Origin of the sequence: Alishewanella tabrizica, from assembly GCF_014652375.1 — a bacterium.
GTDB classification, from domain to species: domain Bacteria; phylum Pseudomonadota; class Gammaproteobacteria; order Enterobacterales; family Alteromonadaceae; genus Alishewanella; species Alishewanella tabrizica.
Map to the genome: position 1 here is coordinate 1 of NZ_BMYR01000015.1, position 57,671 is coordinate 57,671.

Genomic DNA, 57,671 nt, shown 5'->3' on the forward strand with positions numbered 1-57,671 from the left:
GCGGCGATTTACAAATGTCAGTACTGAAATCAGCTTACACATCTTGGCATACAACCTGAAACGGATTATATCGATTTGGGGTGTTGCGGGGTTACAAATGAAGTTCAAGGAGCTTTATCAATAGACAGGTTGTATTGCGTTTAACGTCTAGCCAGTTACAAAAACCACTTAATTATGTCGATTCCCTCAAATCAAACACGTTAAAAGTCAAAATTGCTCTTAGTTAGCTTGATACAGCAGAATTTTACCGATGCTCGGGATTGACCTGATCAAAAGTCAGGAAATATTGAGTTTTTACACAGCCTGCGCTCTAAGTGTAAATGGGTTCTTTCAAGGTGAGATCGGGCCAGTAGTATTGTGTATTGCCAAGCAAGGATCAGTTTACCGTGTTTAGGTAACGCCTATTAATGCCATTTTAATAGATGGTTGCCAGTTAACAAATTGGAGTAAGCCGCTCAGGCGTTAAAAAAATTTATGTTTAGCCGACATTAGGCCTGCCTTAAATTATGTAATTAGATTATGCTGAAATTACAACAATAAAAACGAAGGATTGAGTTATGCGCGCACTGATTGAAAAAGCAACAAACCTGCCCTCAGTTCCCAAAGTTATGCAAGAGCTGATTGCCAGCTTTAACAGTAACTCGGTGAGTGGCGAGCGTATTGCAACGTTATTATCGAATGACCAGGCTATTACTGCAAAAGTACTGCGTCTGGCTAATTCGGCAAAATACGGCGGCCATCGTAAAGTGGCATCGGTAAAAGAAGCTGTTCTGGTACTGGGTACTGATACACTCCGTACTCTGGTGTTATCGATTAGCTTGGCCAACAGTTTTAAACCGTTACCCGGTTTTGATTTAACCGCCTATTGGCATTACTCGTTTAAAATGGCGAGCCGCAGCAAATATATGGCTAAGCTGTTAAAAGTGGATCCCGAAACCGCTTATACCTGTGGTTTATTACACGGTATTGGCGAGTATTTACTGCATGTAGTTAAACCGGAGATTGCTGTACAAATTGATAAAGAAGTGGCAATGGGAAATAGACGCCGCGAAACAGAAATACGCCATGTGGGGTTCGACTTTACGCAATCTGGCGCTGAGCTGGCGCGCTTTTGGAATTTTCCAGAAGAGATTGCCTTGGCCATTGAGCATCAATATACCCCCGTATACGGGGGTAAATTAGATCCCTACGCTTCGCTATTAATGTTAAGCCGCTATTTGTTGGAGCATGAAAATGACGTTAAAGAAGAACGTTTTGAATTGTTTCCAGCAAAATTGGCGCATGCGCTGCATTTAAAGTTAGAAGATGTGTACAAGCACATTGCACAAATGCCTGATTTAGATAGTGATATTGCAGATTTATTGAGCTAAACACTGATTAGATCAACTTCAACAAAGGTTTTCATAAGAAAGCCTTTGTGTTGAAGTTGACATACCAGACCATTGAGCAGTAGCAACAATGTTGCTACTTAGCTAGAGTGATTAAATACTGCTTACCCAATCCGGTAAAAACTCAATAGCCCATAGCTCTAACACTTTGTCAAAACCGCTAAAAATCATCAGCGCAATTAACAACAAAGCATAGCCAAGCAGTTTGCGGCCAAATTTACCTGAGGTGCGCAGTTTCGATAGTTTTATCCCTGCCGCATAACCAATGGCGACTAACGGTAAAGCGGTGCCTAGGCCAAAAGCTAACATAACGGTAAATGACATCAGCATGCTTTGCCCAGTCGAGGCTAAGGCAATGGCAGCGCCCAAGGTTGGGCCAACGCAGGGTAGCCATACCAGCCCCAGCGAGCCTCCTACTACAAATTGAAATGCCGGATGATCAGTATTTTCGGTCACTTGCCCGCCAGAAGGTAAGCGACTGGTTAAGCGTGATAGCAACATCGAAAACTGCTGATTTAACCAATCAATACTCAAAACCAACCCCATGGCTAACATAAAATATGCCGCAAAGGTGCGCATAATCTCTGGCCCTAAACCGGCGCTGAGTAAGAGATAGGTCAGTAAAGAGCCGCCTATAGCAAAGGTTAATGCCAAGCCTGCCGCTAAAAACCATACGCCGGTGCGCGAGGCGCGCATTGCCGAAGCGGTAACCGCAGGGATCATCGGTAGCACACAGGGTGATAGCAGGCTAAGTAAGCCTGCTAACAGTGCTAAGGGGATAGCGGTAAATTCCATCGTTAATCCGCTTTCTTGTCATGTTCAGCTATTGCTGCGAATACAACTTTTTCTTTGGTTTGCGCTACGGTTAACCACAGTTGCTCTTCACCACGGTATAGCACTAAGGTAGATTGCCGCGGTGCTTTAAAATAGGTTACCCAGTCTTTTTGGTTGTCAAAATCCACTTCTAGCACCAGTAGTTCGCTTTGCGGGTTAGCGGCAAGGTAATCATTTAATACGTTATGTTGCTTGCGGCAGGTCGGGCACCATGGCGCGTAGACATCAATCAGAATCAGCTTGCCCTCAGCTTGTGCTTGGCGGAATACTTCTTCTGTAAAGGGCTGTTTATGCTTAGCCAAATGCTCAGTTGCAGCGGTCGCTGGGTTAAAGAAGAAAATCGCGCCGATAATGGCCAGTACAGCAAAGGTAGCAGTCAGTAGTGTTTTCATGTGAACCTCGTTAGTTAATAAAACGAGTTCAGTCTAAAACGAGGGGGTAAACAGGGCATCAGCCAGAACAACGGCGCTATCAACCAAAACACCGGTGTTAGGTTAAGGGTGATTTTAAGCAGTAAGATTTTTTACAGTGATATCCGCGGGTCAGTGCGAGCGCCAGCTTAGCTTTGGCTGCTGCGATATTCGCCAGGCGAAAGCCCTAATTGTTGTTTAAAAAAACGGATAAAGGCGGTAGCCGACTGATAACCCACAGCGTCGGCAATATGATCTAAACTGTGCTCGGTATGGATCAGCAAGTAGCGGCTTTTTTGCAGGCGCAACTGGTCTAATAATGATTTAGCCGTCATCCCCATAATTTTATGGCAGCGCTCGGCAAAAGCGCTTTTTGATAAATAGGCCAGCTCGGCCATATTGTCTACTGTCCAATTGGCTTCTGGTTTATCCATTACGGCCAACACTACACGTCTTAATGCTGTATCTTGTAATGCTGCCAATAGCCCTTGGCTGATCTGTTCATCGGTTAGCACCTGACGCAATAAATGCAGCACAACGACATCACTTAAGCGGCTAATTGCCGCTTGGTAACCCGGCTGGCGCAGCGCGGCTTCTTCTTGGATCAATGCGACTAGTGGTGCTAAACGCCCCGATTGCTGGTTTGCTGGCAAGTGAATATAGTCGGGCATAATTTGCAAGACGTTTGCTGTGAGCGGGGAGTGAATGGCAATGTCGTAGCAAACCAAGCCGCGTTCAATATGTTCAGGCACGCAGAAGTTTTGCAATGTTACCGGCGTGCTTTGCGCGGTAACCGGTTGGTCGCTGAGCCAATGGCGTAAACCATGGCTAAAAAAAATCGCATCACCGGCATGCAGTTGTATCTGTTCAGACAGGCGTCCGGGGATCGCCATCCATAAACTGCCTTGCGTCACAATATGTAAAGCCGCCTTATCAGATTTATCACTTAGCAAGTTCCAGTTATCACAAAAACCTGATTCAAAATGCAACGCCGATCCAAATGCCAGCTGGGCTAAAAGCTGATCTAAGGCTTCCGGTGTTTCGGTTGATAAGGGCGTTGTTTTGGTCATTGTGGGTTATTTTCCAGCTTTGTACACTTATTCAATAAGTTAGTCTAAAGTTTATCAAAGGCGTTGCAAAGTATCAGTTGCCAAAAGTACGTATTGTCACTTGCATCGTCTATCTTTGCAGCAATTGCTCTCGCTTAACAAGGGTTAAAACATGCTAAAGCCAATTCTGGTGGAAAATCGCCTGCAATTAGCCTTTATAGACACTATTTTGCAGCAGGTAAACACGGTTGATTACCAACAGGCGTTTCCTCTTGCAGGTGCGCCAACTATTGGTAAGCATATTCGGCATGTACTTGGGCATTATGCGCAATTACAACAGGCGGTAACTACTGGGGAAGTCGATTATCGGCAGCGGCAACGCGACAGGCTAGTGGAAACTAACCCCTTGGCGGCGCTGGGCTTGCTACAGCAGCAGCTGGATTGGCTGGAACGCTTAGCGCAGCTAAATACTAACCCTCATTTGCGCTATCAGTGTGCGGAAGGCGAGGGAACAACCAGTTTATTGCGTGAACTGGATTTTGTTGCCAGCCATACAGTGCATCATCTGGCGTTATTAAACATCTTGTTACAGCAGTTGGGTTATCTCTTGCCTGAGACGGCAGGTATGCATAGTTCTACCTTAGCGTATCTTCAGCCATGTGCACCTTAAGTTGGCAGTATCAAGCCGACGGTTTGCATTTAGTGTTTAACCGTGACGAGCAAGTCACTCGGCCAATAGCGTTATTGCCACAGACGGTGACCGAGCGCGGCATTGCGGCCATGATGCCGATAGATCCGCAAGGTGGTGGTACTTGGCTGGCAGTGAATGAACGCGGGCAAGTGTGGTGTTTGTTAAATGACTATGCGTCGTTAAAGAGCAAGCCTGCGGCAGGGGGCAGAAGCCGTGGTTTACTGGTTAAGCAATTGGCGCATTGCGCCAACCGCCAACAGCAAGATGCCATAATGCAGCAAGATAAACTGCAGGGCTATGCCCCTTTTAACCTGCTGTTATTTGCTAATTGGCAAGAGCCTGAGCAATGGCATTGGGATGGGCAGCAATTAAAACAGTATTTTGCGGTATGTTCACCTGTGTCGAGTTCTGGTCGTTGGCCTAGGCTAATACCTGCCTTACGGCGCTGGTATTGGCGCGCCAAGGTATCGCCTGCCACCACGGCTGCACAGCTGTTGGAGATACAGCGTACCGCTAAGCCGATAAATAGTTTTATCGGTATTGCTATGCAGCGGGCAAGCACCCAGACCGTTAGCACCAGCTATGTCCATTTGCATGCACAGGGCGCTTCCTTGAAATATTGGGCTGGGCATCCCCGGCAGCAAAGCCAGCAAGCCACGTGCGAAGTGGCTCTGTCCTGGTCGCAAACATGCCCGCCACGTTATAGTGGGTTTCAGCCGCTGGCGTTACCTGCTGTACTGGCAAAAACCTTACCCCAAGTGGCGGCCAAGTTACCAATATGGCAAATGCGCTGTTTGCAGCACTGCTTGGCCGAGCGACAACTTAACCAGGCATTGCGGCAGCTGAGTCAGCAGCCAGATCAGCATTTTTGTGATGGGGCTTTGCAGTATTTAGGCGTAATACCGCAGGTTATTGCTTGCCGTTGGCCTGCAGCACATAGCCGTCCGGTGTTTGTTTGTAACCATCCAACCGGTGGGCTGGATGGTTTATTGCTTATTGCACTGTTGCAAAAGCGTTATCCTGATCTGCAAGTGATCGCCAATAATGTGCTGCAGGTTGTTGCGCCATTGGCCTCTTTTATTCTGCCAGTACCAGTGTTTGCCAAGCCTGCCGCGGCAATACCGCAATTAACGACCGCTTTTGCGTCTAACTGCCCGTTATTAATTTTCCCTGCGGGGAGAACCGGGCGGCGAAATGCACAGCAGCAGATTGATGATGGGATCTGGGCCAAATTGGCGGTAACGCTTAGTCTACGCGCACAGCGCACTCTGACTTTGCTGCATATCGATAGCCATAATTCGCGCTTATTTTACGCTATAGCCACGCTGCGTAATGCGCTACATATCACCACTAATCTTGAAATGTTTTTACTTAGCCGCGAAATGCTGAAGCCTGCAGTCAAGCAGCCTAGAATTTTTGTCGATATTCCAATGCATCCAATAGAACTGGAAGCTTTGGCAGACTCAGATTGGCAACGTGCACAGCGTTTAAAACAACGCGGTATGCAATTGCCTGTTATTTATAAGGAGCAGCAAGATGCCGCAGGCTATACCTCTTGCAGTCGACGTACCCGCTGAGCATATCCAAGCGGAGTTACAGCAGTTAACGCCACTGGCGCAGTTTCGGGGGTTACAGATTTTTAGCGCTGATGCCCAGCAGATCCCCCACACTATGCAGCAAATTGGTTTGATCCGTGAGGCGGTGTTTCGGCAGGCGGGGGCAGGGCGCAATTTACCGCGCGATTTAGACGCACTCGATTATGCTGAACCGGCTTATCAGCAACTGGTTGTATGGGACCCACAGCGTTTGCAGCTGGTAGCCTTGTACCGTTATCAATTAGGTTGGCTGGCGGCCCAGCATGGCCAGCACATTTTGCGAACCAGTCAGTTATTTACCTATAGCAAGGCGTTTACCGAGCAGGTATTGCCTTATGCCATCGAGCTGGGGCGCTCGGTGGTTAACCCCGCCGCGAAAGCTAGCACCTTAGGTTTTTTTGCGCTCTGGCTTGGCCTAGGGGCGTTGTTAGTTCGCCACCCGCAGCTGCAATACTTTTTTGGCAATGTTACGCTTTATCCACAACTTGGCCAGGCCGCTATGCAGTTGATCGTGCAGTATTGTCAGCAGCTGTATCCGTCTCCCTCACCGATGCTACAAGCCAAGCCTGAACTGTGTTACAAGGCAGCGATGTTAGCGGTTGATGCAACATTGCGGCAAGCCAGTGCCGAACAACGGGTTAAACATTTACAGGATCTGCTTAAACCTTTGGCGTGCCGTATTCCCCCCGTGTTGCAGTCTTATCTCAGTGTGGGGAATGCGATCTGGTTTGATGATGTCGCGTTGGATCATGACTTTGGCGGTGCTTATGAACAAAGCATCATAGTGCCCTTGGCGGCGTTAAGTAGCAGCTTTCGGCAACGTTTTCTGGAGTGTCATCTTTAACATCGTGATCGATTTATTCCGCTCGCATTGACAAGGCCCGCGTTAGCACTGAGACTGCGTTTATTGTTGAGTCGCATTCAGGAACTATGTACATGATCAGTTACGTTCAGCAACATCGCTTAACACTGCAATTAGGTAATACCTTACCTGCTGCTCAATCGTTATTAGTGTTAGCGGGGCAGCCAGAACTGGCAAACGCTTTGGCCCAAAATCCCACGGCGGCCGAGCTGTTAACCGCTATTGAGCAAGCCTATCAAGACGGTTACGAGCAGCAAGCCTCTACCGAATTTGAGTTACAAGGCATCGCCTTTGCAGGTTATGGTGATCCTTTATTGCATTTAGAGACTTTGAGTGAGGTGTTACCTGCGTTTAAAGCCCAGCGCCATGGCGTGCCAGTGACCTTGGTGACCTATGGTTTAGTGTCTGCGGCTGAGGCTGAAACGTTGTGCCAGCAGTTGCTAGCGCTCGAAGTAGAGCGGCTTGAGGTATTTTTACCCGCTGCCACTCCCCCTGCGTATCAACACGCCGTGCAGCCTTTGCAGTATGGTTTTGCCGAGGTATGCCAGTTTATTCATACCGCAGCAGATGCAGGTTTATATGTCAGTTGTTTTGCTAATGCGCCAGTAAAAGAAATTGCGGCCATACGCGCGTTAGCGCGCGAGCTTGGCGCGCGTGAGTTGTTAATAAAGGATATTTAGTGCTACAGGAGATAGGTGCTCGGAGCTTTTTACTGTGCAGTGTTTAACACTGCGATATTACGCCCGGCTTTTTTCGCGGCGTATAAGGCTTCATCGGCCCGTTTTAGTAGGGCCATTGGTGCTTCGGTTTTCTGTTTGATACAACAGCCTAAGCTAATGGTAACGGTCACGGTTTTTTCACCCGCGCTGCGGCCACGTTGTTGTTTACCGTTATCCGCTTGGCTGGGGCGATTAGGTTTGCGGATCACCAGCGGGTATTCTGCTACCGCCAGCCGTACCTCTTCGAGTTTTTCTTCTAAGCGTTCAACATCGTTGTGGTTAAACACCAGCGTAAACTCTTCTCCACCGTAACGATAGGCGGTGAGTCCTTTTATTTGGCTTAACAGCGATCCCAACAGTTTTAGTACCTGGTCCCCCACATCATGGCCATAGGTGTCGTTAAACTTTTTAAAGTGATCAACATCCAGCATACATACTGCGCTGCGGCGGCCTAAACGGTTTAAATGTGACATAAGCGCGCGGCGTTGCGGCAATTGCGTTAGCTCGTCTATATAGGCTAAATGCAGCATTTGTAAGGCAAGTGTCAATAATATGGCCAAGGTAGCGGCAATTATTGCCCAGCCAGCCAATGCCAGATTGTGGCTATATTGAATACTTACTAAGGTGGCAAGCCAGACGGCAAATTGGCCCCATTGCGCCGGATGCCTGGGGGCTAAATTAATGCTGATTAACCAAAGTCCCGCAATAATGGTGCAAAACCACGCATGTAACCACGTAAAGTGCTGGCTACCGGGTAGGGTATTAAACACGATGGGCGGCAATTGCGCGGCAGTAAGCCATGTGCTTAGTGGCAATACCAAGCTTAGCAACAAGAGTGCGGGGCCGCTTAATAACAGTAATAGTCCGGCCGGTTTAGTCATAAGTGGTTTGGGTAGCAGGGCCAGTGCGAGCATCATGCTCGCACTGAGCAGTGGCAGTACCGTAAGATAATTTATAGGGCTATCGGCTATGAGTACGCGGCTAGATTGATAATGTAACACCGCGAAATGGCTGGCTAAGAGAACGATCCAATACACCCATTCTGTTTGTCGCATTAATAAAGCCAACCCTAATACCGTTGCTAGTGCTAGGTAGGCGGTGCCGGGAAAAGGTAATAACGTAAATACGGCCAAATGCGGATAAAATCCCAAGGCAATCAACAACAATACGACAGGTAAGAGGATAATAGCAGGCAATGTAACCTCAGGTTGGCAGCGCAGTTAGTTAAAGAATGGCATTTCGCAACAAGGCTTATGGAAGCGCTAGTGTAACAGTATCTGGTTAGCAAAATATAGCGTGATAACGATAGCGTGATAAAGGCTGATGCATATCCGGCAGGGGACTGGTAAAATAGTACAGCATATCTTCAGCGCCTTTTCTGGCCAGGAACATCGTGAACGCACTTGTTAGCTTTTTATCTACTTTATGCCTGTTAGGGACGCAGAATCGCCTGTGGAAGCTAGGCGCAGTGTTGGTATTTTTAGGGGTAATAACGGGGTGTGCTTCGGTATCGGTAGATACGGTAGATAGTCGCGATTACGTAAAGCAGCGGCGTGGTGATGTGCTCACTACGGGTGAACTTAGCCAATATACTGGCGTAGTATTGCAAATTTTAGGGCTGGATGAAAAAAGCTGCCAGCGCCAAGCTTCACAATGTGCTGATATGTTAAGTACTGCCATGGGATTAACCACCGAGCAGCGTTTGTCTACCATGGCCGAGCTGTGGTTACATCAAGCCTTATGGTATGGCAAGCCAAGACAAAAAGCGTTATTGGCAGAGTTAGATGCCTATCTGATGAGTGCGCGTTATGCTTATGCTTATCTGTTTTACTCTGGTGTAGCGCCTTACGAGCGCTTATTTGCAGATCGGCAAACGCAAGTGCGTGATTATTATAATTTTGCTGTTCAGCAAGCGGCCACCTTATTGTTTGCTCAAGAGCAGCGGCGTTGGCTATCTGAATCGACCACGGTGTTGCACACGGATAAGTGGCAGTTACGCAGTTTATTGCAGCATCAACGCTTTCGAGAACAGGGTTTACCCGAGCAATTGTTGCCGGCGAATAATTGGTCTTTTCGGGGATTACGTAATCAATATCGGCGCGATGGTTTAGGGGCTGAATTGGTCGCGATAGGAAAAAGCAGCCAACGTTGGCAAAGCGAGCAGGGCTTTAGTGAGCTACCGGTACCGGTTGTTACGGCGTTATTAAGTTTTGGTGGCGAGACCTTAGAAGAGGTATTACGCACGAATCAAGCAACGTTACATGTGTTGGATCCTCTGCAGCAACGCGACGTAAAGATTGCCGGCAATCCGGTACCCTTAGCCGCAAATTTTACTGCGGGCTATGGCTTGTGGTTAGCCCGTTCCGATTTTTCCCGCCAAGCGTTTTGGAATTTAATGGGCACCCGTGATGCCTTAGCCGAGCCGCACTTGTTCTTAATGCAACCGTACGATCCCGATCGCAAAATTATTGTCATGTTGCATGGCATTGCTAGCAGCCCCGAAGCGTGGGTCAATACGGCGAATGAGGTATTAGGCGATGATACCCTGCGCGAAAATTATCAGGTATGGCAGTTATATTATCCTACCAATTTACCGCTGATCATAAATGTACAAAGTATTCGGCAAAGCATCCATCAAGCCCTACAGCATTTTGACCCGGCGGGCAGTGCGGCCGCTTCGCAAGATATGGTATTAATTGGCCACAGTATGGGCGGCTTATTGTCGCGCTTGTTGGTGTCGAATTCGGGTGAACAGGTGCTACAGCGGATTTTAGCGCAGCGGCATATGTCGGTTGAGCGCAAAGCCGTATTTTTCGAACGTTTTCATCAAGATCTTACCTTTAATGCGCTGCCGGGTGTTACCCGAGCTATTTTTGTGGCGGCGCCACATCGCGGTACCAGTGTGGCTGATAATCGCCTAGCCCGTTGGTTGGCGGGGTTAATTACCTTACCCGTAGCGGTATTAGAGCGCTTTGCCCAAGCGGCTGAGTTATTGGCCGATCCTGATGATGCCGAATCGACCAAGGTAGTGCGTTTTACCAGTATCGAAAATCTGAGTGATAAAGATGGTTTTATTATCGCGGCGGCAGATTTACCCATTAGCCCTGCTGTGCGTTACCACTCTATTATTGGTGTTGAACAACCCGCGCTACCCATTACTGAACAATCGGATGGTGTCGTTCCTTACTTAAGTGCGCATTTGGAGGGGGCTGAATCGGAAATGATTATTCGTTCGGGCCACAGTGTACAAGAAACGTCAGCCGCTATTTTAGAAATACGACGTATTCTGCATCAGCATTTGGTGGAGCTACCAAATTAATTTAGCATGTCTATGTTGTGAGGTGATTCACTAAAATGTGCTGAGTGATTAGCGCCTGTGATTTAAACAAATTGGACTTGCTTTTAGCAAGTCCAATTTGTACTTCTACTTGAAGATTAGTAATTTACTGAAATATTGTCTGAACAGGTGCTGCTACCTGTTTGACAGATACGGTAGGTTAAAGTACCCGTGCCACGTAGATTAGTATTGTCAGTATAATTGCCGGTATTATTTACGGTAGCGATTCTGCTGTTATTCCGGAATATATCAACTTGGTTGCTGTTAGCGCCGGTCCAACTTAAATCTGCACGAACCCTGTTGGATACTTTATACGTAACTGCGTCTAAAAGGATAGGGCCGCTGGAATCTCCTCCTCCATTATCGCCACCGCCATTACCCGCGTCACCGGCACATCCAAAGGTCGATAACTGTTGATGAGCAGCTAACGCTTTTACGATGCCATATCCAAAATAGACATCTTTTCCTGACGTGCCAGCATCTTGCGCTGTTGTTTTAAGTGCTTGGCGGATCTCAGTACCGGTACAAGTAGGATGATTAGACCAAACCAAAGCAGCAATACCGGCTACGGCAGGTGTTGCCATTGACGTTCCACTCATATAGCCATAATCAGCCGCACCAACAGAAATATTGGCGCTACCTGCTGAAATAATACTATTACGATCTTCCAAGGCGACACCAACAGCAGGGATAGAAGTCGTGTTAGTTGTTCCTAAGGTTGCAGCGAGTAATCCTGGCTCATTGTTGATGATAATTGCACCAATACCACCTGAAAGCTCACAGTTACGAACTTTGTCCACAAATGAAATTTGACCGCGATCTATGGTACACACCTTTCCTGCTGCTGCTGTATTTGTCGTGGTTGCAAGCCCCATGTAATAGGTTTGACCAGAAACAGAACCTTGGTTTTCCATTGCCGATGCAGCATAACCGGTGTTATCCATGGTTAAGCTGGCCATTGTCGCACCACCAGAGGGATAAGTTGACAGGGTATCCACTCCACCAGCAGTTGCCTCGACACAGAAACCATCATGTGTTTCTGTTGTTTGGGTTTTCCCTCTTCCAGAAGAAACAGTACAGCTTGGGAACTGAGAAAAAGACGCGATTTGATTGTTGGCATCATTTGCGCCAATCATCATGACTGATTTATAGCCTGCAGGATATGAGCGCGTAGTGTTGCCCGAATTACCTGCTGCAGCAAGAACCAAGCCGCCATTAGCAGTAAAATTATTAAAAGCATTTTCTTCAGTGCTGTTTGCGCCACCGCCACCTAAGCTCATGTTAATAATCTTTGCGCCTGCAGCAGCACATAAATTAGCTGCATGGGCCAAGCTAGATGAATAGCCCCAACCGCTATCGTTAAATACTTTTATAATATGCAGCGGGTTACCTGGCGCCATACCAATAACGCCAAAGGTGTTATCGGCTGCGGCGATAGTTCCGGCGACATGTGTGCCGTGAGGGCCGCCATCACGAAACCAATCCCCCGTTCCTGAATCACTATTGCCAGTAACACGAGACCAGACAAAATCGGGGTTATATCCACCTGTTTCGCCCGTCTCACGTGAAATGCCTGAATCAATAACACACACTTTTTTTGCATTATTTAGTTGTAGCGTTAGTAAGTTTGCTTGCGATTGATAAATAGCATAGGGTTTTAGTTGTTGTGCATTGGGATTACCCGCATCGTCTTTAAATAATGACATGGGGTAACGACGTTGATCTATTTCAATTAATTTAATGTGCGGGTTATTTAATAAACCACGAACCTCTTCGAGGTTTCTCCCATCAAAAGTGGCAGCGATAAATCCATCAGAATCTATTTCAATGTGCCCACCCATACGAACGGTAAGCGCTTTGACAATGCCTTTATTACCATTTTCTACTTGGATGACATAACGATCACTTGCCATTGCATGGGAAGCAAGGCCTAAAGCAAGTAATGTGGCTAACGATACGCGTGTCAATTTATTAGAATTCATAGCGAGGTTCCTACATATAATCCTGGGGCAATAATTGCCTATGTTTTTATTCGTCGACCAAAAGTGTGATTTGGTCGCATTCCTAATGTGGAATAAACCAGTAATTGCACGGAGAAAAATAAAAAGCAAGTAGTTAAATCATGTTTTCCTAAAAGGCTCAAAATGTGTAAAAAAAACGCACTAAAAACGTTTTTTAAATGTATTGAAAACCTGGTTGATCATATTTAGCTTTGGTATCGCTATGCAGCATCTTTATGCTTGCGGCAGATCAAAGCAATCACCCCAACAAGCCTTTATATTGTCGGTTAAACTTCATGCAGATAAGGGTAAAGGATGAAAGCACCTTTGTGGGATGCCGCCTTAGTGGCGAAATACAATATGAATGGGCCGCGTTATACATCCTATCCCACGGCGCTTGCTTTACAGCCAGATTTTGCACTAAGTACACGGGTTAATGCCATACAGGGTGCAAGTAGCGCGCTAAGCCTGTATGTACATCTACCGTTTTGTCAGCAGCTTTGTTATTACTGCGGTTGCAATAAAGTGGTGACTCGCCAGCAGCATAAAGCCGATCAGTATTTAACCGCGCTGGCGCAAGAAATGATGCTATACCAGCCGCTGGTGCAGGATAAGGTGATTTCGCAACTGCATTTTGGTGGCGGTACGCCAACATTTTTAACCGAAGCGCAGTTAAGCCGGTTGCTGGCATTGTTACGGCAGCATTTCAGCATTTTACCTGATGCAGAGATTAGCATTGAAATCGATCCGCGTAGTTGCAGCGACGAGAAGCTGCGCCATCTAAAGCAGTTGGGTATTAATCGCGTGAGCTTTGGGGTGCAGGATCTGGATGAAACCGTCCAGATTGCGATAAACCGCGTGCAAGATACCGCACTGATCCGCCATCAGGTGGCGTTGTGTCGTGAACTGGGCTTTCGCTCTATCAATTTAGATCTTATTTATGGTTTACCGTATCAAAACGCAACATGTTTTGCTGAAACCCTCGCCGAGGTCATTCGGTTAAACCCCGATCGTATTTCGTTATTTAGCTATGCACATTTACCTGAACGCTTTGCGGCGCAGCGTAAATTTGCGGCCAGCAGTTTGCCGCAGCCCACCGAGAAGTTGGCACTGATGCAATTGGCAATTCAACAGTTTGTGGCCGCGGGGTATCAGTGTATCGGTATGGATCATTTTGCCAAACCTCATGATGCGCTCGCCCTGGCCCAGCAAGCGGGTAAATTACAACGTAACTTTCAAGGTTATACTACGGCCGGCCAAGATGCCTTGCTAGGATTAGGCGTATCCAGTATCAGCCAAGTAAACGGCGTGTTGTGGCAAAACAGTAAGGACTTATCAGCCTATTATAATGATATGACCTTTGCTACAACGACAGGAACGCTCCCTGCTGCACGTGGGTTTGCGCTAAGCTGGGATGATCGTTTACGTGCCGCCCTGATTAGCCAAGTGATTTGTCATTTTACCTTAGATATCGCTGCCTTTAGCCAACACTGGCAGCTAACGCATTTTTGGCAGTATTTCGAAACAGCCTTACAACAGTTACAACCCTTTATGGAAGATGGTTTGATCGAGGTCTATGCCGAGCGACTGCAGGTAACACCCTTAGGGCGGCTTTGGGTACGCAGTATCTGCGCCTGTTTTGATGCTTATTTGCCGCAAGTACAACGGCAGCTGCAGTATTCTTCTGTGGTATAAAAAGTTGCTTCAGCCGCTATTCAGCCGTTAGCGTCACAATTAGCAGAAGATTAGCCAGAAATGGAGCCTGCTATGAAAACAGGTATGAACAAAACGCTGTTAATTGCGACTTTAATGACTTTGCCGGCTTGGCCTTTGGCGGCACAGCAACGGGGTTATGATCCCACTGAGCAAGTGGTAAAAGAAGTCGTGGCCTTTACCTTACACCGTGCGGCTGAAGAAATACTACGGGTATCGCGCATTGATCCAGTTTATCAAGGCTACAGCCGGCACTATGTTGTACGGCATGCCCCGCCACGGTTAGATTCTTACAGCCGTAAACAGCTGCATCGTTTAGCGGCCGATCATCAGCGTAAGCTGGCGGGATATGAGCGTGAACTGGATCGCGAGTTAGATAAACTGGCGCGTGAATATCAGCGTGATACTCGAAAATCTAAGGGGCATCAACGTAAAGCGCATGACAAGTTTCAACGTAAAGTTGAACAGGCGTACGATAAGTTTGCCTTTAAAACGGCGCGTGAGCATGATCGCTTTGATCAACAACGGGACCGTTTTTTACGTAGCATCAGAGGATAACACGTCTTGGCCTTTACTGTGTTTTGCCACTAAGTGGCAGCTGTTTATAACGGCATAGTGCATCTTTATGATATTTTCGATAAAACCGAAATCAAACTAGGGTGTTGGTAAACGTTGAGCTGAAACGCGCGGAAATAAAAAACGCCAGTGTAATATTGTTATAAACACTGGCGTTTTGTGTTTAACCTTACTTTGTAAAGTAAGTGTTGTTATTGCCCGCTCAGCGGGTGCGTTCCCTGGATAGTTGCCTTTTTAGGTGCATTCCATATAAAGCAGCTACTATGCCAAAAGTAAAAAACCATATTATTCAATTGTTTGTGCTATTTATTTAATGTCTAATGATTTTTTAGTTCCTTTTTTGGTGCATTCTTGCACCGAAATGGGTACGGCTATGTACTTGTTGCTTTTAATCCTCATTCTTTGCTGCACACTATTGCAATGTGCTAATGCTCTGCCTACTATGCTTTTATACCTTTACTTAAGCAGATTTATCTATGGCGTCTCTGTTAAGTTCCGAGGAAATGTTAAAACCTGTTGCCATGCTAAGTTCTGAGGAAATTTTCCGACAATTAGCCGATGTTTTGGCGCAAAGTGGTTATCCGAATTTTTTACCCTCCTTAGTGCAGCGGGTGGCGGAGATTTTAGCGGTTGATTACTGCTTAATTGCCGAAACCAGTTCTGATCCTGCGCAAGCACAAACCCTTGCCCTGTGGGGACAAGGCAAGCTACTCGATAATATTCGCTATCCTTTAAAAGGGTCGCCTTGTGAAACTGTGCCCGAGCGCGATCCCTGTTTATATTCGCAGGGCGTTTGCCAAGCTTTTCCAGAGGATCAGTTATTAATTGATTTAGGAATTGAAAGCTATTTAGGCATGCCTATTCTGACCAGCAGTGGTAATAAGCTGGGCATTTTATGCATTATGACAACCTCGCCTCTGCATTTGCCGGACATTGGCCGCGAGGTATTACGTATAGCAGCAGCACAAATTGGGGCAGAATTAGAACGTACGCAAAGTGCCCACTTTATTCGTAAACTTACATACCGCGACACTGTAACGCAACTGCCTAACCGTGCACATTTATTAGAAACGCTGCAAAACTGGCCCCATACGGGTACTGTCACGTCGGCCTTAGGTATCGTGCTCGTTGATATTTGCCGTTTTAAAGAAATTAACGATATTTTCAGTTTTAAAATTGGTGATGAAGTATTGCAGGCCGTGGCACAACGTTTACGCACCGCTTTACCTGAAAGCTGTTATATCGCGCGATATTCAGCCGATGAATTTGCCTTAATTACCCCTATTAATTCAGCGCAAGAGTTACAACTGGTATGCCATAGCGTGCAACAGCTGTTTGTGGCTGCCCTGCATTGTGCCGGCAAAGCCTTTATGCTGGATATAAATTTAGGCTGTGCTATATCTGGCTTGGCTGAATTAAACGGTGCCGAGTTATTGCGTTTTGCCAGTATTGCCTTGGCTGAAGCAAAACAAAGTGGCCAAGAGGTGAAGTTTTTTGAACCTGCTATGAGCCAAGCCTTAAATCAACGGCAAAAGGTACTGGAAAAGTTTCTTGTTGCCTTGCGTACCGAGCAATTGAGTTTACATTATCAACCCCAATTTGAACTGGCCAGTGGCGTATTATCAGGTGCTGAAGCTTTATGTCGTTGGCATGATGCTGAGTGGGGCTGGATCAGTCCGGCAACGTTTATTCCGCTTGCCGAAGAGCGCGGTTTAATGCCGGAGCTAGGTAATTGGGTGATGCAAACCGCCTGTCGGCAACTGCGCGCATGGCAAGCACAAGGCTGGCAATTGCCAGGACGTTTATCGATTAACGTGTCGGCGCGCCAGTTAGAGAGCGAGCATCTGATCAGTGAGTTTACTCGGTGTAGTAGTGGTATTGCTCCTGAACAGATTGAGCTGGAATTTACCGAGTCGCTCATTATGCGTAATCCGGAACAATCGCTGCGTTTAATGGCTGATCTTGAAGCCATGGGGTTTTGTTGGGCGATAGACGATTTTGGTACCGGTTACTCGTCATTAGCCTATCTCACGCGGTTTCGGGCGACTACCTTAAAAATTGATCGGGCTTTTATTAGCAATATTCCTGGCGATCATCACCATAATATGGTGGTAAAAACCATTTTGGCGATGGCCAACAGCTTAAATATGATCACCATTGCTGAAGGGGTAGAAACGGCTGAACAAGCTGCGTATTTACAGCAATTAGGCTGTGATCGTGCACAGGGCTATTGGTTTGGTAAACCCGTGAGTGCTGCGGATTTTGCGCAAACGTGGTTGGCTAAATCTACCGTAAAATAAACCCTTGGTTCCACAAAGTTGTCGTAATTTTCATTTCTTTCGCCTTGTAATCCTATAAATGTATTGCGCAGCGGTGCGTTATTTTAACGTGCCTTAGGCACGGCTAATCGCAAGTTACCGCTACGCTGCTTGAAAACATACAGTCATGTATGTATATTGCTGCAACATAATCTTCGCTATTCAACTTTCCATCTTTCTTCAGGGGCAACCTATGCGTAACAGCATATTATTTCTGCGTAATAGCAGTATTTTCGTGATCGCGTTAGCAGTATTAAGCGCATGTAGTGAACCCAGTGCACCCGCTGCTGTTGTGGCACCGACACCCGAGGTAAGCACCTATCAGATTCAAGCCAGCACGGTAGCGTATACGTCAGCGTTACCGGGGAGAACGACCGATTTTCGTCAAGCTGAAATTCGGCCACAAGTCAGTGGCATTTTACAAAAGCGCTTATTTACCGAAGGTCAGCAAGTGGCTGCGGGAGATGTGCTGTATCAAATTGATCCCGCCACTTATCAGGCGGCGTTAGCCACCGCCGAGGCAAATGTGAGCCGGGCGCAGGTTACATTAGCCAATGCAAAGCTGCGTCATTCGCGTTTACAAGGGTTGCTCAGCACGCAAGTCGTTAGCCAACAAGATGTGGACGACGCTAATGCGGTTGTCATGCAAGCCGACGCTGATGTTAAAGCCGCTTTAGCACAACGCCAAACCGCACAAATCAATGTGAACTATACCCAAATCAAAGCCCCCATTTCTGGGCAAATTGGGCGGTCGATGGTCACCGAGGGCGCATTACTTACGGCAAATCAGGCAGAAATTTTAGCCACAATTCGCCAATTAGATCCCATCTATGTCGATTTAACGCAATCTGGCAGTGAATTGCTGCAATTACGCCGTCAATTTCCAGAGGCGCAGCAACACGCTGTGGCGGTGTCGCTGACCTTGGATGATGGCAGTGCCTATGCACAAACTGGAGAGTTGCAATTTTCAGAAGCCAGTGTCGATCCCAGCACCGGGATGATTACGTTAAGAGCCGTTTTTCCTAATCCTCAGGGCGAATTACTACCAGGGATGTTTGTGCGGGCCAGTTTAGCGCAAGCACAGCAAGCTGATGCCTTATTGGTGCCACAAACCGCAGTGATTCGAACGCCAAAAGGGGGCGCGAATGTGATGGTGGTGTCGCCTGATGGTACGGTTGAATCGCGGCCGGTAACGCTGGGGCGAATTCATGAGCAATACTGGGTTGCCGAGTCAGGTTTAAGTGCCGGCGAGCAAGTGATTGTTGCCGGTTTACAAAAAGTGCGGCCAGGTATGCAGGTAAACGCTACCCCGGTTCAGGAGTAAGCTATGGCGAATTTTTTTATTAATCGGCCAATTTTTGCTTGGGTAATTGCCATTGTGATCATGTTGGCGGGCTTACTCTCGATTAAGCAACTGCCAATAGAACAATATCCGCGCATTGCGCCGCCAGCGGTCACCATTTCAGCCGCCTATCCTGGCGCTTCTGCACAAACGGCCGAAGACGCAGTAACCCAGGTTATTGAACAAGCTATGAATGGCTTAGATAACCTGATGTATATGTCGGCGCAAAGTGATTCCTCGGGCAACATCAGCTTAACCTTAACCTTTGAAACCGGCACCGATGCCGATATTGCACAGGTTCAGGTGCAAAATAAATTGCAACAAGCCTTGCCGTTACTGCCACAAGAAGTGCAGCAGCAAGGGGTGCGTGTGGCTAAATCTAATGGTTCTTTCCTGATGGTGGCGGCCTTTATCTCCAGCGATGGCAGCATGCAGCGTGATGATATTTCTGACTTTGTGGTCGCGAATATTCGCGATCCGATCAGCCGTACGGCGGGGGTGGGTAACGTTACGGTATTTGGTAGTCAGTATGCGATGCGGATCTGGCTAGATGCCGATAAACTGAATCAGTTTGGCATGACGCCTGCCGATGTCACGGCCGCAATACGCATACAAAATAATCAGGTAACTGCAGGACAACTCGGCGGCACACCTGCGCTGCCAGGTCAGCAATTTAATGCGGCAATTTTGGCGCAAACCCGTTTAACCAGTGCCGACGAATTTGCTCAAATTTTATTACGCGTGAATCAAGATGGTTCTACGGTAAGGTTGGCCGATGTGGCGCGGGTAGAGCTGGGCGGCGAAAGCTATGCGAATAATGCCCGTTTTAATGGTAAAGAAGCCACTGGCTTAGCGATAGAAATGGCCACCGGTGCCAATGCGCTGGATACGGCTGCTGCGGTGAAGCAGCGTTTGGCTGAGCTAGAGGCATATTTCCCAGCAGGGTTGGAAATGGAAATTCCTTACGATACGACTCCCTTTGTAGAATTATCGATTAGCTCGGTAGTGAACACACTGATTGAAGCCGTGATCTTGGTTTTTTTAGTGATGTATTTGTTTTTACAAAACTTCCGCGCCACGTTAATTCCTACCTTAGCAGTACCAGTGGTGTTATTGGGTACTTTTGGGGTGATGGCGGCGTTTGGCTTTACCATTAACACCCTAACCATGTTTGGTATGGTGCTAGCCATTGGTTTGCTGGTAGACGATGCCATTGTGGTAGTCGAAAACGTAGAGCGGGTGATGACCGAAGAAGGGCTATCGCCCATTGAAGCAACCCGTAAATCGATGGCACAAATCACCGGTGCTTTGGTTGGGATTGGTTTAGTGTTGTCGGCCGTTTTTGTACCTATGGCCTTTTTTGGTGGGGCCACCGGCGCTATTTATAAACAATTTTCGATTACTATCGTAACCGCCATGGCGTTATCGGTATTAGTCGCCTTAATTTTTACCCCGGCGCTTTGTGCCACCATGTTAAAAGCAGGACACGGTCATCAACCGAAAAAAGGCTTTTTTGGCTGGTTTAATCGTGGATTTGATCGTAGTAACACGAAGTATCAGCGTGGCGTAGCAGGCATGTTAAAACGGCCGGTCCGCTCTATGTTGGTATACGGTGCTATTGTTGCCATTATGGCCGTAATGTTTATTCGTTTGCCAACCTCGTTTTTACCAGAGGAAGATCAGGGCATTTTCCTAACCATGGTGCAATTGCCAACGGGTGCCAGTATTGAACGTACTGATGCGGTACTTGCTAAGGTGACTGAACATTATCAACAAGACAACGCGGTTATTTCTGCTTTTACGGTCAGTGGTTTTAGCTTTGCAGGCCGTGGTCAGAATGTGGGCTTAGCCTTTGTGCGGTTAAAAGACTGGTCTGAGCGTGGGCCGGAAGATAGTGTACAAGCCGTTATTGGCCGCGCCTTTGGCTTTTTCTCCACGGTAAAAGAAGCGCAAATTTTTGCTTTCAACTTGCCGCCCATTGCCGAGTTAGGGCGAGCAACCGGGTTTAATCTGTATTTGCAAGATCGCGCCGGTTTAGGGCACGACGCCTTACTGGAAGCGCGTAATACCTTGCTAGGTAAGGCAGCGCAACAGCCTAACTTGATGCAAGTGCGTCCGAACGGCATGGAAGATGCCGCGCAATTACAAATTGAAGTGGATCAACTGAAAGCACAAGCCTTAGGCGTGTCGTTAAGTGAAATTAACCAAACCTTAGCCATTGGGTGGGGCTCGTCTTATGTTAACGATTTTGTTGATCGTGGTCGCGTGAAAAAAGTGTATGTACAAGCCGAAGCCGAGTTTCGGATGACACCGGAAGATTTAACCAAATGGTATGTTCGTAACAATCAAGGCGAGATGGTCAATTTTGCCAGCTTTGCCACCAGCCATTGGCAGTTTGGCCCACAGCGTTTAGAACGATACAACGGTGTGGCCGCGATGGAAATTCAGGGGGAGCCTGCACCTGGCGTAAGTTCGGGCGATGCCATGGCCACCATGGAACAGTTAATTGCACAATTGCCGGCAGGGATTGATTTTGAATGGACGGGTACATCGTATCAGGAAAAGCTTTCCGGCTCACAAGCACCCGCTTTATATGCATTATCTATTTTAGTGGTGTTTCTATGCTTAGCAGCGCTGTATGAAAGCTGGTCGGTGCCGTTTGCGGTAATTTTAGTCGTGCCACTGGGGATCTTTGGTGCGCTCTGTGCGGCGTACATGCGCGGCTTGGGTAATGATGTGTACTTTCAAGTGGGCTTACTTACAACCATGGGTTTGGCCTCGAAAAACGCCATTTTGATTGTGGAGTTTGCACGCGATTTACAGCAACAAGGCAAAGAGTTGGTCGCGGCGATTTTAGAAGCAGTACGGTTACGTTTGCGTCCAATCATTATGACGTCGATGGCCTTTTCGTTAGGGGTGTTGCCGTTAGTGATTAGCTCAGGTGCGGGGTCAGCCAGCCGGAATGCTATTGGTACAGGCGTGTTGGGCGGCATGATTTCCGCAACGGTATTAGCGGTATTTTTAGTGCCTATTTTTTACTATGTGGTGATGCGGGTATTTGCGGTTAAAGCGACCACTGCGTCTGTAAATGCGCAGCCTGGCTATTCAGAAAAGCCTGAGTAAGCGTCACCATTTACCGCTAGCGCGCTGCGCTAGCTTAAAAGTTTGTACCTTTGCCAGTCTGTATGTTTCGGCGTCAGGCTGGCTTTTTTATGCCTTGCAGTATCACATCGATATAGGCGGCAGCGTGTGTTAAATCACAAAACGCCGGTTGTAATAAATGTTTGCGAATTAAGCCGCCAATATACGCATGGATGGCACCAGCTGTTAAATCGGGATCAATCCCATCCTGTAACATGCCTGCGACTCTGGCGCGTTGTAAGGTGCGGCTTATTACGGCTGTGGCGGCCCGATCTAATTCTTCTTGTTTCGAGACAGCGGGGTTTAATTCATCCATATATTCACAGCGGTGAAATATAATGGATAACACCCGATGATAGCGTTCGCTATGGGCTATCATTAGCAGCGATTGCACGAGGTGATCTCTAAGTTGGGTTAGTGGATCGCCCTGCGGCTGAGCATCTAACTCACTGAGCATTTGTTGAAAGGGCAAACGAATACGTTCTAGCATTGCGCCAAATAAGGCCGATTTGTTGTCAAAATGCCAATAAATTGCGCCTCGAGTAAGACCTGCAGCACACGCAATTTTTTCAAGGGTCGTGCGTGACACCCCATGTAAATAAAACATGTGTTCCGCTGCATCTAAAATTTGTTCGCGGGTTGCTTCTGCTTCTACTTTGGTTTTACGTGCCATAAGGAAGTTATCAATACTGCTTTAACAAAACGACGTTACCGCTAGTTTAGCATGGTTTGGTAATATCATGCCTTAACCACTAAATCATGATCCAGCCCGATACGATAAAGGCCAGTAAAGCAAATGCGCCACAAAACAGCGCATAGGGTAATTGTGTTTTCACATGCTCAAGTAAGTCGCAGCCTGCGGCCACTGAACTTACGGCGGTGCTGTCGGAAATAGGCGAGCAGTGATCACCAAAAATACCGCCGCTAAGAATCGCCGCCAATACTAAGGGGGCCGGTAAGCCAAGGAGCATCACCATGGGTATTCCTATGGGAATGAGAATCGCGAAGGTCCCCCAACTGGTGCCGGTGGTTACTGACATTAATGATCCCGCTAAAAATAACAGCGCGGGAATTAAAAAGTGTGGGATGTTTTGATCTACCATGCTGGCAATCACCGCACCCGTACCTAATACTTTTAAGCTGGTGCCCAGTGCCATCGACAACAATACAATCGTCACCACTGGCAACAGTTCAGCAATGCCTTTAAAGCCAATGTTCACCAGCTCTTGATGTTGAAAACGGCGGCTAAACAACATCATGCTGTACGCCACTAAGCAGGCTAGCACGGTTGCGTATAGCACCGATTTTGAGCCTGAACCTTGCACTAAATTACCGTTGCCGGTAAATAACATAAACGCCACCATCGACAAGACCAGTGTTAGCAAGGGCACTAGCATGTAACTTGGATGCGAAGCAGGTGTTTCAATCTCGGTGGGGGCAGTATGCTGCTGCATCTGTTGCTCAGAACGACGTAACGCGCCATACACCTTGCCTGTAATCACGGTATACAACACAACGGCTAGCGTAAATAAGGCATAAAAATTTAATGGAATACTGCCCAGTAATACTGATACCGCAGGCATAGGCAAGTCATAGCTGCTAAGCAAGCCCAGCACATAAGCGCCCCAACCGTTAAGTAATATAATGATACAAATAGGTGAGCTGGTGCTATCGATAATATAAGCTAATCGTGCACGGCTCATGTTAAATTTATCAAATAAGCCGCGCATACTAATGCCTTTGGTCAGCGAGCTTAAATTAGATTCAATAAAGGTAAAAAAGCTGATCCCAAAGGTCAGTAAACCGGCCTGACGAGCGGTGCGGGCAATGCCTTTGTTAACCAAAAAAGTGACTGTCGCGGTGACCCCGCCGGAGTAACGCACATAGGCCAATAAGCTACCGACTAACAGCGAAAACAGTAAGATCCGCGCATTACCGGCATCGGCGGTAACCTCAATAATCCGTTCAATGGTTTGAATACTGCCGGTAAGGAGCAGGCCTGGGCCAAGGTGTTGTCCCTGTTGGATAAAAATGAGTAATTCCGCGGTGCACAATGACAACAACAACGCCAATATGACCTCTTTGCGCCAGAGCACTACGGCAATAGCGACAATAGCGGGTAACAGGGTAAGCCAGTTTTCCACGATATTCTCCGTTGTCTGGTCGCGTGAAATAGGATGCGGTTTGCAAGCGTATTATTTAAGCTTATGGCGAATAACATAGGTTATTTTGGCATTTGCCAACGGCATGTTACGCTGCGTAAACTCAACATAACATAATTTATACAGTGTTGTTCTAAGCACTGCAAGTACCGCATAACTGGGCATGATTATACTGTCTTTACATCATCTTAGGTTTATGCCTGAATAAGAATTGCAGTTCTAGAGGGTAAATAATGAATAAATTGATAGTCTTTTTATTGGCACTCACTCTAGGTGGTAATCTCATGGCGCACGCTTCGGTTATGTCAACTATGTCCCACACATTACAACCGGGTTTAGACAAAGCCCGTTTACAGCTTGCCGATATTGAGCCGTTGATTCAGCATTACAGGCAAGTACCCGGGATCACCGTAACCGAATTAGGGCGCTCGGTAGAAAATCGCCCGATTTATATGTTAACGCTGGGGCGAGGTGAGAAGCGGGTATTAGCCTGGTCGCAAATGCATGGCGATGAGCATACGGCCACCGCCGCGCTGTTCGATTTGCTGCATTACAGTACCGCACCCGCGCAAGCCGCTTGGCAGCAAGAATGGCAGGCAGCGATCACCCTGCATATTATTCCGATGCTTAATCCGGATGGTGCCGCACAAAATAGCCGGGTGAATGCTCAAGGCATTGATATAAACCGTGATGCTTTAGCGTTGCAAAGCCCAGAGGGCCAGATATTAATGGCTGCAGCCAAGCAGATCCAGCCACATTATGCTTTTAACTTGCATGATCAAAATCGCTTTCATGCGGCGGGAGATGCACCGAATCCCGCCACCATTTCTTTATTGGCGCCGGCATTTAACGATGCCCGCGACGTTAATGCCAGTCGGCAAGCCGCGATGCAATTAATCGCCTACGTGAAACCGTGGTTAGATCAGCAGATCCCGCAGCATGTGGCGCGCTATAACGATACCTGGTCGCCTCGCTCTTTTGGTGATAACTTTGCCGCCATGGGATTTAGCACGGTACTGGTTGAGGCGGGAGGTCATCGTGCCGATGATCATCGGCAAGTGGCGCGGCGTTTAAATGGACAATTATATATAAAATGGTTAGACGCCATTGCCTCAGGCGCTTATCAGCAGGCATCGCTTGCCGATTACGAGGCGCTACCTTTTAATCGCAGTGGCGGTATGAAGGATCTTATTTTAGAGAATGTACAGGTAACACAGGCGACTACCCAAGCACAGATAGATATAGCGGTACATTTTCACACGGAAGGTGATCGCGTCGCGCGGATCCAAGAGATCGGCGATCTGTCCGTACACAGTGGCTATCATCAATTTGATGTCAGTGGATTGGCGTTCCGTGCTGGGCGCGCATATCCCTTAGACGCAGCACTCACGTTGGATACTGCGGCACATTTGGCGTTACTCACTGCAGGTTATACGCATTTTTCGGGTGAGCCAAGCCGGTTAACCAGTACCAGCCGTTTACCTGTGTTAGTCAATCCGCTACGGCCACCTCAGCAGGCTCCCCAATTACGCCAAGGTGCCACCTTTTTATTGGTTAACCAACAAGGTGAAGTTGTTCAGGCGCTGTTAAACGGCCAATTGATAGACTTAGCCACAGGACAGATTAGGAATCCACTGGGAACCTAAGGCTTATTTTAAATGTGGCAGGAGCAGACTATGTTATTAACAAACAATGATACAGGGTTAAACACGCCAGTGTTAGGTGTTGCTAAAGCGGCGACAATGCGGAGATTCGCCACGTTAACGTTATTCTGCAGTGTTGTATTATTACAAGCGTGCTCACCGGATCCTACCATTGAGATTGTTCAGGCCCCTGCAACCCCCGACGTATTAATGCAAGATGCGACTCAGCAAGCCCCAGCACAATTTCCTGCACAAAACACAGTACAAAACACAGTACAAAACACAGTACAAAACAGTGCAACCTTCAACACGGCTGAACCAACCACAGTATTACCTTTGGGAGATAGCAGCCGCACCGCCTTAGATTGGGATGGCACCTATCAAGGCGTGTTGCCTTGTGCTAGCTGTGAGGGTATTGAAACACGCTTAACGCTAACCCCTGAGGGGAACTATCATCTGGTGAGCGTGTATTTAGGCGAAGCACCGGATAATGAATTTGAACAGCAGGGCACCTTTGATTGGGATGTCAAAGGCGCCATTATTCGCTTGAATGCGGCAGAAGGTGAACCTGTGTTTTTTAAAGTTGAAGAAAATGCCCTGCGACAATTAGATCAAACGGCTGAAGTCATCAGTGGGCCTTTAGCTGAGCATTATCGCTTAAGCAAAGTGGCCGAGCCGGTTGCGACTCCTGCAAAGGTGCAGGAGCGATCCAAGGTTCTATACTGAGTATACATTTACCCAGAAGGCTGTTGCGGATAATCGGGATAAAGTAAATAGGGTAAACGTTTCTGGCGAAATTGTATTAAGGCCGGTTGCCAGCTTTGTTGTATTTCGGCTTCGCTCAGCCCTTGCTGTATTTGCAAACGCAATTGATCGGTGCCCGCTAACTTGTCCATAAACGCTGGCGCGTTAAAAATCGATATCGCATTCTGATTAAACAATTGATGCCAACGCATAAGGTAAGACAGCGTTAGGCCATTGCTGCTAACGTGGCGTAAATCTTCACCATACACGTTTTTGTTCATCAGTGGTGGGCGTAGGGCAGCACCGGGCGTGCTTACCGGTGTAAATTGAAACTCAGCAAGCGCAAACTTATCATACCCCAGTACCTGAAATGGAAATGGCGTGCCTCGGCCGACACTCATTGGCGTTGCTTCAAAAAAGCCCAAGGAAGGATACAATTTTATGGCTTGTTGATTCGGCAAATTCGGGCTAGGCGGCACGGGTAATTCATAAGGCTGCTCGCGTCGATAATTGGCAAGTGGGATCACGGTGAGTGCCAATTGCTCTGCTTGCGCAATCCAGCCTTCACCTTTAATCATTAAGGCTAATTCACCGACGGTCATGCCATGTAATAGCGGAATAGGATGCATGCCAACAAAGGATCGAAACGCGACATCAAGGACGGGCCCATCAACAAAAGCCCCGTTGGGATTGGGACGATCCAATACCAGCATGGGAATGGCAAATTCGGCCGCTGCCGCCATCATATAATGCATGGAACTGATATAGGTGTAATAACGCACGCCAACATCTTGAATATCAAAAATAATGATATCGAGCTGCTGTAATTGTTCCGCTGCGGGTTTTTTACTTTCGCCATACATAGACCAAACAGGTAAGCCGGTTTTTTCGTCTACACCACTTAAGATCGTTGCGCCAGCATCATGATTACCGCGAAAGCCATGTTCGGGGGCGAATATGGCCGTTACTTGCACATTATTTGCCAGCAGTACATCAACTAAATGCTGTTCGCCGATCAGCGATGTTTGATTAACTAACAAGCCCACTTTTTTTCCTTGTAACAGTGGGAGGTAGCGTTCGGTTTGTTGCGCCCCAGTTAACAGCGGTGCCGTGTTCGTTTCATTTGTAGGTGGTGCGGGCTGGGTGGCAGAAATAGGTGTAGCGGCCGCAGCAACGTTAACAGTTAATAGCCATAACCATAGCCATATCGATGGTGCGCTAATAACGCGATGTATGACAATACGCATCACATTGCCTCCAATGCCGCGCGCACAAAGCCATGTTGCTGCTGTAATTGTGCTTTACAACGTTCGATAGATTGCCCACTGAGTAGGTGTAATATGGCTAATTTTGCACTCATTTGGCTGGCCTCCAGCGCCTGTTGCGCGGTGGTCATATCACATTCTGTGGCTTGCATCACAATGCGAATTGCCCGCGCAACTAATTTTTGATTGCTCGCATGTAAATCGACCATTAAATTCTGATATACCTTACCACTACGAACCATGGCTGCGGAACTGAGCATATTCAGTAACATCTTTTGCGCGGTACCGGCTTTCATACGCGTACTGCCCGTGATAATTTCTGGGCCCACTTCTGCACAAATTGCAATGTCCGCTGCGGCTAACACCGGCGCGTTGGCGTTACAGCTGATCCCCACTGTGGTGGCGCCAACAGCGGTGGCATAAGCTAAAGCCCCTAATACATAAGGCGTGCGACCACTGGCGGCAATACCTACCACCACATCTTGTGCACTCAGCTGCAGCTGAGCTAAATCCGTTTCGCCTAACAAGGGATCATCTTCAGCGCCTTCCACCGCTTTATACATGGCGTTAGCGCCGCCAGCAATCAGGCCTACAACTTGGGTGTCGGGTACGCTAAACGTCGGCGGGCATTCCACCGCATCTAAAATACCCAAGCGACCACTGGTACCGGCGCCAACATAAATTAAACGTCCGCCTGCTGCAAAAGCATCGACAATACGATCCACCGCTAACGCCACCTGAGGTAATGCCGGCACAAGACAGTTAGCGATTTGTTGATCAGCTTGGTTAATCAGCTGTACTAATTGCAAACTGTTTAATTGGTCCAGATGTTCGCTGGCATGGTTACGCGCTTCGGTACTCATGGTTGATAACTGCTGGATAAGATGCGTGGTGCTCATACATTTACTCGTGATGTGAAAGAGAGGCGGCCAATGTGGCGGCTAAGGCTAACCCACCTGCTAAGGCATCGCCTTTTGCGGGCTGCAGGTGCTGTCGCAACGATTCTGATAAATAAGGTAAACATTGCTCGGCTAACCCGCCCAAAAATACCAAAGGTAACGCTTGATCGGCTAAACTGCAGCGAGCTAACTCGGCAATGGCCTGGGCTTGTTGTTGTCGTAATTGTTCGGCCAGCGGTTCTGTATAGTGATAAACTAACGGGGCCAAGGCAGCAAAGTCACTGGCCGTAGCTTGTTTTAACCACGGCAAAATAGCAGCAACGTTGGTGCCACATATTGCGCCGGTAGCTTGCAGTAATGGGGTAAGTGGGCGTTGCCAATCTAATTGCCAAAGCAGTGCGCGCACCAATAATTTACCTAACCAGGCGCCACCACCTTCATCCCCAAGGGTAAAGCCCCAACCACCGACTTGTAATTCTGTCCCATCGGCCTGTAAGCGCATGCCAACGGAACCGGTACCAATGGCAACCACGGCCACCGGATGACCTAAATTAGCGCCATACAGCGAAATACGGGCATCTGTGGTTAATTGCCATGCGGCAAAAGGCAACGCGAGATCATTAAGAAAGGCGTGATGGAGGCTAGGATTACCTGCACCAGCCAAGCCTATTATGGCAACGATCTGTGCAGGTTCAACACCCGCTTGAGTCAGCAGCTGTTGACATAAGTCGTACACATTTTGCCGTGCGCTGGCGTAATCGTTCGTTAATTGGGCTGGGCCAGCGCGTCCTTGCCAGCGCTGACCGCTATGTGGGCAATATAATTGCCCCACGGTTTTGGTACCGCCGCCGTCAATGGCTAATAAATAATACATGACATCTCCGGTGTTAGTGTGCGTGGTCAATAGCGTGCTGCTGAGACCGCGATGCGCCGCGAGTGAATGCGGTGGCTGTCGGTTTGCCGCTGTAACAGACTAAAAAAGCGATTACGGTACCGATACATAATTGCCAAGTAAAGCCAATATCCACATTTAGGTTGGCTAAGCCGGTCGCAGTAGGTATAAACATAGCCAGTAGCGGCTGCAATATAGTCTGAATAACCGTATTTATAACATAGGGTTGCATAAATAACGTGATCAAAAATCCAGTGATTAATGCCGCCGTGACGCTGCGGCTGTTGCCGCGTTGGGTAAAGAGTGCGGTAAAAAATACGCCTAATAATCCACTATACGAAAACACCATCACGCTTAGCGCAAAAGCGAGCAGGGGCATATCCGAGTATTGTTGCCAGTAATAACAAAGAATAGCCATAAGCGATAACGCCAAGGCGGTACCCAGCATTGCCCATTGTCCTGCCCGGACAAAGTGTCGATCTGGCGTTGTCGGAATACGCTGTAAACGCCACGGTTGATATAAATCGGCCACCAGCACCGACGCCATCGAATTTAAGCCTGAGGTAATAGTAGACAATGCCGCAGCAATGACGCCTACCACCACTAAGCCACGCAAACCCGAGGGCAATTCATGCAGCACATATTGCATAAATACCGTGATCTTTTCGCCCTGAAAGCGCTCTTCGAATTCAGCGCGCTGAATGGGTGTGGTTATTGATGTTGAGGTCGCCTGTGCGGTGTTATTCAGCAGCATGGCGCTCTGATATAACTCAGGACGCTGATAAAAAATATACAATAAAAAGCCAATAACGATAAACACCAGCATCACGGGGATCACAATCAGCGCCGAGGTTAATAATGCCCGAGCACCTTGAGCCGGTGTTTTACAGGTCAGTACGCGTTGCGTCATATCTTGATCTAAGCCAAAAGCGGCAATATTGAGCAACACAAAACCGGTTAATGCCGACCAAAGGGTAAATACGCCTGTGCTGCTAAAATCATGTCGCGTATCAAATAACAATAGCTTTGAGCCGTCTAGCTCCGGCGGATAGCGCAGGGCGTTAATCAGAGTAGGTAGGGGCAAATCGAGCTGCTGATAAAGAAAAACCAAAACAAATAAGGCGGCGCTAACATACACGGCACATTGTAGGGCGTCGGTATAAATGACCGAACGAATACCGCCCACTAAAGTACATAGCACACCAATAATAGCCAGTAACGCCACGGCCATCACTATGCTAGTTGCTTCAATGTTGTTAAACACCAGCATGGCAACGGCTAACGCGGCCATATACAGGCGTGCGCCGCTGGCAAAAACACGGCCAAATAAATACATTTTGCCAGCATGATTCTTAGCACGCGCATTAAAACGTTGTTCCAGCAGTTCATATACCGTGGTGACTTTAAGTGCATAATAGCGAGGAATAAGCCATTTCATCACAAAAAAAGCCGCCAAAATGGCGCCAATATTACTGGCCAGATAGGTTAAATTGCCGCGAAACCCCATATCTGGGCCACCTAAAAACGTCGCGGCCGATTGTGAGGTCGCCAACACTGAAATAGCCACTAACCATACTGGCATGGTATTGGCGGCTAAAAAGTACTCTTTACTATTATTGGCTTGGCGTAAATTTACCCACCAGGCTAGGGCAGCCAAAATTAAAAAATAGCTGCAAAAGACCAGCCAATCTAATAAGGTAAGCTGCATAAAGGGGTGCCTACTACACGTTAAGGATTAGTTTGCGCAATGGGGGCTATCGGGTTGCCAGCATTGCAGTTAATGCTAGGCAGTAAAGCATAAGTTATGCGCTATGAACAGAGTAAATAATTCTTGTTTTAATGGCTAGTAATGAATAATTTATGTGCCAATAACGGCAAGACACGCCATAATGCCGTACTGTGATAAAGTGTCGTTGCAGCCTATGCAAATAATCAGTTGAAGGAAGTAAATGTGGCAGTTTTTCGTCAAATGCGGTTAAGCCAACTGCTGTTAATATTCACGTTATTAATCAGTTTAGGGAGTGTTATGAATTCAGAGGCTGCTGCTCGTAAACCCACCGTAACGGTTCAGCAAATGTTAGGGCAAAAACTGATGCTCGATTTGCGCTATTACTGTGAAGAGCCCTTGGCGGCTGGCCAATGCCGCAAACCTATGACCTCCTTACCCCCCGCCTTAGCAACGTTACTGCGTGATTACCATATCGGCGGCGTGATTTTATTTGCAGAAAATGTACAAAACCCGCAGCAAATCATTGATTTAACCACGCAACTGCAAGCGGTGGCTGCGTCACAGGATCAGGGGCTCCCGCTGTTTATTGGTATTGATCAGGAAGGGGGGCGCGTTGCGCGCTTACCAAGGCATCAATCCACCTCGTTTAGCGGCAATATGGCGATTGGCGCGACCTATGCGGCACATGGCACCCTGCATGCCAGTGCGGTAGGGAATATATTAGCCAAAGAGTTATTAAGCTTGGGCATTAATGTTAATTTCGCCCCCACGGTCGATGTGAATATCAACCCGTTAAATCCTGTGATTAATGTGCGTTCTTTTGGTGAAAATCCTAAGATGGTGGCTGAGCTGGGCGGAGCAATGACCAAGGCCATGCAACAACAAGGCCTATTGGTCTCGTTAAAGCATTTTCCAGGACATGGCGACACCCATGTTGATAGCCATCATGGTTTACCGCGAGTTGATCACAGTATCGCGCAAATTCGCCAAAACGATTTACTGCCGTTTGCCGAAATAATCCAGCAGGTAAACCCTGCGATGATCATGACCGCGCACATTCAGTTTCCGGCTTTAGACAGCTCGGTGTTTGTGAATAAAAATGGCGAAGAAATGCTAAAGCCCGCCACGTTATCTCGCAATATTTTGCATGGCGTATTACGTGAGCAATTAGGTTACGAAGGATTAATTGTTACTGACGCCTTAGATATGGCGGGGATTAGTCAATTTTTTACTGTGCCACAAGCGGTGATCGAAACCTTTGCTGCCGGTGCCGATATTGCCTTAATGCCAGTAAAGCTACAAAACCCCAACGAGCTGCGCCAACTTGGCGTATTGCTTGACGAGCTAAGTCAGGCGGTAAACAGTGGCAAAATTAATAAGGCAGAGCTTAGCGCTTCCTATCAGCGAATCGTTAAAGCAAAACAGCCACTGAATACGCTGGCTAGGCCTACTGTCGAAACGGCGTGGGCCACCTTGGCGCATCAGACGCATCGGGCGGCTGAGTTGGCGCTGGCACGAGATGCAGTAACTGTGGTGCAGGGTGAGCACGCGCTACCTCTTAACCTTGTAGGCAAAAAAACCCTGTTAATTATGCCCGATACCAGCAAAGGGATGGTGTTACAGCAGTATTTAAGGCAATTAGCGCCAGAGAGTGGCGAGATCACGGTTATTAGCTTAATGCAGTTAAATTTAGATGCAGCAAAAAAACAGATCGCCGCAGCGGATAGGGTAATTGCGGGCTTTATATCACCGATGCAATCGTTAGCTGAAATAGGCGGCATGGATGATCTGGCGCGTATTACTAACTTGGCTGAAGCCTACCAAAAACAGCAACGTTACTTTTATCAATTGCTGGAATATGGCGCGGCGTTGAAAAAAGACCAAACCTTTGTCAGTTTGCGCTCGCCTTACGAAATTAGCCTGTATGCGCCCTTGGTACAGCGCTCACTTGCTACGTATGCCTATCACAGTTGGCAAGATGCACATAATCAATTGGCTAGCCCGGTGTATTTGGCCTTAGCCGAGGTATTACTAGGGAAACGCCGTGCCAGCGGCACCTTGCCGGTTACGCTAAGCAACACGCCAACGGCCTTGGCCGATGCGGCGACATCTTCGCATACCGGCTCTGCTAAACATACTTCGTTGTTAACGAGTAAGCCGTAATGGGAGGGATCCGCCAACACTGCTACGCCATTTTAGCCCAGCAGCCAAAAGGGCGCTTTTTGGCATTAGATATTTTGCGTGGTGTGGCCATCATGGCCATGGTGTTGGTGAATAATCCGGGCAGTTGGCAATATGTCTACGCGCCACTGCGGCATGCAGAATGGCATGGCTGGACGCCCACTGATTTAATCTTTCCGGCGTTTATTGTGATGGTGGGTATGGCTATGCAGTTAAGTTTTACGGCAAAAACCACGCTAGCGCGCAGCGACATCATCCGCCAAGGTGCCGTGCGGGCGCTTAAGTTGTATGCTTTGGGATTATTTTTAGTGCTGTTTTACTATAATTTTCGGGATCCCGCTTACAGTTATCTTGAGCAAAAATTACTTACCGTTCGCTGGTCTGGTGTATTGCAACGTATCGGGATTGTGTATTTTTGCACTCTACTAATCGTGTTATATACTGGCACGCGTGGACGAATTGTATGGGCTTTGGGCCTGTGTGTCGGCTATTTTGCCTGTATGCAGTTTATGCCTTACAGCGATGCGCAGGGTAATCGCTTTGTTGGCCTGTGGGAGTATGGGAATAATTTTGCTGCCTGGCTAGATCATCAGGTATTAGGCCCTAATCATGTGTACTTTCGAGAGGCTACCCCGTTCGCCTTTGATCCTGAGGGGATCTTTAGCACCTTACCGGCGATTAGTAGCTGCTTAATTGGGGTATTAATCGCGCAGTTACTGCAATCTTCAAGACCGCTACATTTTAAAATACGCATTCTTATGCTGGCAGGCGTGGTGGCGGTGTGGATCGCCGAGTTGCTGCATCCCGCATTAGCGATTAATAAATCGTTATGGACGCCCACTTTTGTCCTGCTGAGCAGCGGCTATACCGCCTTATTACTGGGTGCAACCTTATGGTTAACCGAGATCAAACGCTATCGATTATGGGGTGCTCCCTTTGTGGTCTTTGGGGTGAATGCGATTTTGTTTTTTATGCTGGCAGGCGTTGCGGCACGGGTGCTTGCCATGCTGCCGGTAGCCGGTACCTCGCTGGGCGCCTGGTTATTTAGCCACGTTTTTCAGCCGTTGTTGGGTAATTACCCGGGATCATTAGCGTTTGCCTGCGTATTTTTACTGCTGTCTTATGTTGTCATGTTGTGGTGTTATCGGCGCGGATACCTGTTTAAGGTGTAACCTTTACATCCTAAAGAAAGCAAAACGGCTTAAGAACTGTTGGCCATGTTGCGATAGCAACCATCCAAGCATAATACAGTTAGCCAAGACGATCAGACAGAATTCCCGTTGAAATAAGGCTTTACTGCGTTTGTGCGCTAACTTTTTTTGGGCGAATAAGGCGCCCGGCCAGCCACCAATAAGACTAAACATTTGTAAGCTTTCTTCGGGTAATCGTTGCGGTTGACGGGCAATTGCCGCGTTTTTATCGGCTTGGTATAGCCAGTAGGTAAACAGGCTCGCCTCTAAATACAACATGGGCAATAAATACGGTAGGGTTCCAAACAGCAATGCAATAATCACCAGCATTAAAAAGGCGGCGCGAAAGTACAAGGCCATATCTTGGGTATAGTTTAAATCGACAATATTTTTATTACGGGCTAAGGTGTTTTGAGTTGCCGCGCGGGTTACAGGGTGATTGTCTAACCAGTGTAACCCCGTTGCTATTGGCCGTCCTCGTTTATCATGGCCTAGCGTGAAGGCCAAACAATCCCCTTCTACCGGCCTTGCTTTACGAGTTTCGACAGGTTGCGGTAAAAAGTCCCGAATATGAAAAAACAGCTTTTGTTGGGTTTGATCGCACAGCAAAAAGCCAAAGCCTTTTTGATCTTGCCAAAAAACCACCTTGCCTGTCAGTTGCATCTGCCACACCTTACCGACTCAGCATACTGCTGCTTGTCGGTTAGTGTAGTAGAAAACACCCACATGGGTTAGCTCCGGCTAAGTAATCGCATGGATAAATCGAGTGCCTGAACATGCTTGGTTAACGCACCGCTGGAAATAAAATCAACGCCAGTAGCGGCCAATTCGGCTAGGCGTTCGCTAGTAATATTACCAGACACTTCTAATTTGGCGCGGCCTGCATTCAGCGTCACCGCCTGTTGAATATCGGCTAAACTAAAATTATCTAACATAATAATATCGGCTTGGGCATTAAGTGCCTGCGTTAACTCGTCTAAATGTTCAACTTCTACTTCTATGGGTTTACCCGGAAAATTGGTGCGTGCGGTTTGAACCGCCGCAGCAATAGAACCAGCTGCCGCAATATGATTCTCTTTAATTAAAAAGGCATCAAATAATCCAAAGCGGTGATTAGCGCCACCGCCACAACTTACAGCATACTTTTGGGCAAAGCGTAAGCCTGGTAGGGTTTTGCGAGTATCTAACAGCTGCGTTTTACTGCCATGTAAATACTGTACATAATGCGCCGTGGTGGTTGCCGTGCCGCTGAGTAATTGTAAAAAGTTAAGGGCGCTACGCTCGCCGGTCAGTAAAACGCCCGCTGGACCGGTTAAGGTGCATAGCAAGCTATTCGCGGCAACGCGATCACCATCAGCAACGTGCCAGTGAATAACTACCGCGTTAGCACCGTTGTTTGCAGCGGCGTGCGTTAATTGCGTAAACACTTCATCGACAAACCCGGTACCACAGATCACCCCCTCTTCGCGGGTTATGATGGTGGCGCTGGCCTGTTGGGACGCAGGGATCAAGGATGCAGTAATATCGCCTAATGCTAAGGATTGAAAGCCCAGATCTTCGGCTAAGGCAGCGGCTACGGCCCGACGCATTTCGTCGGCAAAAAACGGATGTTGATAGGGCATGGCAGGGTTCGTCATAAGTTAAATGGTTTGAATCAGCGTAAGTTGATTACCTTGTTGGCGGAATTCTAACTGTTTTAGCGCACTCATACCTAATAATATCTCGGTGCCGGCTAAATTGGGTACGATGCTGGCAGGTACTTGCGTTAAGGTAATCAGCCCCAGTTTTAATTCGGCAATTTCGCTGCGCCATGCGGTTGTTACGCCGTTGGCGGTGGATACCCGAATCGGTTGTCCCTTAATTAGCCCTAATTTAATGGCTGCCGCTTCAGAAATCGCCACAGTGGTTGCCCCAGTGTCTAATAAAAATTCGATGGGCTGGCCATTAATATACGCCACGCCAAGATAGTGCCCGGCGCGATTACGAATAAGCTCGGTGCTGATTTGCTGGCCACTCACATTGCTTTGTAAGCGTTGATTAGGATTTTGCTGTTTGCTTAAATAGTCCTGAAAAAACCAAAATAAGCCACTGCCCAGCAGTAACCAGGTGATTAACGTAAAAATTTTCCCGAACGAAGAACTCACTTCAGGTGCTTGCATATATTTCATCCAGCATCGACAATATTGTTACAGCTTAATAAGACCGCCAGCAAAAGGCAAAATTCCGCATGCGCAGTATTTCTTCTGATGATCTCGTTACCTTGGTGCAACGGCCGTCGCCGCATTACGATGATCGTCCTCTTGGCGAACCTATTAATTTACTGGTGATCCACAATATTAGTTTACCCGCCGGGCAATTTACTAAAGATCCGCAAAACAGTTACGTTGATGCGCTGTTTTGCGGTACTCTTGATACCACAGCGCATCCCAGCTTTGTTGATTTGCAAGGTATACGTGTTGCGGCACATTGTGTCATTTGGCGTGATGGCCAGATTTATCAATATGTGCCATTTGCAAAACGGGGTTGGCATGCTGGCATAAGTGTTTTTGCTGGGCGTGAGCGTTGTAACGATTTTTCTATTGGCATCGAGTTAGAAGGGACCGACACTATCCCCTATACTGATTTGCAATATACCCGTTTAGTGCAGCTTACACGGTATTTGCAGCAACAGTATCCGGCGATAACCCTTGATAGAATTGTTGGTCACTGTGATATTGCGCCAGGTCGAAAAACCGATCCTGGTGTTGCTTTTGATTGGCAGCGTTATAAACAAGCGCTAAAGGAGAACAAGGCATGACCTTAATTAGTATGTTATTGGCATTAATTATAGAGCGGCTGGCCGTACGCAGTGATGCTTGGCAAGCGCGTCCTTACTGCCAAGCATATCTTAAACTCACTGCTCGCTCAGGATTGAGCAAACTTGCCGACCATACTTTGGGCCGGTATCTGTGGATTTTACTGCCTGGTGCGGTACTGGCGTTATTGCTGCATCTGGTAGATAGCCGCTTACTCAGTTTAATCGTGAATACCCTAGTATTATTGGTGGGGATCGGCTGTTGGCATTATCGGCAGCTGTATAAACAGTTTTTAAATGCACAAGATCGTGGTGATGACGAAGCCGCCTATTTAAGCATGCAGCAAATTCGTACTGACAGCCGCAGTACCGTAGACGATTCCAATGGCTTGTTATTGGTATGGTTAAATTTTCGGTATTATGCTGCTGTGGTGTTTTGGTTTTTAGTGCTTGGGGTATTTGGTGTCGTTACCTATGCACTATTACGGTATTTAAATGAGCAAGGTGGTGTGGCGTCAGCCGCAACTGACGCGCAACAGGCTGAACCAACAGACGAGCACGCCACGGCAGACATGCGTAGCACATACAACGGCAGCGCATTTGAGCGCAGCGCAGACGAGAGCGCAGCCTCAAGTTCGTCAGCCAATGTCTATGCTGATGCGCAGGCTGAGCCCAGTATTGTGCAGGCGGCAGAGGTTGCGGCAACAGAGCAGGCGGATGACACTGCGCCCTTTGTTTCTGAGTCTGCGTCTGCGTTTAGCGAATCAACAAAAAATCCAGAAACAACCAAAGATGCCGTACATTATTTACTGCATTGGGCAGATTGGTTTCCGGCCCGTTTATTTGGTTTAGGTTTTGCGTTGGTAGGCTATTTTTCACGCGCGTCTAATGCCTTGTTAAGCTACTTTTTAGATTTCAGCGCTAATAATCAGCAAGTGATAACCGATGTGGCGAAAGCTGCTGAACCTATTATTGAAACGCCCCTGCAACCGGTCGACGATACCAGTGCGATGGTGCAATTGGCTAAGCGTAATATGCTCTTCTTTTTAGCCTTTACTGCCATCCTGACCTTAACCGGCTGGCTGGGGTAAGGTGTATTCCTTTCTATAACCGTTAACGATACAAACGGTATTAATTATGCCAGTCAATAGTAATGACTGGCATTTTTTTTAAGTGTAATTCGTTTAATTTTTCTCCGCGGTTGCAACCTGCCGATTATTTAATGGGCGCTAAGCATTTAGCCGCTAACGCTCGCTTTGCTTGGTGCCTAAATAATTCTTTTTACGTTCTTCACAGCGTGCTTATGGATCTTTATAATCGGTCGGTTTGCCCGCATGCTGGGCAGTATAATCAGGAGCACACCATCACATGTCGACTCAACCGGCTTTTTCTTCTGTAACAACTAAACTTAGTCTTATTGCCATTTCGCTAGGGGCTTTATTTCATCAAGCAGCCTTCGCACAACAAGAAGATGAAACAAATCAAAGCAAAATTGAAATCATTGAAGTGACGGCAACAAAGCGCACTCAAGCAATTTATGAAGTCCCTGTAGCAATCAGTGCGTTTAGTGGCGATGCCCTTGCTGAGCAAGGTATTACTGATCTTACTGATGTGGGTAAATTTGTTCCTAATTTAAATGTTACTGGTTTCTCAGCGGGTCATACGTCGTCGGCTAATCCTTTTATCCGCGGTATCGGTTTACAAGATCACCTAATTACCACTGATCCTGGTGTGAGTGTTTATGTCGATGGGGTTTATCTTGGGCGGCAGGTTGGTCAAAACTGGAATCTTAATAACATCGCGCGTATTGAGGTGTTACGTGGCCCACAAGGCACCTTGTATGGGCGTAACTCGATCGGTGGTGCTATCAATATCATTACCAAACAACCCGATGAAGTGGCAGTAACCAAAGCCACCGCCACCGTTGGGACACGTGGTCGTTTAAAAGGCGATATATTCATTAACCGCGAAGTCTCGGATAACTTAGCGTTTAATGTGAATGCCGGCTACAACGAAAGGGATGGTCTTGGTAAGTTTATTAATCTACCCAATGCAAAATATGATGTGGGTGAAACCCAGGAAGCATATGGTCGTTTATCAGTAAAATATACTCCGCAAGATGATCTTAGTTTCACCTTAACAGCAGACGCAAACGATGGTAAAGGCGGGCTACGTCCGTACACGACCTTAATAGATGAAGTGCCTACTGGCGCTTATTTTACGGGGGAACGTTTCGGCCAACCAACGCCAGTTGGACCATTACGTAATACCGATGTTGCTGCAAATATATATGATAATGCTACTGGCACGCTTGATGTAACCGATGTCAGCAACGCAGCCAATGGGGTGTCTTTAACAATAGATCTGGGGTTATCAGATACCCTAGCCACCAAAGCCATCATTAGTCACCGTACCTCAGACTATAAAGCGGGTTTAGATGATGACGCCACGATTTTTGCCTTAGATCATTACCCTGAAACGGGTGATGCTGATCAAACCTCTGCTGAATTACAGTTAAATGGCTATATCGGTGAAGTTGATTTTGTTTCTGGTATTTATTATTTCACGGAAGAGGGTAATAACAGACAAGGCAGTAACTCACGGTTTAATGGTGGTGCAAACTTACTGGCGTTAGATCAGCGTTCGGTTAGTCGTGCGGTATTTGTTAACGTTGGCTACATGCTATTAGATAACTTGCGCGTTGCAGGTGGGGTTCGTTTTAATCGCGATAAAAAGGATGTAACGGCGAATGTTGGCATTGGTCCCTTCTCGGCAAGCGATAGTTGGAGTCAACTTAGCTATGATCTGTCAGCGAATTATACGCTAGAGAACGGTTTAAATATTTATACCAGCGTTCAAAGTGGCTATCAGTCGGGTCAATTCCCCGCTAGACCCTATTGTTTGTTCGGCGATCCAACCTGTTTAGTGGCGTCTGAAAATATTACTGCAGTAAACTACGAAATTGGATTAAAAGGGCAAGTTAATAGCAACTTTGCTATGGGCATTGCAATTTTTAATACTGAGTTTGATGATTTACCTTATCAGGTTAGCACCACATCTGAAGGCGGGTTTAGTACGACTAATTTGGTCGTGAGTCAAACATCGCGCGGCATAGAATGGGAAGGGACCTGGTTTGTTACCGATGCGTTTAAACTACATGGTGCGCTAGGCTATATTGACGTTGATGTTGAGCAATTGGGTGCAGTTAAACCGGTTGCCCCCTTAACGCCTGATACTACAGCTGCTCTGGGTGCAACGTATGAATTTAATATAACAGGCGGTGCCGTAGTATCGGCACGGTTAGATTACTCTTACCGTGATGAGATGTTTGGTGAACCGAGTCGCGATAGTGGTCGGTTTACACGCATTGCCAGCCGTGAATTAGTTAATATGGATCTGCGTTATAAACCTGCTCAAGGTGATTGGTCTGTTTCATTGTACGCGCAAAACCTGTTTGATGAGCGTTATGATAATGCCAGACTAAATACGGGTGATTATGTACTACGGATATTAAGCAACGATGCCCGTGAAGTTGGAGTTCGTTATACGGTCCAATTTTAAAGCGTTGTAACATTAATTTGGCAATCCCAGCAGGGTGTACTACCTGCTGGGATTTTTTTACTGCATGCTCAGCCATTAGGTATCAATTTCGTTTGTGTCGAATAAGGATATTGCCCGATTTAATCATCCTACTTTGCTGTGCAGGTGATATAACGTCTGTGCATGATGGCAAGGCGCCTTAAACACAATATAAACTACCGCGGTAAAATCACCGAGTGACAATTGGTCAGACCATTTTGTTTTAATAGTGAAACTTTCATCTTAATTCGAGTCTTTACTCTAACTATTTCTAGGTTGCCAGCAAGCAAAAAATCTGCTTTATTTACATCCTGCGTAGAAAATGATAGCCTGCTGTCCACCTAAGGTAAATTGGTAAGACCAATTTACCTTGATAGCAAAAGCAAGGATTAACTTACCCGCTATGGCCGATTTAAAAATCAAGCCCGCTAAGCTGTCTGATCAGATTGTGTCGCAGTTAGAGCATATGCTATTGGAAGGCAGCTTTCAGCCTGGGCAAAAGTTGCCATCGGAGCGCGAGCTGGCCGAGCGTTTTGCGGTATCGCGGCCGTCACTGCGCGAAGCGATTCAAAAATTAGAAGCCAAAGGGTTGTTAACGCGACGCCAAGGCGGTGGCACCTATGTGTGCGACAATTTAGTAAAAGATCTCACGGATCCGCTGTTTACGCTTATGGCACAGTATCCTGATTCGCAGTTTGATTTTTTAGAGTTTCGTCATGCGCTAGAAGGCATTTGTGCCTACTATGCGGCACTACGTGGTACCGAGGCTGACCACAAAAAAATCAAAACCTTATACGAAGAGATTTGTCTGAACCAGCAATTGCAAGATGCCGAAGCGGAAGCGAAAGCCGTGAGTCAGTTTTATCTGGCGGTGGCCGAAGCCTCGCATAATGTGGTGTTGTTACATTTGGTTAGAAGCTTAACGCCGCTAACCGAACAAAATATCCGTTTAAATTTAGCTGCGTTGCAAGAACGTGACGGTATCGCTGATAAGCTCAATGAGCATCGGCGGCGGCTAATGCAAGCGGTCATTAGCCGAGCGCCAGAGCTTGCCCGTCAAGCCAGTAATGGTCACTTAGCCTTTATAGAAGAAGCCTTGCTAGAAGTGAGCAAAGAACGATCGCGCATTGAGCGCTCGCTTCGTCGTTCACAGCAGGCATAATATTTTTGCAGCACGCCGGGGGCGTGATTAACCATAGGAAACCTCGATATGTCTGAAGTCAGTAAGGTTGACGTCGACGCTTTAGAAACCAAAGAGTGGCTAGAAGCGTTGGAGTCGGTGGTGCGTACCGAAGGGGTAGAACGGGCGCAATTTTTGCTTGAGCAAGTGCTAGAGCAAGCCCGGCTAGAAGGCGTTGATATGCCAACCGGCGTGACCACTAACTACATCAACACCATTCCACCACAGCAAGAACCGGCTTACCCAGGTGATGTGAATCTGGAACGACGTATCCGTTCGGTGATCCGCTGGAACGCCATTATGATCGTGCTGCGTGGCTCGAAAAAAGATTTGGAGCTGGGTGGCCATATGGCGTCGTTCCAATCGTCAGCCGCCTTTTATGAAACCTGTTTTAACCACTTCTTCCGTGCGCCAAACGCTAAAGACGGCGGCGACTTAGTGTATTATCAAGGCCATATTTCACCGGGTATTTATGCCCGCGCCTTTGTGGAAGGCCGCTTAACGGCGGCGCAGTTAGATAACTTCCGCCAAGAAGTCGATGGCACTGGCTTATCTAGTTATCCGCACCCGAAATTAATGCCGGAATTCTGGCAATTCCCCACCGTTTCAATGGGTTTAGGCCCAATCACCGCCATTTATCAGGCCCGTTTCTTAAAGTACTTAAATGGCCGTGGCTTAAAAGATACTACCGAACAGCGCGTGTATGCCTTTTTAGGTGACGGCGAGATGGACGAGCCAGAATCACGCGGTGCGATCAGCTTTGCCGCTCGTGAAAAACTGGGCAATCTGTGTTTCTTAGTTAACTGTAACTTACAGCGCTTAGACGGCCCAGTAATGGGTAACGGCAAAATTATTCAAGAGCTGGAAGGCTTATTCCGTGGTGCTGGCTGGAACGTGATCAAAGTGGTGTGGGGCCGTGGTTGGGACAAACTGCTGGCCAAAGATACCACTGGCAAGTTGTTACAGCTGATGAACGAAACGCTGGATGGCGATTACCAAACCTATAAAGCCAATGATGGCGCCTATGTGCGTAAGCATTTCTTTGGTCGTTACCCAGAAACCGCTGCTTTAGTGGCGGATATGACAGACGAAGAAATCTTCGCCTTAAAACGCGGTGGTCATGAGCCATCGAAGCTGTTTGCGGCCTTTAAAGCGGCGCAAGCCTGCACCGATAAGCCAACGGTTATTTTAGCCAAAACTGTAAAAGGTTATGGCATGGGCGATGCGGCAGAAGGTAAAAACATTGCGCACCAGGTGAAGAAAATGGACCTGACGCATGTAAAACAACTGCGTACCCGTTTGGGCTTAGAAGACTACATTAGCGAAGAGCAAGTCGCCGACTTACCGTACATTAAGTTGCCAGAAGGTTCGCCAGAGCTTAAGTACCTGCACGATCGTCGTCAGGCCTTGCATGGTTATACGCCAGTTCGTTTGCCAAACTTTAGCGAAACCTTAACGCTGCCAGAGTTGTCAGCTTTTGATTCGTTATTAGAAGAGCAAAAGCGTGAAATCTCTACCACCTTAGCCTATGTGCGTGCCTTAAATATTCTGTTAAAAGACAAGAGCATTGGTCAGCGCATTGTGCCGATTATTGCCGATGAAGCCCGCACCTTTGGTATGGAAGGCTTGTTCCGCCAAATTGGTATTTATAACCCAAGTGGTCAGAACTATACGCCAGAAGATCGTTCAGTGGTGTCGTACTACAAAGAAGATACCGGTGGTCAGGTACTGCAAGAGGGTATCAACGAGCTGGGTGCCATGTCGTCTTGGGTTGCTGCAGCCACGTCTTATAGCACCAACGATTTACCGATGATCCCGTTCTATATCTATTACTCGATGTTTGGTTTCCAACGCGTCGGCGATATGGCGTGGTTAGCAGGCGATCAGCAAGCGCGCGGTTTCTTATTAGGCGCTACCGCCGGGCGTACTACGCTAAACGGCGAAGGTTTACAGCACGAAGATGGTCATAGTCATATTCTGGCCGGTACGGTACCGAACTGTATCTCTTACGATCCAACCTACGCTTACGAACTTGCCGTTATTATGCAAGACGGTATCCGCCGTATGTATGGCCCAAGCCAAGAAAATGTGTACTACTACATTACCGTGATGAACGAAAGCTATCATCATCCGGCCATGCCGCAAGGCGCGGAAGAGGGTATTCGTAAGGGGATCTATAAGCTGGAGTCCTTTAATGGTGGTCGCGGTAAAGTGCAGCTATTAGGTTCAGGCACCATTTTAAATGAAGTGCGTAAAGCCGCTGATATTTTAAGCAAAGACTACGATGTAGCGTCAGATGTGTACTCGGTAACCTCGTTTAACGAGCTGGCGCGTGATGGCCAGGATTGTGAGCGTTTCAATATGCTGCACCCAGATGCTGCCGAGAAAGTGCCTTTTGTGGCAACTGTGCTGAACAAAGCGCCGGCCATTGCAGCAACCGACTATATGAAAAGCTACGCCGAGCAAATCCGCGCCTTTGTACCCGGCAATGCTTATAAAGTATTGGGTACTGATGGCTTTGGTCGTTCTGACAGCCGCGAAAACCTGCGCCGTCACTTTGAAGTGAATGCCGGTTATATCGTAGTCGCTGCGCTGAACGAATTGGCGAAGCAGGGCGAGTTGAAGAAAGCGGTAGTGGCTGATGCGATTAAGAAATTTGGCATCGACGCTGACAAAATCAACCCGCTGTACGCATAAGAGGATTTGTCATGACGATAGAAATTCAAGTACCAGATATTGGTGCCGATGAGGTTGAAGTTACCGAGATTCTGGTCAAGGTTGGCGATGTCGTTGCCGCGGATCAGTCGCTATTAAGCGTAGAAGGTGATAAGGCATCCATGGAAGTGCCCGCAGCCGTTGCCGGTACTGTTAAAGAAATTAAAGTTAGCGTGGGCGATAAAGTTAAAACCGGTAGCCTGATTATGGTGTTTGCCGGTGACGACGTTAAGCCCGCCGCTGCAGCCGCGCCAGCACCTGCGAAAGCAGAGGCACCGGCTACTGAAAACGCTGCTGCCCCGGCCACTGCTGAGCTAAAAGAGGTCGCTGTACCGGATATTGGCGGTGACGAAGTGGAAGTGACTGAGATTATGGTCAAAGTCGGCGATACTGTCACGGCTGAGCAATCACTGTTAAGCGTTGAAGGTGATAAAGCCTCAATGGAAGTGCCTGCGCCGTTCGCCGGTGTGGTCAAAGAGATCAAGGTGCAAACGGGCGGTAAAGTGAAAACGGGTAGCCTGATTATGGTGTTTGAAGTGGCGGGTTCTGCGAAAGCGGCTACGCCAGCGCCTGCCAGCGCACCAGCCGCAGCTAGCGCATCTGCAGCGCCCGTGGCAGAGCAAGCAAGCAGCACCGAGCAAAAAGAGGTTGCGGTACCCGATATCGGCGGTGATGAAGTGGAAGTCACCGAGATTATGGTTAAAGTTGGCGACAAGGTTGCTGCCGATCAATCGCTACTGAGCGTTGAAGGTGATAAAGCCTCAATGGAAGTGCCAGCACCGTTCGCCGGTGTGGTAAAAGACATCAAAGTACAAACCGGTAGCAAGGTAAAAACCGGCAGCCTGATTATGGTGTTTGAAGTGGCCGGTTCTGCCAAAGCGACCGCACCTGCCTCTGCACCAGCAGCTGCCAGTGCACCAGCATCTGCCAGTGCGCCTGCTAGCACACCAGCGGCTGCAACAGCGTCAGCACCTGCTCCGGCTCAAGCGGATGGCTTTGTCGAAAACAGCGCCTATGCTCACGCTTCGCCAGTGATTCGCCGCTTAGCACGCGAATTTGGGATTAATCTGGCTAAGGTGAAAGGCTCGGGTCGTAAAGGTCGTGTGGTCAAAGAAGACGTACAAAACTACGTGAAACAATTAGTGAAGCAAGTGGAAAGCGGAGTAGCTCCGGCGGCAGGCGCAACCACTGGCGGCAATAATATGGGTTTTGACTTACTGGCATGGCCAAAGGTCGATTTTGCCAAGTTTGGCGAAGTAGAAACCAAAGCCTTGTCGCGTATTCAAAAGCTCTCAGGTGCTAACTTGCATCGGAACTGGGTACGTATTCCGCATGTTACGCAGTTTGACGAAGCCGATATCACCGGCTTAGAAGACTTCCGCAAAGAGCAAAACACCCTGGCCGAGAAAAAGAAAATGGGCGTGAAGTACACACCGCTCGTGTTCATTATGAAAGCCGTGGCCAAGGCGTTGGAAGAATTCCCAACCTTTAATAGCTCATTATCAGAAGACGGTGCTAGCCTGATCCTGAAAAAATACATCCACCTTGGCATTGCGGTGGACACACCAAACGGCTTAGTGGTACCGGTAGTACGGGATGTTAACAAAAAAGGCATTATCGAATTGTCGCGTGAGCTGCAGGACATTTCAGTTAAAGCCCGTGATGGCAAACTAACTGCCAGCGATATGCAAGGTGGCTGTTTTACTATCTCTAGCTTAGGTGGCATTGGCGGTACAGCCTTTACGCCTATCGTTAATGCGCCTGAAGTGGCTATTTTGGGTGTCTCAAAATCGGAGATTAAACCAAAATGGAACGGCAAAGACTTTGAACCTAAGTTAATGCTGCCCTTATCAGTATCGTACGACCATCGGGTAATTGACGGCGCAATGGCGGCACGCTTTACTGCCACCTTAGCCAGTTACCTGGCCGATATTCGGCAAATTATTATGTAAAACCGGCTTACGCCACGATAAAAGCGGCTTTTGCCGTTAACGTGGCGTAATGTTGCATTATTAATTTTAGATTATTAGTGCAATCTTAGGTTACAGAGCGGCGGCTCTGATGTTAAAATTCCGCCACTTTTTTCGCCTGATAGCTGTACCCTACAACGATACGCTGTCAGATAACCGACTTAATGAAAAGGTAAAACCATGAGCAACGATATTAAAACCCAAGTAGTAGTAGTGGGCGCTGGCCCTGGTGGTTACTCTGCAGCCTTCCGTGCCGCAGATTTAGGTTTAGAAGTAACCTTAGTGGAAGCACGTAGCACCTTAGGTGGCGTATGTTTAAACGTAGGCTGTATCCCATCAAAAGCGCTATTACACGTTGCAAAAGTGATTGATGATGCCCGCGAAATGGCTTCACACGGTGTGACCTTTGATGCACCGCAAATTGATTTAGACAAAATTCGCGAGTGGAAAGACAAAGTGGTTGGTCAATTAACCAACGGCTTAGCCGGTATGTCGAAAATGCGTAAAGTTAAGGTCGTTAACGGTTTCGGTAAATTTACTGGCGCTAACACCTTACAGGTTGGCGATACCACTATCACGTTTGAACACGCTATTATTGCTGCCGGTTCTGAGCCAGTAGCCCTGCCATTTATTCCAAAAAATGATCCACGCGTTATCGACTCTACTGGCGCGCTGGAATTAAAAGATATTCCTGGCGAAATGCTGGTATTAGGTGGCGGTATTATCGGTCTGGAAATGGGTACTGTTTACCGTGCCCTGGGTTCTAAAGTATCAGTAGTAGAATTTGCTGATCAGTTAGTCCCTGCAGCTGATGCTGACATCGTGAAAGCGTACACCAAGTACAACAGCAAGCATTTCAATATCATGCTGTCGACCAAAGTCACTGCGGTAGAAGCGAAAGACGACGGTTTATACGTGACGTTTGAAGGCAAAAACGCCCCTGCTAACCCAGTGCGTTACGACAAGATCTTAGTTGCCGTTGGCCGTAAGCCAAACGGTAACCTGTTAGACGCCGCTAAAGCCGGCGTAAACGTGGATGAGCGTGGCTTTATCAATGTAGATAAGCAACTGCGCACCAACGTTGGCCATATCTATGCTATTGGTGATGTGATTGGTCAGCCTATGTTAGCGCACAAAGCTGTCCATGAAGGTCACGTTGCCGCTGAAGTTATCTCTGGCTTAAAGCACTTCTTCGATCCACGCTGCATTCCATCAGTAGCCTATACCGATCCAGAAATGGCGTGGACTGGCGTAACCGAGAAAGAAGCGAAAGAGCAAGGCTTAAAGTACGAAACAGCGACCTTCCCATGGGCAGCGTCTGGCCGTGCTATCGCCTCAGCCCGTACTGAAGGCTTCACTAAGTTAATCTTCGACAAAGACACACACCGTATCATTGGTGGCGCTATTGTCGGTATTAACGCCGGTGAAATGCTGGGCGAAATCTGCTTAGCGGTAGAAATGGGTGCCGACGCTGAAGATATCGCGTTAACCATCCACGCTCACCCAACGCTAAACGAGTCTATCGGTTTAGCCGCAGAGATCTACGAAGGTTCAATCACTGACTTGCCAAACCCAAAAGCGAAGAAGAAATAATTTTTCTAAGTTGAGTGTTTGAGTTAAGTTTTTAAAGTAAAGGCCGCGAATGCGGCCTTTGTTGTTAATGATACTAATCTCATTACATCTGACGCCGAGATCCAATAGCTAGGGCGTTACTCGAATAGATGGCGTGTCGCTTCCATTTGCTGGTGGAGTATTCGCAGGACAAAAAGATTACCATCAGTACTCCGGTAGAAAATAGCATGGTGTTGATGATCGTGGCGCCGGATATTCTTGCCACTCTCTTCACTGGCAATGCCAATAAAGGGATGTTCAGAGAGTAACGCCAATACCTTTTCTAGATCTTGCGTATAAGCATCAGCCTGACTGACACCAAAATTTAGCAGGGTGTATTCGTAAATAGCGGAAAAGTCTTCAGCGGCAAGCCGCGAAAGTTTATACATTGTGCTTTTGTTTCACCTGAGCGGCGATTTGGCTTAGTGTTAAATCACTTATTCCGCTTTGCTCGCCTGCTGCCACAGCCTGTCGTAACGCGACCAGTTGTTTTTCCTGACGTTCCAGTAATCTTAGTGCTGAGCGCACTACTTCACTGGTGGAACCATACCGGCCTGTGGCAATTAATTCGCTAATAAAGTCGTCCAATTGTGCGCCAATTGTCACACTGGTTGTTCTAGCCATTAGTCGCTCCTGTATGATTAGTTAACACAAATTGTAGCCCAATTAGGCTAAAAGTGCTCCGAATATCGTTAGCTTGCGCAGTAAAGTTCGGCAGAAGTTGTTACCATAGCCACAGGTAATAACTGCATTTAATGCTGGAGCTTGAAGATGGATTTAGACGACGCGCAAGACTGGGCCTGGTGTGACAGCCAGTTTGCGGCCATTGAAACTTACTTAAAAACGCAGCAAATCCCGCATGGTATGATTTGCGACTGGCCGGAATGGTATACCGCGCCTTATGTCGGGTTATGGGCAGTCGAAAACCCAGAGGATCCGGGGTTTGTTGGGCACTGGATTCTGGCTGGCGATAGCACCGGTGTACAACCCCAACCCGTGCCGTTTGATCACCTTAGCGCCACCGATTTACCCGAACCCCGTGATGCGATGGCCGCTTTTGCGCGTAAATGGACCACGCTCGCCGCAGCCGCCAATAAAGGTATAGCGTGGCAAGGCAGCCCAGAGCTTAGCGGCGATTTGGCCACGAAGGCGAAACAACTTAGCCGTCAGGCGCAGTTGCTAGCGTTGTGGGCGGCTGATGATGAGTTGTGGTATGTGGATTAACCTGATCTTCCTTCGGGGTCAGATACCAAAACCTTGTCATTAGATCGCAAAATCTAATCAAATGATGTACCAGCTTGGTGTAATGGCACAGTTATCCCAGCAACGTCTTTAAGGACTACAAAATGAAATCTTGGTTGCTAACCATCTTGCTGGCAGTAAGCCTGTTTTTGGCGATTAGTTGGTATCAAGCGCGCGATTTATTGGCTGAAAATAGCCTTGCGCCCGCGTTTATTGCGATAACCGGACAAGATCAGTTATTTCGCTCAACCCAGCTCCAAGGTCAAAAAACCTTACTGTATTTTTTTGCGCCTTGGTGCGGGATTTGCCGACTGAGTATGCCAAACCTCAAATACTTAGCGGCCGATAACGAAGGACTCGCGGTTTATGCCGTTGCGCTGCAATATGATTCAGCCGAGCAGGTAAGCGAGTTTATCGCTGATTTAGACTTACAGGTGCCGGTATTGCTGGGTAATCAGCAAATGGCAACGGATTACCAGATTCAAGCTTTTCCTACCTATTATGTGATTGATGAAAAAGGTCAAATTACCGCTAAGTCACTGGGGTATAGCACGGCGCTGGGGCTATGGCTGCGCAGCCGTTAGCGATAGTTGTCCTGCTAAGTGAGCTTATATCGCTGGTTATGCGTTAACCAACGTAGTAGTAAATCCCTGTGTTGGCTATTTTATGTTAGCCTAAACCTAGTTGATTTAAAGAGGTATGCAATCCCCGTGCATCTTGAAAGAGGAAACGGGTATACTAGGTTTAGATTTTATGCCCAAAGAGAATGTTATGCCGCAAACCGATATGCAAACTCGCTTAATTGCATTGGCAGAGGCAAATGCAGAAATCGCCGCGCTATGGTTATATGGTTCGCGCGCCCGAGGCACCGCCCATGCTGACAGCGATTATGATTTAGCTGTATTGTTTAATACTTATCAGCCGGATCCACTGGAGCGCCGCTTAGCACCTGAATTATTAGCGATGGCTTGGCAGCGTGAGTTACCTGCTATCCAACTGTCAGTTATTGATGTGCAGCAAGTGCCATTGCCTTTGGCTTTTACTGTCGTTAGCGACAATCGGCTGCTTTACTGCTGTGACGATTTCGCCCGGCTGGAGTTTGAGCGTCGTACCCTGTCAAAATGGGAAATAGATCATCTTTATCATAAGGCGCATTATGCTTAATGCCTATTTAGATCATATAGAAGAACATTGCAACGCTTGTCTGGAATTGCTGGAACAACTTGCCACCACGGCGAGTAAGCAACCCTTATCCCGCATAGAACAAAGTGCGGCTGAACGGCAGTTACAAGTGTTGGTAGAAGCAGCAATTGGGATTGCCAAGCATTGGGTTAAGGCGCAAAGTGGATCTGCACCAAGCGATGCTTATAGTAGCTTTGAAAAGCTGAGCCAACTCGGCAAGTTAGACCAAAGCGAGCTATTGCAGTGGCGAAAAATTATTGGCTTGCGTAATGCGTTAGTACATGATTATTTAAATTTTAGTGTTGAGGTATTGCAGCGTGTACTGATAAAGCGGCAATTTGTTCAGGTGTTTCAGTTTATGCAGAAGGCCAGCGCAGCCTTACGTTAAAAGTAATATCGTTAATCAGGGATGATGGATGCGAGTTTTATCAAGTGTGATTTTGCTGCTATGCGCGGTTTTCTCTCAAAATACTTTCGCCCAGCAGCAGTATACCGAGGCAACGTGTTTACTCTTGCAGCAGCAAATTGACCGTTTTGCGGCGCAGCCAGAAAGTCGGCATTATCGGCAAGCTCTGCGGGATTTTAACCAGCATTGCCAAAATCCCATAGCCGCACCCGCTAAGCCGCTGGTGTTAAGTAATGTGCCGACTAAAACGATTGCGTCTTCTACGGTAGCTAGCTCAGCCACCGAGCCTGTAGTTTTAACTGCCACGCCTGAAAACACTGCCGCGGTACCATTTAAGCTTGATATGGGCGCTATGATGTTCAGCCTATTTCAGCCGCATATTCCTTACATCGTTATTTTCCTGGTGGCGTTAATATTATTTCGCCTGGTCTTTTGGCTGTTGTTTGCTAATCAGGCGCAGTTTTTGGGGGCTATGGCTGAATGGCAATTACACCGTGTGTTGTTACAGCGGTTGCCAGAAGGTTATCAGCACTATCGTAATCTGGTCTTGCAGACGGCGCAGGGCGATTTAACCGAGATTGATCATCTGGTACTGAGCCGTTTTGGTATTTTTGTGGTGGAAGTAAAAAACTACCGGGGCTGGATCTTCGGTAGTGAGCAGCAGGACTATTGGACAGTACAGCATTTTCGGCGTAAACACCGTTTTCAAAATCCGTTGCGGCAGAATTATAAGCATACAGAGGCAGTAAAATTCGCCTTGGGCTTAACTTCGCAAGATTGCAGACAAGTGCATTCGGTGGTGGCTTTTAGTGAGCGCGCTAAGCTAAAAACACCTTTGCCTGCGCATGTGTGTTATATCCGGCGAGTAGCAGATTATATACAACAGTTTTCCCAGCCTTGTTTTAATGATGAGCAACTTAGGCAGTTTGCTGCCAAGCTCAATGTTACAGCCTCTGCGAAATCTGCGATGCGTAAAGCCCATAAACAACAGGTTACCGGACCGCATCGCTAGCGAGGGACAATAGTGTTGTAAAGGCACTGCATTTCTGTAATGATTATTGGTTGATAACTTAAAAAAGGATTTTTATGAAAAAGTTTCTATTGCTGTTACTCGTAATAGCTGGCATCTACCATTTTCAAGGTAGTAATTTAAGCCAAGGGTTTGAGGAAGGGTTCCAAAATGTTGTGGCAGAGCAACACGACGGCCCTAAACAACATCTATCTGCTCAGCAGCGTGAATTACAAAAAACGCTATTGCGTATCCGTAATAATGGCCCCTTTCCATACGACCGGGATGGTATTACTTTTCATAATCGAGAACGTCTGTTGCCTATTAAACACAGTGGTTATTACCGGGAATATACTGTAGATACACCTGGCCTTTCTCATCGTGGCCCGAGGCGTGTGGTTACGGGAGGGAACCCACCTGATGTTTTTTACTATACAGAAGATCATTACAAATCTTTCCGGCAAATTAGCGGCGTTCCATGAATTTACCTAACATAAACAGCCATATTTCTCTATTGCATGCTGTTGCCCCCGCCAACACTATAGGTTTAACAGCTAACAACATAGTTAACCGAGAGACCATTTTAAACAGCTTGCAGCATTCTTTTCGGTTTCCTGACTATTTTGGGGGTAACTTTGATGCGGCCTACGATCTATTGCTGGATGAAGTGGATACGTTAAAAAACTCAACGGTTTGGCGTTTTGCCATCGATGGCAAGGCGAATGTTGACGAACAGGCGCTGGTTTATTGGCAGCAACTTATGCGGGATACTCAAGATTATGCGAGTACTAAAGGTATCGCGCTTGATATTGAGCTTTATATTGAGCCTTGCTAAAGAACCTTCGGGGTAAGAACCTTCGAAGAACCTTCGGGGTCAGATACCGAGGAGCCTCGTTACTTTCGCCATTAGCATGGCCCTCAGTATTCTGCCCGGCTCGGTTAGCCTCGCGGGTGCTCTTGGCTTTTTACCCTGTCGGCGTGTATCAGTAATTTCTTTGTGGTCAAATACTTTCAAGAAACCAAAGGCAAAACGTTGGAATAGATGTAACCCAAGGGGATTGTCAAAATGAGCGAAAAGCGCTCGGAAAGTCGTTAGCTTGCGAAGTAAAGTCCGGCAGAAGTTGTTACCAAAGACATAGGTAACAACTTCATTCAATGCGGTAGCTTGAAGATGGATTTTGACGACGCGCAAAACTGGGCCTGGTGTAACAGCCAGTTTGCGGCCATTGGAAACTTACGTAAAAACCCAGAAAATCCCGCATGGCGTTATTTGCGATTGGTCGGAAAGGTATACCGCGCCTTATGTTGGGTTATGGGCATTAGAAGACCCTGAAGATCTGGAGTTTGTCGGACACTGGATTCTGGCTGGCGATAGTACTGGGGGGCAACCCCAACCCGTGCCGTTTGACCACCAAGGTGAAACAACTGAGCCGTCAAGCGCAGTTACTAGCCTTGTGGGCGGCTGATGATGAGTTGTGGGATGTAGATTAGTGTTAAATCGCTAATCGCCCACGCCGGAGTTACGATCACTATGCTGCAAGCTGTCGATGACGATTACCACTGCCAAGAGTTCCGCTGTCCACTCTGGTTTTGGATCTGAACCGTATAGGTATCAGACCAACTAAACCACTTTTTGGAAATGCTCGCCACCAATTGGCCTTGTTGCCGGATCTCGTATTCGTGCTGCCAAAAGTTGCCAGTCATTTCCAGCGGCCCTTGCGGGGTTTGCACCATAAACTTACTGGTTAGAAACGCCCAAAAGCGCTTACGCACTAGCCAAACGAGCTAAGATATAGAAGGCTGAAATCATCTGAAAAACTAGGCAGCACTCGTACTTAAAAAAGCTTTGGAAACTGACGCCTTAAAACAAAAAACACGCAGACGATAATGTCATGCGCGTTTTTCGTCAAATCAGCGGGGTACTATTTACGCTTACGTAGTTGCAGTAATACTAAGCCACCGGCTAATAAAGCAATTGTAGCAGGCGCTGGAACGGGGACGCTGTTTGTTCCAACTTCTACACGTATAGCAGATCTAGCTTTCTCTTCGTTATTGACAGATGCCGTAAGCGCAAATGTATATATGCCATTAGCATTTGCATCAAAAGACTGACCGCTTGGAGGAGTAATAAAAGTTGGATTACCATTATTGCTCAAAAAATTGAAATTGAGGTTTTGAGAGCCCTGTAAAGTATAGGTAAGTATTCCATTGTCTATTTGCTCTACAAATTTCCAATCTTTTAAACCAGTAGTACTCAATTGGTTTAGATTTAAAACGCCATGTGTTGATTTTGAATTATCTGAATTTGGATTGAAATCATAAAAAAGCTCAAATACATATCCATCTGGGTTACCAGATGAAGCTAAATTATCTAGGCTTGGGAAATTAACATAGAAATTGAAATTCCATAATGCGCCTTCAAGAATAGATCCCTGTGGTGTATTTTTGCCTGGTTCAGCATAAAAAGTGCCTGCGCCATTGTTAGATAAAGGCGAGTTGTTATAACGGCCATGGGCTGACAAACCTAAAGTAAAGTTACGAAATCTAGAGATAGCAACTGCATCATTAGGAATACCTGAACCACCCCAGGTTGCGCTGGGTAAAGGAACAAATTCGTCAAAAGTTGGAGTAATAATGGCAGCTTGTGCGGCAGCAGTTAACCCACACAGCAACAATATGCTTTGCAATGTTTTCGTTAAGCTAGGGATAAAAGTAGACTTTTTCATACGATACTTCCTTAGTACTGCGTGCTGATAATACAAAAGCACTATGCTATAGCTATGTTAAGCAATAATCACGCCATTTATTTTATTTTAAATAAAAACAATAGCTTATGATTTCCCTGTTTTTGGGGCAAAGGTAAGTGTAAAAGAACCTGACAGCGATTAATGCGCGGTTAATATTTCGCCTGTTAACCTAGTAAGGTATTTATTAGCATCGCTTGCAGTTAAGGTCTTATTTTAGTGATCGGCTTTATGTCGTAGCAAGCTACTTTTTACCTTCAGCAGCAACCTAGGCATAACGGCATAACAGGTGTTATTGCGGCATGGGTTATGTAACTAAGGTAGTAGGAGAGCGCCATGAAATCTACAGACACGCCAAACCGCTCAGGCTTATCAACAAATCCCCCCGGAGAGGTGGCGAGTAACTTGGGTACACAGGCAAAAAAATACAACACAGCAGCAAGCCATTCTGGCACAACGGGAAGCAATGTGGTGTTGCATCCCTCTGCTGGCGCGTCGAGTAAAAGTGTTGTATTTAAAGATGCAAATTATGCGGATGCCAAGCCTGTAGCAACGGCACAACAGAACGCGCCTACACCCTTCTTAGCCGCGGATGCACCACGTCAGCACACGGCATCGCTGCTGAAAAATACCTGCTATGGCCGAGGTTACGAAACCAGCCATCAAGACTTAGCCGATATTATCGATAGCTTGCACTAAGGGTGTGGGCATAGCGTTAAACCCGAAAGCGTTACGCTAGGGGTGAAGCTATCGTGTTAAAACCACGTATAGCGGTTAAAATTAGCATAGCGGTTAAAAACCCGTACAGCTCTTATAACTATGCTCAGCCGTTTAAACGTTTAGGCCCATAAAATACTTAACATAATGACGCCGACTAAAGCAGTTAGTGCCATCAGATTATAGATGGAGCTGACCAACCAAAACTTTAGCAGTGTTTTGCGCCAATTTTGCGCATAATAATATTTCTGGAATAGCAGCAAATACAATGGGATCCAGAATAATACCCCTTGCGCCAACCAACTGACGGGGGTTGTAAGCCACAATAGGCTGATACCTTCTTGCAGTGCGAATGCGGTGAGTTTTCCTGCCAGCAATTCTAGTGCTAAGTAAAGCACACTAAATTGCAATATAAAGCTGTGGCTATGCAGCGCTACGATCAGGTGTTCGGTATAAAAACGCCCACTGCGGCAATAAACCAGTTTTAATAACAACGCAAACATGGGTAGCAACACCAACAGCATTTGCGGCGCTAAGCTAAAAAATTTATTAATAGCCAACTTAGGGTTTGCGCTTAGCTCGGTCAGTTTTCGGCCAAAGGTGCTGTTTTCATCGCTCGATAAAAAGTCTAAATCCATCCCTTCGGCTTTGGCATCGGTTTGAATTTGCGTCATTAATTCTTGCTGAAATTGCACTGCATCAACCGGCGCGCCGGTGACAACCGAGGGCAGGGTAGCACTCTCGTCATTTAAGGTTACCGCATTATTCGGCAGCAATTTTGCCAACAATAAAAAGGCGATAATCGACGTAAATAAATACAAACGTAGCGGTGGAACATAAGGCACGCGATGCCCAGCCACATACCGACGACTTAAAAAGCTGGGGCGAAACCACAAAGGCAACAAGGTGCGCCAAACACGGGCATCCCAGTTACTAAACTCGCCAAAAAACTCTGTTACCACACCGCCAACATGGCGAATGTGATGTTTTTTTTCTTGGCCACATTGATGGCAAAAATTACCCTGTAATACGGTATAACAATTATCGCACTGCCGTGTTGTTGCATCCATTTCTTGATTACACGCTGCTAAGGTGTCTTTATTAAATAGTACGTGAAAACAATGTTTTAGCAAGTGCTGCTAAGTGTTATTTGGGATCTGATCCCGAAAGGGCCTAAGCTTAATTACTATATAGCAATTATTAGCGCGATACGGTAAACAGCTAATATGTACTCCTTTATCTGCTAATATGTCATTAAACTGCAAACTGACTAAAAGAGAGTCTTAACGAATGTATTTTGCAATATTACGTAACGCTTTATGGTTAATTTTGGCCTTGCCACTTTCTGTGCTGGCAACTGAACCGCAGCAAGCGGTCTTTGCTCAGTTTTTTCAACAATTAAGCTTACAGTGCGGTAAAGCTTATCCAGGTAAATTGACCTTGGAGCCGCCAGGCGATGATATGCTAACGGGTACTGAATTGTTGATTGTGCATTTTCGCGAATGTAGCGAAACACAATTAAAAGTTCCTTTTCATATAGAGTTGGAAGCAAGCCAAGAGTGGAATCGTTCTCGGACGTGGATTTTTACCAAGCATGCAGATAGGCTGGAGCTGCGGCATGATCATCGTACTAAAGCAGGTACTGATGACAAGATCACCATGTATGGTGGTTTTTCGTATGGTGAAGGCAGCGTTATTCGGCATGACTTTCAGTCGGTAGAGAGAACCGCTGAGTCTGGCTTTTATCGAGGCTGGCGGATCGAAATTGAACCCGGTGTGCGCTATACCTATGGCACGGTCCGCGGTAAGGAATGGAGCTGGCGCATTGATTTTGATTTAAGC

Annotated in this window: 51 protein-coding genes (1 of these 51 running past the window's edge); 32 read left to right on the forward strand and 19 right to left on the reverse strand. The window is 47.3% G+C overall.

Features of this window, described 5'->3' with window-relative positions; all coding sequences use genetic code 11:
• The first annotated feature begins 557 nt into the window (after nt 1-557).
• Complete coding sequence (locus IE070_RS15150; protein ID WP_189484044.1) at nt 558-1,370, forward strand: HDOD domain-containing protein; 813 nt, start codon at nt 558-560, stop codon at nt 1,368-1,370.
• A gap of 111 nt (nt 1,371-1,481) precedes the next feature.
• Here the strand turns inward: IE070_RS15150 and IE070_RS15155 are convergent, their stop codons facing one another.
• The 3 genes from IE070_RS15155 to IE070_RS15165 all read right to left on the reverse strand — a co-directional run bounded on the left by IE070_RS15155 (nt 1,482) and on the right by IE070_RS15165 (nt 3,702).
• Entirely contained in the window at nt 1,482-2,183 is a 702-nt protein-coding gene (locus IE070_RS15155; RefSeq protein ID WP_189484045.1) for a cytochrome c biogenesis CcdA family protein, read from the reverse strand.
• A gap of 2 nt (nt 2,184-2,185) precedes the next feature.
• On the reverse strand, nt 2,186-2,614 hold the full coding sequence (locus IE070_RS15160; protein WP_189484046.1) for a thioredoxin family protein: 429 nt from the start codon (nt 2,612-2,614) through the stop codon (nt 2,186-2,188).
• Between the two features lie 167 nt (nt 2,615-2,781).
• The gene (locus IE070_RS15165) at nt 2,782-3,702 is read right to left on the reverse strand and encodes an AraC family transcriptional regulator (RefSeq protein WP_189484047.1); all 921 of its coding nucleotides are present in this window, start codon (nt 3,700-3,702) and stop codon (nt 2,782-2,784) included.
• Between the two features lie 151 nt (nt 3,703-3,853).
• On the opposite strand from IE070_RS15165, the gene IE070_RS15170 reads away from it, so the two are divergent.
• From IE070_RS15170 to IE070_RS15185, 4 genes are all read left to right on the forward strand, one after another.
• Nucleotides 3,854-4,351: a DinB family protein gene (locus tag IE070_RS15170; RefSeq protein ID WP_189484048.1), complete on the forward strand. Its 498-nt coding sequence runs from the start codon at nt 3,854-3,856 to the stop codon at nt 4,349-4,351.
• On the forward strand, nt 4,339-5,949 hold the full coding sequence (locus tag IE070_RS15175) for an NRDE family protein (protein ID WP_189484049.1): 1,611 nt from the start codon (nt 4,339-4,341) through the stop codon (nt 5,947-5,949). The genes IE070_RS15170 and IE070_RS15175 overlap by 13 nt, the downstream gene beginning before the upstream one ends.
• Nucleotides 5,909-6,811, forward strand: coding sequence for a GNAT family N-acyltransferase (locus IE070_RS15180; RefSeq protein ID WP_189484050.1), 903 nt, complete (start codon nt 5,909-5,911; stop codon nt 6,809-6,811). The genes IE070_RS15175 and IE070_RS15180 overlap by 41 nt, the downstream gene beginning before the upstream one ends.
• A gap of 92 nt (nt 6,812-6,903) precedes the next feature.
• Nucleotides 6,904-7,509: a hydrolase TatD gene (locus IE070_RS15185; RefSeq protein ID WP_229797096.1), complete on the forward strand. Its 606-nt coding sequence runs from the start codon at nt 6,904-6,906 to the stop codon at nt 7,507-7,509.
• A gap of 29 nt (nt 7,510-7,538) precedes the next feature.
• On the opposite strand, the gene IE070_RS15190 is transcribed toward IE070_RS15185, so the two are convergent.
• Nucleotides 7,539-8,744 (reverse strand): GGDEF domain-containing protein, encoded by a 1,206-nt coding sequence (locus IE070_RS15190; protein WP_189484052.1) that lies wholly within the window; start codon nt 8,742-8,744, stop codon nt 7,539-7,541.
• 197 nt (nt 8,745-8,941) lie between these two features.
• Here IE070_RS15190 and IE070_RS15195 point away from each other — a divergent pair, with 197 nt between their 5' ends.
• Nucleotides 8,942-10,867, forward strand: coding sequence for an esterase/lipase family protein (locus IE070_RS15195; RefSeq protein ID WP_229797097.1), 1,926 nt, complete (start codon nt 8,942-8,944; stop codon nt 10,865-10,867).
• Nucleotides 10,868-10,983: 116 nt separating this feature from the next.
• On the opposite strand, the gene IE070_RS15200 is transcribed toward IE070_RS15195, so the two are convergent.
• On the reverse strand, nt 10,984-12,867 hold the full coding sequence (locus tag IE070_RS15200; RefSeq protein ID WP_189484053.1) for a S8 family serine peptidase: 1,884 nt from the start codon (nt 12,865-12,867) through the stop codon (nt 10,984-10,986).
• Between the two features lie 333 nt (nt 12,868-13,200).
• On the opposite strand from IE070_RS15200, the gene hemN reads away from it, so the two are divergent.
• From hemN to IE070_RS15225, 5 genes are all read left to right on the forward strand, one after another.
• Nucleotides 13,201-14,580, forward strand: coding sequence for an oxygen-independent coproporphyrinogen III oxidase (gene hemN, locus IE070_RS15205; protein WP_189484054.1), 1,380 nt, complete (start codon nt 13,201-13,203; stop codon nt 14,578-14,580).
• 72 nt (nt 14,581-14,652) lie between these two features.
• Nucleotides 14,653-15,156, forward strand: a complete 504-nt coding sequence (locus tag IE070_RS15210; protein ID WP_229797098.1) for a hypothetical protein — start codon at nt 14,653-14,655, stop codon at nt 15,154-15,156.
• 494 nt (nt 15,157-15,650) lie between these two features.
• Nucleotides 15,651-17,474 (forward strand): sensor domain-containing phosphodiesterase, encoded by a 1,824-nt coding sequence (locus IE070_RS15215; protein WP_229797099.1) that lies wholly within the window; start codon nt 15,651-15,653, stop codon nt 17,472-17,474.
• A 211-nt stretch (nt 17,475-17,685) separates the two neighbouring features.
• Nucleotides 17,686-18,816, forward strand: coding sequence for an efflux RND transporter periplasmic adaptor subunit (locus IE070_RS15220; protein WP_189484056.1), 1,131 nt, complete (start codon nt 17,686-17,688; stop codon nt 18,814-18,816).
• A gap of 3 nt (nt 18,817-18,819) precedes the next feature.
• Nucleotides 18,820-21,957, forward strand: coding sequence for an efflux RND transporter permease subunit (locus IE070_RS15225; protein WP_189484057.1), 3,138 nt, complete (start codon nt 18,820-18,822; stop codon nt 21,955-21,957).
• Between the two features lie 73 nt (nt 21,958-22,030).
• On the opposite strand, the gene IE070_RS15230 is transcribed toward IE070_RS15225, so the two are convergent.
• Complete coding sequence (locus IE070_RS15230) at nt 22,031-22,648, reverse strand: TetR family transcriptional regulator (protein WP_189484058.1); 618 nt, start codon at nt 22,646-22,648, stop codon at nt 22,031-22,033.
• A 79-nt stretch (nt 22,649-22,727) separates the two neighbouring features.
• A complete protein-coding gene (locus IE070_RS15235) occupies nt 22,728-24,119 on the reverse strand; it encodes a Na+/H+ antiporter NhaC family protein (RefSeq protein WP_189484059.1) in 1,392 nt (463 codons plus the stop codon).
• Between the two features lie 251 nt (nt 24,120-24,370).
• On the opposite strand from IE070_RS15235, the gene IE070_RS15240 reads away from it, so the two are divergent.
• Both IE070_RS15240 and IE070_RS15245 read left to right on the forward strand, forming a co-directional pair.
• Complete coding sequence (locus tag IE070_RS15240) at nt 24,371-25,783, forward strand: M14 family zinc carboxypeptidase (RefSeq protein WP_189484060.1); 1,413 nt, start codon at nt 24,371-24,373, stop codon at nt 25,781-25,783.
• A 30-nt stretch (nt 25,784-25,813) separates the two neighbouring features.
• Nucleotides 25,814-26,506, forward strand: coding sequence for a copper resistance protein NlpE (locus tag IE070_RS15245; protein ID WP_229797100.1), 693 nt, complete (start codon nt 25,814-25,816; stop codon nt 26,504-26,506).
• An 8-nt stretch (nt 26,507-26,514) separates the two neighbouring features.
• Here the strand turns inward: IE070_RS15245 and IE070_RS15250 are convergent, their stop codons facing one another.
• Genes IE070_RS15250 through IE070_RS15265 form a run of 4 tightly spaced genes read right to left on the reverse strand, consistent with a single transcriptional unit; the run spans nt 26,515 to nt 31,288 of the window.
• Nucleotides 26,515-27,771 (reverse strand): exo-beta-N-acetylmuramidase NamZ family protein, encoded by a 1,257-nt coding sequence (locus IE070_RS15250; protein WP_189484061.1) that lies wholly within the window; start codon nt 27,769-27,771, stop codon nt 26,515-26,517.
• Nucleotides 27,771-28,688, reverse strand: a complete 918-nt coding sequence (murQ, locus tag IE070_RS15255) for an N-acetylmuramic acid 6-phosphate etherase (protein WP_189484062.1) — start codon at nt 28,686-28,688, stop codon at nt 27,771-27,773. Before murQ ends, IE070_RS15250 begins: the two co-directional genes overlap by 1 nt.
• A gap of 4 nt (nt 28,689-28,692) precedes the next feature.
• On the reverse strand, nt 28,693-29,562 hold the full coding sequence (locus IE070_RS15260) for a glucosamine kinase nucleotide-binding domain-containing protein (RefSeq protein ID WP_189484063.1): 870 nt from the start codon (nt 29,560-29,562) through the stop codon (nt 28,693-28,695).
• 13 nt (nt 29,563-29,575) lie between these two features.
• On the reverse strand, nt 29,576-31,288 hold the full coding sequence (locus IE070_RS15265) for a sodium:solute symporter (protein WP_189484064.1): 1,713 nt from the start codon (nt 31,286-31,288) through the stop codon (nt 29,576-29,578).
• Between the two features lie 318 nt (nt 31,289-31,606).
• Here IE070_RS15265 and IE070_RS15270 point away from each other — a divergent pair, with 318 nt between their 5' ends.
• Nucleotides 31,607-33,472 (forward strand): glycoside hydrolase family 3 protein, encoded by a 1,866-nt coding sequence (locus IE070_RS15270; RefSeq protein WP_189484092.1) that lies wholly within the window; start codon nt 31,607-31,609, stop codon nt 33,470-33,472.
• Complete coding sequence (locus IE070_RS15275; RefSeq protein ID WP_189484065.1) at nt 33,472-34,662, forward strand: acyltransferase family protein; 1,191 nt, start codon at nt 33,472-33,474, stop codon at nt 34,660-34,662. Before IE070_RS15270 ends, IE070_RS15275 begins: the two co-directional genes overlap by 1 nt.
• A gap of 3 nt (nt 34,663-34,665) precedes the next feature.
• Here IE070_RS15275 and IE070_RS15280 read toward each other — a convergent pair whose 3' ends face one another.
• From IE070_RS15280 to IE070_RS15290, 3 genes are all read right to left on the reverse strand, one after another.
• On the reverse strand, nt 34,666-35,343 hold the full coding sequence (locus IE070_RS15280) for a DUF1294 domain-containing protein (RefSeq protein WP_189484066.1): 678 nt from the start codon (nt 35,341-35,343) through the stop codon (nt 34,666-34,668).
• A gap of 68 nt (nt 35,344-35,411) precedes the next feature.
• A complete protein-coding gene (gene nadC / locus IE070_RS15285) occupies nt 35,412-36,317 on the reverse strand; it encodes a carboxylating nicotinate-nucleotide diphosphorylase (protein WP_189484067.1) in 906 nt (301 codons plus the stop codon).
• Nucleotides 36,318-36,320: 3 nt separating this feature from the next.
• Nucleotides 36,321-36,839, reverse strand: coding sequence for a retropepsin-like aspartic protease family protein (locus tag IE070_RS15290; protein WP_189484068.1), 519 nt, complete (start codon nt 36,837-36,839; stop codon nt 36,321-36,323).
• A gap of 68 nt (nt 36,840-36,907) precedes the next feature.
• On the opposite strand from IE070_RS15290, the gene ampD reads away from it, so the two are divergent.
• The 7 genes from ampD to lpdA all read left to right on the forward strand — a co-directional run bounded on the left by ampD (nt 36,908) and on the right by lpdA (nt 48,511).
• Nucleotides 36,908-37,477 carry a 1,6-anhydro-N-acetylmuramyl-L-alanine amidase AmpD gene (ampD, locus tag IE070_RS15295; protein ID WP_189484069.1) on the forward strand — a complete coding sequence of 190 codons (570 nt, stop codon included), beginning with the start codon at nt 36,908-36,910 and terminating at the stop codon, nt 37,475-37,477.
• The gene (gene ampE, locus IE070_RS15300) at nt 37,474-38,565 is read left to right on the forward strand and encodes a regulatory signaling modulator protein AmpE (RefSeq protein ID WP_189484070.1); all 1,092 of its coding nucleotides are present in this window, start codon (nt 37,474-37,476) and stop codon (nt 38,563-38,565) included. Before ampD ends, ampE begins: the two co-directional genes overlap by 4 nt.
• A gap of 277 nt (nt 38,566-38,842) precedes the next feature.
• On the forward strand, nt 38,843-41,035 hold the full coding sequence (locus IE070_RS15305) for a TonB-dependent receptor (RefSeq protein WP_189484071.1): 2,193 nt from the start codon (nt 38,843-38,845) through the stop codon (nt 41,033-41,035).
• Nucleotides 41,036-41,456: 421 nt separating this feature from the next.
• Entirely contained in the window at nt 41,457-42,215 is a 759-nt protein-coding gene (pdhR, locus tag IE070_RS15310; protein ID WP_189484072.1) for a pyruvate dehydrogenase complex transcriptional repressor PdhR, read from the forward strand.
• 48 nt (nt 42,216-42,263) lie between these two features.
• Nucleotides 42,264-44,930 carry a pyruvate dehydrogenase (acetyl-transferring), homodimeric type gene (gene aceE / locus IE070_RS15315; RefSeq protein ID WP_189484073.1) on the forward strand — a complete coding sequence of 889 codons (2,667 nt, stop codon included), beginning with the start codon at nt 42,264-42,266 and terminating at the stop codon, nt 44,928-44,930.
• An 11-nt stretch (nt 44,931-44,941) separates the two neighbouring features.
• Entirely contained in the window at nt 44,942-46,900 is a 1,959-nt protein-coding gene (aceF, locus tag IE070_RS15320) for a pyruvate dehydrogenase complex dihydrolipoyllysine-residue acetyltransferase (RefSeq protein WP_189484074.1), read from the forward strand.
• Between the two features lie 198 nt (nt 46,901-47,098).
• Nucleotides 47,099-48,511 (forward strand): dihydrolipoyl dehydrogenase, encoded by a 1,413-nt coding sequence (lpdA, locus tag IE070_RS15325; protein ID WP_189484075.1) that lies wholly within the window; start codon nt 47,099-47,101, stop codon nt 48,509-48,511.
• Between the two features lie 116 nt (nt 48,512-48,627).
• On the opposite strand, the gene IE070_RS15330 is transcribed toward lpdA, so the two are convergent.
• Together IE070_RS15330 and IE070_RS15335 are read right to left on the reverse strand one after the other, a co-directional pair.
• Complete coding sequence (locus tag IE070_RS15330) at nt 48,628-48,918, reverse strand: type II toxin-antitoxin system RelE/ParE family toxin (protein WP_189484076.1); 291 nt, start codon at nt 48,916-48,918, stop codon at nt 48,628-48,630.
• Nucleotides 48,911-49,153, reverse strand: coding sequence for a type II toxin-antitoxin system ParD family antitoxin (locus IE070_RS15335; RefSeq protein ID WP_189429784.1), 243 nt, complete (start codon nt 49,151-49,153; stop codon nt 48,911-48,913). The genes IE070_RS15330 and IE070_RS15335 overlap by 8 nt, the downstream gene beginning before the upstream one ends.
• A 147-nt stretch (nt 49,154-49,300) precedes the next feature.
• Between IE070_RS15335 and IE070_RS15340 the strand changes: the two genes are divergently transcribed.
• The 8 genes from IE070_RS15340 (at nt 49,301) to IE070_RS15375 (ending at nt 53,834) form a co-directional block, all read left to right on the forward strand.
• Complete coding sequence (locus IE070_RS15340; RefSeq protein ID WP_189484077.1) at nt 49,301-49,753, forward strand: DUF4826 family protein; 453 nt, start codon at nt 49,301-49,303, stop codon at nt 49,751-49,753.
• A gap of 122 nt (nt 49,754-49,875) precedes the next feature.
• On the forward strand, nt 49,876-50,355 hold the full coding sequence (locus tag IE070_RS15345) for a TlpA family protein disulfide reductase (protein WP_189484078.1): 480 nt from the start codon (nt 49,876-49,878) through the stop codon (nt 50,353-50,355).
• A gap of 169 nt (nt 50,356-50,524) precedes the next feature.
• Entirely contained in the window at nt 50,525-50,935 is a 411-nt protein-coding gene (gene mntA, locus IE070_RS15350) for a type VII toxin-antitoxin system MntA family adenylyltransferase antitoxin (RefSeq protein ID WP_229797101.1), read from the forward strand.
• Nucleotides 50,928-51,341: a type VII toxin-antitoxin system HepT family RNase toxin gene (gene hepT / locus IE070_RS15355; protein ID WP_189484079.1), complete on the forward strand. Its 414-nt coding sequence runs from the start codon at nt 50,928-50,930 to the stop codon at nt 51,339-51,341. The genes mntA and hepT overlap by 8 nt, the downstream gene beginning before the upstream one ends.
• 28 nt (nt 51,342-51,369) lie before the next feature.
• The gene (locus IE070_RS15360; RefSeq protein WP_189484080.1) at nt 51,370-52,371 is read left to right on the forward strand and encodes a nuclease-related domain-containing protein; all 1,002 of its coding nucleotides are present in this window, start codon (nt 51,370-51,372) and stop codon (nt 52,369-52,371) included.
• 74 nt (nt 52,372-52,445) lie between these two features.
• Entirely contained in the window at nt 52,446-52,850 is a 405-nt protein-coding gene (locus tag IE070_RS15365) for a guanyl-specific ribonuclease (RefSeq protein ID WP_189484081.1), read from the forward strand.
• The gene (locus IE070_RS15370; RefSeq protein ID WP_189484082.1) at nt 52,847-53,203 is read left to right on the forward strand and encodes a barstar family protein; all 357 of its coding nucleotides are present in this window, start codon (nt 52,847-52,849) and stop codon (nt 53,201-53,203) included. The genes IE070_RS15365 and IE070_RS15370 overlap by 4 nt, the downstream gene beginning before the upstream one ends.
• Before the next feature lie 343 nt (nt 53,204-53,546).
• Nucleotides 53,547-53,834: a DUF4826 family protein gene (locus tag IE070_RS15375; RefSeq protein WP_229797102.1), complete on the forward strand. Its 288-nt coding sequence runs from the start codon at nt 53,547-53,549 to the stop codon at nt 53,832-53,834.
• Between the two features lie 88 nt (nt 53,835-53,922).
• Here the strand turns inward: IE070_RS15375 and IE070_RS16690 are convergent, their stop codons facing one another.
• Nucleotides 53,923-54,102, reverse strand: a complete 180-nt coding sequence (locus IE070_RS16690; RefSeq protein WP_229797103.1) for an LURP-one-related family protein — start codon at nt 54,100-54,102, stop codon at nt 53,923-53,925.
• A gap of 188 nt (nt 54,103-54,290) precedes the next feature.
• Nucleotides 54,291-55,094 carry a PEP-CTERM sorting domain-containing protein gene (locus IE070_RS15385; protein ID WP_189484083.1) on the reverse strand — a complete coding sequence of 268 codons (804 nt, stop codon included), beginning with the start codon at nt 55,092-55,094 and terminating at the stop codon, nt 54,291-54,293.
• A gap of 354 nt (nt 55,095-55,448) precedes the next feature.
• Here IE070_RS15385 and IE070_RS15390 point away from each other — a divergent pair, with 354 nt between their 5' ends.
• Nucleotides 55,449-55,811 carry a hypothetical protein gene (locus tag IE070_RS15390; RefSeq protein WP_189484084.1) on the forward strand — a complete coding sequence of 121 codons (363 nt, stop codon included), beginning with the start codon at nt 55,449-55,451 and terminating at the stop codon, nt 55,809-55,811.
• A 140-nt stretch (nt 55,812-55,951) separates the two neighbouring features.
• Here IE070_RS15390 and IE070_RS15395 read toward each other — a convergent pair whose 3' ends face one another.
• Nucleotides 55,952-56,962: a DUF3667 domain-containing protein gene (locus tag IE070_RS15395; protein WP_229797104.1), complete on the reverse strand. Its 1,011-nt coding sequence runs from the start codon at nt 56,960-56,962 to the stop codon at nt 55,952-55,954.
• A 157-nt stretch (nt 56,963-57,119) separates the two neighbouring features.
• Here IE070_RS15395 and IE070_RS15400 point away from each other — a divergent pair, with 157 nt between their 5' ends.
• Nucleotides 57,120-57,671, forward strand: the 5' portion of a protein-coding gene (locus IE070_RS15400; protein WP_189484086.1) for a hypothetical protein. Its footprint extends 48 nt past the window's final position; only the first 552 of its 600 coding nucleotides appear in the window; the start codon lies at nt 57,120-57,122; the stop codon falls past the right edge of the window.

Excerpts from the sequence above, each read along its gene's own strand:
- IE070_RS15230 (WP_189484058.1), bottom strand. The coding sequence starts at position 22,648 with ATGGCACGTAAAACCAAAGTAGAAGCAGAAGCAACCCGCGAACAAATT.
- IE070_RS15210 (WP_229797098.1), top strand. The coding sequence starts at position 14,653 with ATGAAAACAGGTATGAACAAAACGCTGTTAATTGCGACTTTAATGACT.
- IE070_RS16690 (WP_229797103.1), bottom strand. The coding sequence starts at position 54,102 with ATGGTGCAAACCCCGCAAGGGCCGCTGGAAATGACTGGCAACTTTTGG.
- IE070_RS15360 (WP_189484080.1), top strand. The coding sequence starts at position 51,370 with ATGCGAGTTTTATCAAGTGTGATTTTGCTGCTATGCGCGGTTTTCTCT.
- IE070_RS15165 (WP_189484047.1), bottom strand. The coding sequence starts at position 3,702 with ATGACCAAAACAACGCCCTTATCAACCGAAACACCGGAAGCCTTAGAT.
- IE070_RS15245 (WP_229797100.1), top strand. The coding sequence starts at position 25,814 with ATGTTATTAACAAACAATGATACAGGGTTAAACACGCCAGTGTTAGGT.
- mntA (WP_229797101.1), top strand. The coding sequence starts at position 50,525 with ATGCCCAAAGAGAATGTTATGCCGCAAACCGATATGCAAACTCGCTTA.
- IE070_RS15215 (WP_229797099.1), top strand. The coding sequence starts at position 15,651 with ATGGCGTCTCTGTTAAGTTCCGAGGAAATGTTAAAACCTGTTGCCATG.
- IE070_RS15175 (WP_189484049.1), top strand. The coding sequence starts at position 4,339 with ATGTGCACCTTAAGTTGGCAGTATCAAGCCGACGGTTTGCATTTAGTG.
- IE070_RS15305 (WP_189484071.1), top strand. The coding sequence starts at position 38,843 with ATGTCGACTCAACCGGCTTTTTCTTCTGTAACAACTAAACTTAGTCTT.
- nadC (WP_189484067.1), bottom strand. The coding sequence starts at position 36,317 with ATGACGAACCCTGCCATGCCCTATCAACATCCGTTTTTTGCCGACGAA.
- ampD (WP_189484069.1), top strand. The coding sequence starts at position 36,908 with ATGCGCAGTATTTCTTCTGATGATCTCGTTACCTTGGTGCAACGGCCG.
- IE070_RS15180 (WP_189484050.1), top strand. The coding sequence starts at position 5,909 with ATGCCGCAGGCTATACCTCTTGCAGTCGACGTACCCGCTGAGCATATC.
- hemN (WP_189484054.1), top strand. The coding sequence starts at position 13,201 with ATGAAAGCACCTTTGTGGGATGCCGCCTTAGTGGCGAAATACAATATG.
- pdhR (WP_189484072.1), top strand. The coding sequence starts at position 41,457 with ATGGCCGATTTAAAAATCAAGCCCGCTAAGCTGTCTGATCAGATTGTG.
- IE070_RS15220 (WP_189484056.1), top strand. The coding sequence starts at position 17,686 with ATGCGTAACAGCATATTATTTCTGCGTAATAGCAGTATTTTCGTGATC.
- IE070_RS15160 (WP_189484046.1), bottom strand. The coding sequence starts at position 2,614 with ATGAAAACACTACTGACTGCTACCTTTGCTGTACTGGCCATTATCGGC.
- IE070_RS15150 (WP_189484044.1), top strand. The coding sequence starts at position 558 with ATGCGCGCACTGATTGAAAAAGCAACAAACCTGCCCTCAGTTCCCAAA.
- IE070_RS15265 (WP_189484064.1), bottom strand. The coding sequence starts at position 31,288 with ATGCAGCTTACCTTATTAGATTGGCTGGTCTTTTGCAGCTATTTTTTA.
- IE070_RS15250 (WP_189484061.1), bottom strand. The coding sequence starts at position 27,771 with ATGCGTATTGTCATACATCGCGTTATTAGCGCACCATCGATATGGCTA.
- IE070_RS15200 (WP_189484053.1), bottom strand. The coding sequence starts at position 12,867 with ATGAATTCTAATAAATTGACACGCGTATCGTTAGCCACATTACTTGCT.
- IE070_RS15280 (WP_189484066.1), bottom strand. The coding sequence starts at position 35,343 with ATGCAACTGACAGGCAAGGTGGTTTTTTGGCAAGATCAAAAAGGCTTT.
- ampE (WP_189484070.1), top strand. The coding sequence starts at position 37,474 with ATGACCTTAATTAGTATGTTATTGGCATTAATTATAGAGCGGCTGGCC.
- IE070_RS15155 (WP_189484045.1), bottom strand. The coding sequence starts at position 2,183 with ATGGAATTTACCGCTATCCCCTTAGCACTGTTAGCAGGCTTACTTAGC.
- IE070_RS15330 (WP_189484076.1), bottom strand. The coding sequence starts at position 48,918 with ATGTATAAACTTTCGCGGCTTGCCGCTGAAGACTTTTCCGCTATTTAC.
- IE070_RS15170 (WP_189484048.1), top strand. The coding sequence starts at position 3,854 with ATGCTAAAGCCAATTCTGGTGGAAAATCGCCTGCAATTAGCCTTTATA.
- IE070_RS15260 (WP_189484063.1), bottom strand. The coding sequence starts at position 29,562 with ATGTATTATTTATTAGCCATTGACGGCGGCGGTACCAAAACCGTGGGG.
- IE070_RS15270 (WP_189484092.1), top strand. The coding sequence starts at position 31,607 with ATGAATTCAGAGGCTGCTGCTCGTAAACCCACCGTAACGGTTCAGCAA.
- IE070_RS15340 (WP_189484077.1), top strand. The coding sequence starts at position 49,301 with ATGGATTTAGACGACGCGCAAGACTGGGCCTGGTGTGACAGCCAGTTT.
- IE070_RS15185 (WP_229797096.1), top strand. The coding sequence starts at position 6,904 with ATGATCAGTTACGTTCAGCAACATCGCTTAACACTGCAATTAGGTAAT.
- IE070_RS15290 (WP_189484068.1), bottom strand. The coding sequence starts at position 36,839 with ATGCAAGCACCTGAAGTGAGTTCTTCGTTCGGGAAAATTTTTACGTTA.
- murQ (WP_189484062.1), bottom strand. The coding sequence starts at position 28,688 with ATGAGCACCACGCATCTTATCCAGCAGTTATCAACCATGAGTACCGAA.
- IE070_RS15385 (WP_189484083.1), bottom strand. The coding sequence starts at position 55,094 with ATGAAAAAGTCTACTTTTATCCCTAGCTTAACGAAAACATTGCAAAGC.
- aceE (WP_189484073.1), top strand. The coding sequence starts at position 42,264 with ATGTCTGAAGTCAGTAAGGTTGACGTCGACGCTTTAGAAACCAAAGAG.
- IE070_RS15225 (WP_189484057.1), top strand. The coding sequence starts at position 18,820 with ATGGCGAATTTTTTTATTAATCGGCCAATTTTTGCTTGGGTAATTGCC.
- IE070_RS15365 (WP_189484081.1), top strand. The coding sequence starts at position 52,446 with ATGAAAAAGTTTCTATTGCTGTTACTCGTAATAGCTGGCATCTACCAT.
- IE070_RS15335 (WP_189429784.1), bottom strand. The coding sequence starts at position 49,153 with ATGGCTAGAACAACCAGTGTGACAATTGGCGCACAATTGGACGACTTT.
- IE070_RS15370 (WP_189484082.1), top strand. The coding sequence starts at position 52,847 with ATGAATTTACCTAACATAAACAGCCATATTTCTCTATTGCATGCTGTT.
- aceF (WP_189484074.1), top strand. The coding sequence starts at position 44,942 with ATGACGATAGAAATTCAAGTACCAGATATTGGTGCCGATGAGGTTGAA.
- lpdA (WP_189484075.1), top strand. The coding sequence starts at position 47,099 with ATGAGCAACGATATTAAAACCCAAGTAGTAGTAGTGGGCGCTGGCCCT.
- IE070_RS15240 (WP_189484060.1), top strand. The coding sequence starts at position 24,371 with ATGAATAAATTGATAGTCTTTTTATTGGCACTCACTCTAGGTGGTAAT.
- IE070_RS15345 (WP_189484078.1), top strand. The coding sequence starts at position 49,876 with ATGAAATCTTGGTTGCTAACCATCTTGCTGGCAGTAAGCCTGTTTTTG.
- IE070_RS15390 (WP_189484084.1), top strand. The coding sequence starts at position 55,449 with ATGAAATCTACAGACACGCCAAACCGCTCAGGCTTATCAACAAATCCC.
- IE070_RS15275 (WP_189484065.1), top strand. The coding sequence starts at position 33,472 with ATGGGAGGGATCCGCCAACACTGCTACGCCATTTTAGCCCAGCAGCCA.
- hepT (WP_189484079.1), top strand. The coding sequence starts at position 50,928 with ATGCTTAATGCCTATTTAGATCATATAGAAGAACATTGCAACGCTTGT.